At 59.5% G+C, this 57067-nt stretch carries 49 protein-coding genes and 4 tRNA genes (1 of these 53 running past the window's edge); 12 read left to right on the top strand and 41 right to left on the bottom strand.

The window, feature by feature from the left end:
- The 4 genes from J5W70_RS00485 to kbl all read right to left on the bottom strand — a co-directional run.
- Positions 1-2202 carry the 5' portion of a protein kinase domain-containing protein gene (locus tag J5W70_RS00485; RefSeq protein WP_022397000.1) on the bottom strand. It extends 546 nt beyond the left edge of the window, so 2202 of the gene's 2748 nt are visible here — the first part of the coding sequence; its start codon is at positions 2200-2202; its stop codon lies off the left edge, out of view.
- Between the two features lie 244 nt (positions 2203-2446).
- Entirely contained in the window at positions 2447-3217 is a 771-nt protein-coding gene (locus J5W70_RS00480) for a ParA family protein (RefSeq protein WP_022397001.1), read from the bottom strand.
- 174 nt (positions 3218-3391) lie between these two features.
- Positions 3392-6031: an SUMF1/EgtB/PvdO family nonheme iron enzyme gene (locus J5W70_RS00475; protein ID WP_102727977.1), complete on the bottom strand. Its 2640-nt coding sequence runs from the start codon at positions 6029-6031 to the stop codon at positions 3392-3394.
- 14 nt (positions 6032-6045) lie between these two features.
- Positions 6046-7245 carry a glycine C-acetyltransferase gene (gene kbl / locus J5W70_RS00470; protein ID WP_022397003.1) on the bottom strand — a complete coding sequence of 400 codons (1200 nt, stop codon included), beginning with the start codon at positions 7243-7245 and terminating at the stop codon, positions 6046-6048.
- A 405-nt stretch (positions 7246-7650) separates the two neighbouring features.
- On the opposite strand from kbl, the gene J5W70_RS00465 reads away from it, so the two are divergent.
- Positions 7651-8805, top strand: coding sequence for an autotransporter outer membrane beta-barrel domain-containing protein (locus J5W70_RS00465; protein ID WP_022397004.1), 1155 nt, complete (start codon positions 7651-7653; stop codon positions 8803-8805).
- Between the two features lie 59 nt (positions 8806-8864).
- Here J5W70_RS00465 and J5W70_RS00460 read toward each other — a convergent pair whose 3' ends face one another.
- The 4 genes from J5W70_RS00460 to J5W70_RS00445 all read right to left on the bottom strand — a co-directional run bounded on the left by J5W70_RS00460 (position 8865) and on the right by J5W70_RS00445 (position 13317).
- Entirely contained in the window at positions 8865-9413 is a 549-nt protein-coding gene (locus J5W70_RS00460) for an 8-oxo-dGTP diphosphatase (RefSeq protein WP_022397005.1), read from the bottom strand.
- A 237-nt stretch (positions 9414-9650) separates the two neighbouring features.
- Positions 9651-10325: a YopT-type cysteine protease domain-containing protein gene (locus J5W70_RS00455; protein ID WP_180973720.1), complete on the bottom strand. Its 675-nt coding sequence runs from the start codon at positions 10323-10325 to the stop codon at positions 9651-9653.
- A gap of 85 nt (positions 10326-10410) precedes the next feature.
- Positions 10411-11739, bottom strand: a complete 1329-nt coding sequence (locus J5W70_RS00450; protein ID WP_022397008.1) for an MFS transporter — start codon at positions 11737-11739, stop codon at positions 10411-10413.
- Positions 11740-11838: 99 nt separating this feature from the next.
- Entirely contained in the window at positions 11839-13317 is a 1479-nt protein-coding gene (locus J5W70_RS00445) for a mannitol dehydrogenase family protein (RefSeq protein ID WP_022397009.1), read from the bottom strand.
- Positions 13318-13635: 318 nt separating this feature from the next.
- Here J5W70_RS00445 and J5W70_RS00440 point away from each other — a divergent pair, with 318 nt between their 5' ends.
- Positions 13636-14598, top strand: coding sequence for a PfkB family carbohydrate kinase (locus J5W70_RS00440; protein WP_022397010.1), 963 nt, complete (start codon positions 13636-13638; stop codon positions 14596-14598).
- A 208-nt stretch (positions 14599-14806) separates the two neighbouring features.
- On the opposite strand, the gene J5W70_RS00435 is transcribed toward J5W70_RS00440, so the two are convergent.
- The 13 genes from J5W70_RS00435 to J5W70_RS00375 form a co-directional block, all read right to left on the bottom strand.
- Positions 14807-14892: transfer RNA gene (locus J5W70_RS00435), tRNA-Leu, on the bottom strand.
- A gap of 103 nt (positions 14893-14995) precedes the next feature.
- Positions 14996-15511, bottom strand: coding sequence for a hypothetical protein (locus tag J5W70_RS00430; RefSeq protein WP_022397011.1), 516 nt, complete (start codon positions 15509-15511; stop codon positions 14996-14998).
- Positions 15508-16302 (bottom strand): tRNA cyclic N6-threonylcarbamoyladenosine(37) synthase TcdA, encoded by a 795-nt coding sequence (tcdA, locus tag J5W70_RS00425; RefSeq protein WP_102721360.1) that lies wholly within the window; start codon positions 16300-16302, stop codon positions 15508-15510. The genes J5W70_RS00430 and tcdA overlap by 4 nt, the downstream gene beginning before the upstream one ends.
- Positions 16299-16814 carry a hypothetical protein gene (locus J5W70_RS00420; protein ID WP_215841925.1) on the bottom strand — a complete coding sequence of 172 codons (516 nt, stop codon included), beginning with the start codon at positions 16812-16814 and terminating at the stop codon, positions 16299-16301. The genes tcdA and J5W70_RS00420 overlap by 4 nt, the downstream gene beginning before the upstream one ends.
- 80 nt (positions 16815-16894) lie before the next feature.
- Positions 16895-17698: a TIGR00282 family metallophosphoesterase gene (locus J5W70_RS00415; RefSeq protein WP_022397014.1), complete on the bottom strand. Its 804-nt coding sequence runs from the start codon at positions 17696-17698 to the stop codon at positions 16895-16897.
- A 33-nt stretch (positions 17699-17731) separates the two neighbouring features.
- Positions 17732-17923, bottom strand: coding sequence for a universal stress protein (locus J5W70_RS00410; protein ID WP_215841924.1), 192 nt, complete (start codon positions 17921-17923; stop codon positions 17732-17734).
- On the bottom strand, positions 17907-18203 hold the full coding sequence (locus J5W70_RS00405) for a universal stress protein (protein WP_215841923.1): 297 nt from the start codon (positions 18201-18203) through the stop codon (positions 17907-17909). Before J5W70_RS00405 ends, J5W70_RS00410 begins: the two co-directional genes overlap by 17 nt.
- Positions 18204-18287: 84 nt before the next feature.
- A complete protein-coding gene (gene trpS / locus J5W70_RS00400) occupies positions 18288-19253 on the bottom strand; it encodes a tryptophan--tRNA ligase (protein WP_022397016.1) in 966 nt (321 codons plus the stop codon).
- 182 nt (positions 19254-19435) lie between these two features.
- Complete coding sequence (locus J5W70_RS00395; protein ID WP_022397017.1) at positions 19436-20299, bottom strand: NAD-dependent epimerase/dehydratase family protein; 864 nt, start codon at positions 20297-20299, stop codon at positions 19436-19438.
- Positions 20296-20991 (bottom strand): 2-C-methyl-D-erythritol 4-phosphate cytidylyltransferase, encoded by a 696-nt coding sequence (gene ispD, locus J5W70_RS00390; RefSeq protein WP_022397018.1) that lies wholly within the window; start codon positions 20989-20991, stop codon positions 20296-20298. The genes J5W70_RS00395 and ispD overlap by 4 nt, the downstream gene beginning before the upstream one ends.
- Entirely contained in the window at positions 20988-21443 is a 456-nt protein-coding gene (locus tag J5W70_RS00385; RefSeq protein ID WP_022397019.1) for a GatB/YqeY domain-containing protein, read from the bottom strand. The genes ispD and J5W70_RS00385 overlap by 4 nt, the downstream gene beginning before the upstream one ends.
- 120 nt (positions 21444-21563) lie before the next feature.
- Positions 21564-22478: an SMP-30/gluconolactonase/LRE family protein gene (locus J5W70_RS00380; protein WP_022397020.1), complete on the bottom strand. Its 915-nt coding sequence runs from the start codon at positions 22476-22478 to the stop codon at positions 21564-21566.
- Positions 22479-22608: 130 nt separating this feature from the next.
- Positions 22609-24165 (bottom strand): 2-isopropylmalate synthase, encoded by a 1557-nt coding sequence (locus tag J5W70_RS00375; protein WP_022397021.1) that lies wholly within the window; start codon positions 24163-24165, stop codon positions 22609-22611.
- A gap of 169 nt (positions 24166-24334) precedes the next feature.
- Here J5W70_RS00375 and J5W70_RS00370 point away from each other — a divergent pair, with 169 nt between their 5' ends.
- From J5W70_RS00370 to J5W70_RS12710, 3 genes are all read left to right on the top strand, one after another.
- Positions 24335-25213: a fumarylacetoacetate hydrolase family protein gene (locus tag J5W70_RS00370; RefSeq protein WP_022397022.1), complete on the top strand. Its 879-nt coding sequence runs from the start codon at positions 24335-24337 to the stop codon at positions 25211-25213.
- 200 nt (positions 25214-25413) lie between these two features.
- Positions 25414-25782 carry a rhodanese-like domain-containing protein gene (locus J5W70_RS00365; RefSeq protein WP_022397023.1) on the top strand — a complete coding sequence of 123 codons (369 nt, stop codon included), beginning with the start codon at positions 25414-25416 and terminating at the stop codon, positions 25780-25782.
- A 47-nt stretch (positions 25783-25829) separates the two neighbouring features.
- Positions 25830-25961, top strand: a complete 132-nt coding sequence (locus tag J5W70_RS12710) for a hypothetical protein (protein WP_257228525.1) — start codon at positions 25830-25832, stop codon at positions 25959-25961.
- An 8-nt stretch (positions 25962-25969) separates the two neighbouring features.
- On the opposite strand, the gene J5W70_RS00360 is transcribed toward J5W70_RS12710, so the two are convergent.
- The 9 genes from J5W70_RS00360 to J5W70_RS00320 all read right to left on the bottom strand — a co-directional run bounded on the left by J5W70_RS00360 (position 25970) and on the right by J5W70_RS00320 (position 37109).
- Complete coding sequence (locus J5W70_RS00360) at positions 25970-26761, bottom strand: PEP-CTERM sorting domain-containing protein (RefSeq protein WP_022397024.1); 792 nt, start codon at positions 26759-26761, stop codon at positions 25970-25972.
- A gap of 363 nt (positions 26762-27124) precedes the next feature.
- Positions 27125-29707 carry an ATP-dependent Clp protease ATP-binding subunit gene (locus J5W70_RS00355; protein WP_022397025.1) on the bottom strand — a complete coding sequence of 861 codons (2583 nt, stop codon included), beginning with the start codon at positions 29705-29707 and terminating at the stop codon, positions 27125-27127.
- A gap of 27 nt (positions 29708-29734) precedes the next feature.
- On the bottom strand, positions 29735-30790 hold the full coding sequence (locus tag J5W70_RS00350; protein WP_022397026.1) for a protein arginine kinase: 1056 nt from the start codon (positions 30788-30790) through the stop codon (positions 29735-29737).
- A 5-nt stretch (positions 30791-30795) separates the two neighbouring features.
- Positions 30796-31287, bottom strand: a complete 492-nt coding sequence (locus J5W70_RS00345) for a UvrB/UvrC motif-containing protein (RefSeq protein ID WP_102721371.1) — start codon at positions 31285-31287, stop codon at positions 30796-30798.
- Positions 31288-31399: 112 nt separating this feature from the next.
- A complete protein-coding gene (locus J5W70_RS00340) occupies positions 31400-32263 on the bottom strand; it encodes a metal ABC transporter permease (protein WP_022397028.1) in 864 nt (287 codons plus the stop codon).
- Positions 32260-33066 (bottom strand): metal ABC transporter ATP-binding protein, encoded by an 807-nt coding sequence (locus J5W70_RS00335; RefSeq protein WP_022397029.1) that lies wholly within the window; start codon positions 33064-33066, stop codon positions 32260-32262. The genes J5W70_RS00340 and J5W70_RS00335 overlap by 4 nt, the downstream gene beginning before the upstream one ends.
- Positions 33057-33491 carry a hypothetical protein gene (locus J5W70_RS00330; RefSeq protein WP_022397030.1) on the bottom strand — a complete coding sequence of 145 codons (435 nt, stop codon included), beginning with the start codon at positions 33489-33491 and terminating at the stop codon, positions 33057-33059. Before J5W70_RS00330 ends, J5W70_RS00335 begins: the two co-directional genes overlap by 10 nt.
- Positions 33488-34420 (bottom strand): metal ABC transporter substrate-binding protein, encoded by a 933-nt coding sequence (locus J5W70_RS00325; RefSeq protein ID WP_180971530.1) that lies wholly within the window; start codon positions 34418-34420, stop codon positions 33488-33490. The genes J5W70_RS00330 and J5W70_RS00325 overlap by 4 nt, the downstream gene beginning before the upstream one ends.
- Positions 34421-34487: 67 nt before the next feature.
- Positions 34488-37109, bottom strand: a complete 2622-nt coding sequence (locus J5W70_RS00320) for a DUF2339 domain-containing protein (RefSeq protein ID WP_022397032.1) — start codon at positions 37107-37109, stop codon at positions 34488-34490.
- A 315-nt stretch (positions 37110-37424) separates the two neighbouring features.
- Here J5W70_RS00320 and J5W70_RS00315 point away from each other — a divergent pair, with 315 nt between their 5' ends.
- The 5 genes from J5W70_RS00315 (at position 37425) to J5W70_RS00295 (ending at position 45152) form a co-directional block, all read left to right on the top strand.
- Positions 37425-40286 carry a glycoside hydrolase family 84 protein gene (locus J5W70_RS00315; RefSeq protein ID WP_215832864.1) on the top strand — a complete coding sequence of 954 codons (2862 nt, stop codon included), beginning with the start codon at positions 37425-37427 and terminating at the stop codon, positions 40284-40286.
- A gap of 251 nt (positions 40287-40537) precedes the next feature.
- Positions 40538-42277, top strand: a complete 1740-nt coding sequence (gene recJ, locus J5W70_RS00310) for a single-stranded-DNA-specific exonuclease RecJ (protein ID WP_022397034.1) — start codon at positions 40538-40540, stop codon at positions 42275-42277.
- 343 nt (positions 42278-42620) lie between these two features.
- Positions 42621-43781, top strand: coding sequence for a 2-isopropylmalate synthase (locus J5W70_RS00305; RefSeq protein WP_022397035.1), 1161 nt, complete (start codon positions 42621-42623; stop codon positions 43779-43781).
- 287 nt (positions 43782-44068) lie between these two features.
- Entirely contained in the window at positions 44069-44569 is a 501-nt protein-coding gene (locus J5W70_RS00300; protein ID WP_022397036.1) for a hypothetical protein, read from the top strand.
- Positions 44520-45152: a glycosyltransferase family 10 domain-containing protein gene (locus tag J5W70_RS00295; protein ID WP_022397037.1), complete on the top strand. Its 633-nt coding sequence runs from the start codon at positions 44520-44522 to the stop codon at positions 45150-45152. Before J5W70_RS00300 ends, J5W70_RS00295 begins: the two co-directional genes overlap by 50 nt.
- 187 nt (positions 45153-45339) lie before the next feature.
- Here J5W70_RS00295 and J5W70_RS00290 read toward each other — a convergent pair.
- From J5W70_RS00290 to J5W70_RS00270, 5 genes are all read right to left on the bottom strand, one after another.
- Positions 45340-45415 (bottom strand) — tRNA-Ile (locus J5W70_RS00290).
- Positions 45416-45525: 110 nt separating this feature from the next.
- Positions 45526-47031 carry an MATE family efflux transporter gene (locus J5W70_RS00285; protein WP_022397039.1) on the bottom strand — a complete coding sequence of 502 codons (1506 nt, stop codon included), beginning with the start codon at positions 47029-47031 and terminating at the stop codon, positions 45526-45528.
- A complete protein-coding gene (locus tag J5W70_RS00280) occupies positions 47028-47699 on the bottom strand; it encodes a ubiquinone/menaquinone biosynthesis methyltransferase (protein ID WP_022397040.1) in 672 nt (223 codons plus the stop codon). Before J5W70_RS00280 ends, J5W70_RS00285 begins: the two co-directional genes overlap by 4 nt.
- 57 nt (positions 47700-47756) lie before the next feature.
- A tRNA-His gene (locus J5W70_RS00275) sits at positions 47757-47831 on the bottom strand.
- A gap of 171 nt (positions 47832-48002) precedes the next feature.
- The gene (locus J5W70_RS00270; RefSeq protein ID WP_022397041.1) at positions 48003-48251 is read right to left on the bottom strand and encodes a hypothetical protein; all 249 of its coding nucleotides are present in this window, start codon (positions 48249-48251) and stop codon (positions 48003-48005) included.
- Between the two features lie 220 nt (positions 48252-48471).
- Here J5W70_RS00270 and J5W70_RS00265 point away from each other — a divergent pair, with 220 nt between their 5' ends.
- Entirely contained in the window at positions 48472-49236 is a 765-nt protein-coding gene (locus J5W70_RS00265; RefSeq protein WP_022397042.1) for a hypothetical protein, read from the top strand.
- Between the two features lie 37 nt (positions 49237-49273).
- Here the strand turns inward: J5W70_RS00265 and dapF are convergent, their stop codons facing one another.
- The 6 genes from dapF to J5W70_RS00235 form a co-directional block, all read right to left on the bottom strand.
- Complete coding sequence (gene dapF / locus J5W70_RS00260) at positions 49274-50098, bottom strand: diaminopimelate epimerase (RefSeq protein WP_022397043.1); 825 nt, start codon at positions 50096-50098, stop codon at positions 49274-49276.
- 59 nt (positions 50099-50157) lie between these two features.
- Complete coding sequence (priA, locus tag J5W70_RS00255; protein WP_022397044.1) at positions 50158-52374, bottom strand: replication restart helicase PriA; 2217 nt, start codon at positions 52372-52374, stop codon at positions 50158-50160.
- A 26-nt stretch (positions 52375-52400) separates the two neighbouring features.
- Positions 52401-53315 (bottom strand): peptide chain release factor N(5)-glutamine methyltransferase, encoded by a 915-nt coding sequence (gene prmC / locus J5W70_RS00250; protein WP_022397045.1) that lies wholly within the window; start codon positions 53313-53315, stop codon positions 52401-52403.
- A gap of 15 nt (positions 53316-53330) precedes the next feature.
- Positions 53331-54407, bottom strand: coding sequence for a peptide chain release factor 1 (prfA, locus tag J5W70_RS00245; RefSeq protein ID WP_022397046.1), 1077 nt, complete (start codon positions 54405-54407; stop codon positions 53331-53333).
- 239 nt (positions 54408-54646) lie between these two features.
- Positions 54647-54722 (bottom strand) — tRNA-Glu (locus tag J5W70_RS00240).
- Between the two features lie 88 nt (positions 54723-54810).
- Positions 54811-56220, bottom strand: a complete 1410-nt coding sequence (locus tag J5W70_RS00235) for an alanine/glycine:cation symporter family protein (RefSeq protein ID WP_022397047.1) — start codon at positions 56218-56220, stop codon at positions 54811-54813.
- A gap of 377 nt (positions 56221-56597) precedes the next feature.
- Between J5W70_RS00235 and J5W70_RS00230 the strand changes: the two genes are divergently transcribed.
- The gene (locus J5W70_RS00230; protein ID WP_022397048.1) at positions 56598-57008 is read left to right on the top strand and encodes a GNAT family N-acetyltransferase; all 411 of its coding nucleotides are present in this window, start codon (positions 56598-56600) and stop codon (positions 57006-57008) included.
- Positions 57009-57067 lie beyond the last annotated feature (59 nt).

The following is a 57067-nucleotide window of genomic DNA, read 5'->3' as shown; positions in this document are numbered from 1 at the left end:
CGCCGCCTGGGCGTAATCCCGGGAGGCCAGAGGGGGCTGCTGTGGCAGGCGGGGAAAATAGGAGGGGATGTCCATGAGCAGGATGCCCAGCTCCTTCATGGCCTCATAGCATCCTCCGGTGGCGGAACGGTAGAGCCATTCCACCCCTTCTTCCGGCCTGGGGCCGCCGGGGCAGTCAGGAGACATGAGGAGTTTCCCCAATACCTGCTGGGCCACCGGGTAGCCGGCTTTGGACAGTTGTTCCAGAGCCGCCAGCATGTCCGGCGTGGCGTTCGCCAGGCCGAGAACGTTCCCGTGCCCCGGGGAAGGCGTGGTGACTGCCGCCACGAGCCCCTTGTAGGCAGGGTCATGCATCAGGGCCGGTTCCGGCGCCGCGGGGGCGATGATGAAGCGGATTTTAGGGAAGGCCTCCTCCGTGCGTTCCGTTTCGCTTTTGAAGCACGCCATTTGCATGGGGACGGCCTTGTGGGCGGCGGTTTCAAAGGCGTATGTGTAGGCGCGGTCCGTGGAGAGCTCCGGCAGGGCCGGGAAGAAGAAGGTGGAGGTGGATTGCCCCGGCACCGTGAAGGAGGGGACGGAGTTGACGGAACGGTCCACCAGGGCTCCGTTGGAGTCCCGGATGGTGAGGTGCAGTTCCTCCCCTCCGGTGGCCGGAGGGATAATCTGGAGGTAGATGCAGGAGATGCGCAGCTTTTCCGGCAGGATGGAGGGGATGCCGGAACGGGTCAGAATCGTATCGTCCAGGCGCAGCTGGAATTCCTTCAGCGTCCGCGGTTCCAGCGCCGCGTCTTCCGTCATTCTGAGCTCCGGGATGCGGATGGATGCCAGGTCCCGGGGCGGAGGGGCCAATTCCTTCCCGTTGGCGGCCGGCTGCTGGATGGCCTCCTTGATGGTATTGATGGTGGTGCCCATGGGGGCCTTTTTCAGGTAGTCCATCAGGTAGAACGCCGCTGCGCCCAGCAGCAGGGTGCAGACGCTCCCCACCATCAGGAACATCATGTGGCGGTTGCGGCGGAGGGTGCGCGCGGACAGCCTGCGGGAGGAGGAATGAAGTCCGCCCGTCCCGGCGGTGGCCTTTTTGTTCCCGGAATTCTTCTCCGCGCAGGGATGCGGCATTCCTTCCGGATGAATGTGGCGGATGTCCGCCGGGGATACCTGGATGGTGGCGGAGGATTCTTCCCCGGAAATGGCGCAAATGTCGTGAATCCATTCACGGGCCGTCTGGTAGCGGCAGCTGGTCTGGGGAGCCAGCGCCTTGTCCAGCGAAAGCAGGAACTGCCGCGAGTAATAGCGGGTGAGCACGGGGTCGCTGTGCAGCGGCGGCATGCCGTCTTCCGTCAGGCGCACTTCCGCCCGTTCCGGCGGGTGGCCCGTGAGGAGGGCGTAAAAGGTGGCGCCTACGGAATAAAGGTCGCTCCAGGGGCCGATGTTCGTTTTCCCCAGCGCCTGTTCCGGGGAGGAATACCCCTGGGTGGTCAGGACGGTGGCGGCATGCAGCTTCAGGGCATGGCGCGCCGCGCCGAAGTCGATCAGCACGGGCGTGCCTTCCTCCGTCAGCAGGATGTTGCCGGGCTTGATGTCACGGTGGTAGATGTGCCTGGAATGGAGGTAGTCCAGAATCCGCAGCAGGCGGGTCAGCAGGCCCTTGAGTTCGTCCTCCGTGTAGCGGTGCCCGGTGCTGTGGAGTTTCTCCCCCAGGTAGTCCAGGGAAAGCCCGGTGATGTTCTCCATGGCGAAGTAGGCGGTGCCGTTGGCTTCAAAAACGGACAGGATTCTGACGATGCCGGGATGGTTGAGCTCCGCCAGCGTCTGGGCCTCGCTCAGGAAACTCTTCAGGGCCCAGGTGTAGTTTTCCAGGTCGTGCTCGTTGTTGGGCCGGATATGCCCGGTCAGCGGGTCCCGGTAGGAGCAGCTGGAGGGAAAGTTTTCCTTGATGACCACGTTGCGGTTCAGGAACAGGTCCTTCGCCAGGTAGGTGATGCCGAAGCCCCCGCTGCCCAGGACGCGGATGATTTCATACTGTTCCAGGCGCGTGCCGGGGGCCAGCTCCCTCTGGTAAACGAAAAAGGCGCCTTTTTCTTCCGCGTGGGGGAGAGGGGGGCGTCCGGGCAGAATCTGTTCCAGGCCTGTCGTTGGAGCGGGAGGCGGGACTTGCCCTGTCGTCCGGGGCTGGTCGTCTGGCTGGCCTTCTTCTGCTGGCATGAGGGAAAGTTCCTGAAACGGAAGCTGCGGGCATTCTCATATGCCGGGTGCGGCAAGTCAAGGTGAATGCCTGTTTTCCTCCGTATCAGGACTGCCGCCTGTGCGTAGTATCTAAAACGGCGCAAGAGGAATGAAAGGAATAAACCTAAAGGGAGAGATGAAGGCGGGGGATTCTTTCTGCCTTGTCCTTCCTGTCCGCCATGGCTATGAATTCTATTCCCGTGAAAGCCGTTCCTTCGCGTTTTCAGGATTTGTGGCGTCTGATGAATTCCCGTGCGGCTTTCAGGTAGGCTTCCGCCGCCGTTCCGGAAGGATCGTGTTCAAAGATGGTGTGGCCGAAGCTGGGCGCTTCCCCGAGCCGGATGGAGCGGGGAATGACCGTCTTGTACAGCATCTGGGGCAGGTGCTGTTCCACCTGGTCAATGACCTGGCGGGAAAGGTTGGTGCGGCCGTCGTACATGGTCATCAGCACCCCTTCATGCCTGATGCGGGGATTGGCTCCGCTGGCGCAGATCTGCGCCGTCACGTGCAGGATTTTGGCCAATCCTTCCAGCCCGAACCATTCGCATTGCAGGGGAGTCAGCACTTCGTCGCAGGCGGCCAGGGCGGAGGTCATCAGGACTCCCAGGGAAGGAGGCGTATCCATGATGCAGTAATCATAGGCATCCGACTCCCGCAGGGGAGCGAGCGTTTCCCGGAGCCGGGTCAGGTGGTTGCCGGAGCGGGCCAGTTCTATTTCCACGCCGGCCAGGTCCATGGTGGAGGGAATGATGTCCAGCCGTTTTCTGCCGGAAGGCAGGATGCACTCTTCCGCCGCAAGCTGGCCGAGCAGGGCCGGGTACAGGCTGGGCATGTCTTTTCCGTCAATGCCCATGCCGCTGGTGGCATTGGCCTGCGGATCCAGGTCAATGACAAGGATTTTCTTCTTCAGCTGGGCCAGGGCGGCGGCCAGGTTGATGGCCGTGGTGGTTTTTCCCACTCCCCCCTTCTGGTTGGCGATGGCGATGATTTTCATTCGGGAAAAGGGTGCGGGGAAAAGGTAGCATAACGGGAGGCCCTTTCAACCATTTTCCCGGAGAGGCGGGGCGGCCTGCGGGCTGCAGCGGACCTTTCCCTTTAGGGAACGGCTTGTTGCGTGGAACGGAGGAGCAGGGGAAATCTGCTGCTGCGGGGGCGGTGTGCCCCGGCGTCAGGGTGCCGTGGGAACGGCGGGGCGGTCGGAAGACAGGATGAGGCGGAAGCCCAGCGCGTCATCCCGCGTGTTTTCCGGCAGGGGGGTGCGGATGGAGGTGGTGAGCTGCTTGGGGCGGAAGGAGAGGTAGCTGCCTCCGCGGGCCACTCCGTAATTGCGGATGGGGAGGGACTCCGGCCCTCCGTAGGAATCGTCCACCCATTCCATGACGTTCCCCTCCAGGTCGTACAGGCCTAGATGGTTGGGCGGGAAGGTCTTCACGGGGGCCGTGTACGGCTGCCCGTCCTCATACCCCACGATGACGCGGGAGGAAGGAAGGTAAATCAGGGCGGACTGGTCCGCAAAATTGCCTGTTCTGTCCGGCGGCGGCCAGGAGAACCCCCACGGGAACACCTCCCGGGAGTTTTCATGGGGCAGCGTCTTTTCATAGGGGGAGGATCCCTTTTCATCCGTCAGGCGCACCCAGGAGCTCCATTCCTCGTCTTTGGGCAGGCGGTAGGAGTCGTGCTGGTCGATCAGGCCCTGGGCCCGCTCCTTGTTGGTGAGCCATTTGGCAAAGGCGCGCGCGTCCTGCCTGCTGACGTTTACCACCGGGTGGTTTTCCCCCTGGGGGAAGCCGGGCCGGGCCGGAGCCTTCCTGCCCGTGGCTTTCAGGAACTGCTGGAAGTCCTTCACGCGCACCTCATGGGACATGACCAGCGCGTTTCCTCCCACGGGCGCCAGGTCCATGCCCAGGCTGTTGGTCCAGGGCGAGCCGAAGACGACGGACTTGTCCGGCTCCAGCTGGAGGGAAAGGTATAAATCCTGCGGGTCCAGCCCCCGGCGCCGCATGGTGGCGTGCCCCGGCAGTTTGATTTCAATCACGTAGGGCACCTGGTTGACGTATTCCTCAATGGGCGTGCGGCCGATCAGCCTGTTGTTGAAAAAGACGCTGGCGCCCGGCGGATTGGTGGTGACGGTGATGGGGACCTGGAACACGCGCGTGACGTTCAGGACGTAGGCGCTGTGGCCGTCCGCGCTGCCGGACGTCTGCGGCAGCGGGTCCGCATTGATGGAAAACTCCTTGCCCAGCAGTCCCTCCCGTTCGCATTTCTTGTTCAGCCACGCCAGGTAGGCCGTGATGCCGTCCTGCGTGAGCAGGGCCACGTCCTTTTCCGGATGGCCCGGTTCCGCCTGCTCCCTCTTCATCTGGTAGTTTCCCTTCTGGTGGTCCTCCTTCAGGAACTTGTTGAACAGGGCGGCGGTGAGAGGGCCTTGCGCCACATGGCGCGTTTCCGCGGGAATGTAGGTGACTCCCTCCGTATCCTTCCACGGCTGGCTGTCCGTGGGGGGATGGTATTCCTTCAGCACGCCGCCCAGGGCCAGCGTGGAGCCGCCCTTGACGGTTCCCGCCTCCTCCTTGTCCGCGAAGCCCGATTTCTTGATGGTATAGGCCACGGAGGAACCGGAGGGCAGTTCAATGGGGCCGTAGGGCGTTTCATCCAGGTAATTGCCGTCCGCATCATAAACGGACGCTCCCGCCGGGGAGCTGGTCACCAGCACGTACCCGGTCCGGGACTCCTCCTCCGGTGCGGAGGAGTGGGTTTCCGGGCGCACGTCCGCGGCAGGTTCCTCCGCGGGATGCTGGCTATTGTTGAGCCACAGGGCCCCCCAGTAGGCGGTCAGGGCTCCCGCGACGGCGGCGGCCAGCAGCTGGAGGGTGCGCCTGAGCTTGCGGCGCTTCTTTTTCTTCTGGAGGCGGAAGCGGGTAGGCACTTCATACCCCCGCAGAACGTCTATTTTCTCCGCCAGCTCTTCCGCGGAATCAATGGCGCACTCCTCCACGCGGGGTTCCGCCGCCTGGCAGATGATGGTGTTGAACGCCTGCCACTTCTTGCGCACGGTGCCTTCCGGCAGATCATCCGGAAGCGCGGGAAAATCCATGCGGTCCTTTCCCGTGCTGATTTCATATAAAACCTTGGCCAGCGCGTAAACGTCCGCCCGCCGGGTGCCGGGGCCGTCCGGGGGGATGAACCCCTCCGTGCCTACAAAGCTGCGCTGGTCCAGATGGGCCACCAGGCCGATGTCCGCCAGCTTGGGCCGTCCGTTGACGAAGATGACGTTGGCCGGCTTGATGTCCCGGTGCGTCAGGTTCTTGCTGTGCAGGTACAGCAGGGCGTGGGCCAGCTGGCTGCCTACCTCCAGGCAGTAATCCAGGGGCAGCGGCTTGTTGCCGGAAAACTTCTTGTCCGTCTGGAGCGTGCGGGGAATATACTCGTCCGGCGTGATGTGGACCCCGGTGCGGGCGTCGTCGCCCAGCTCCATGACGTAATAGTAAAACGGGGAATCCTGGTCGTGCCTCCCCACGTGCAGGATGTGGACCAGCCCCGGATGGTTGCGGGCGATGGGTTCATACTGCAGGATGCCTTCAAACTCACGGTTGAACGTGCGCTCATCCTCAAAATCCTCACGCCAGACGATTTTCACGGCGCGCCACGCCCCGGTCAGGGACCTGGCCAGCCAGACCTCCCCGTATGCGCCGCTGCCTATCTGGCGCACGACTTCGTGGTCCGGAATGGAAGGAGTGGGACGCACCACCCGTTTGACGGGCAGCGTCGGCAGATTGCCGCCGGGCATGGGTGATGCGTCCGAAGTCATGGAGGGTGCAGGAATCAGGAAATAACTCCCAGGTTCTTGCCCACCTTGCAGAAGGCTTCAATCGCCTTGTCCAGCTGTTCGCGGGTGTGGGCGGCGGAAATCTGCGTGCGGATGCGGGCCTGCCCCTTGGGAACGACGGGGTAGAAGAAGCCGACGGCGTACACGCCTTCGTCCAGAAGCTGGGCGGAGAAATTCTGGGACAGCACGGCGTCCCCCAGCATCACCGGGGAAATGGGGTGGTCCTTGCCGCCGATGGTGAAACCCGCGGCCGTCATGGCGTCGCGGAAATACTTGGTATTCGCTTCCACGCGGTCGCGCGCTTCCGTGGACTGTTCCAGCAGGTCCAGCACCTTGATGGAGGCGGCCACGATGGCGGGGGCCACGCTGTTGGAGAACAGGTAAGGGCGCGCCTTCTGGCGCAGGACGTCCACCACTTCCTTCGGGCCGGAAACATAGCCGCCGGAGGCGCCCCCCAGGGCCTTGCCCAGGGTGCCGGTAGTGATGTCTATGTTGCCGAACAGGCCGCGGTATTCGTGCGTGCCGCGGCCCCGCTTGCCCAGGAAACCCGTGGCGTGGCAGTCGTCAAAATGGACGATGGCGTTGTACCTGGCGGCCAGCTCGTGAATCTTGTCCAGCTGGGCGATGATGCCGTCCATGGAAAACACGCCGTCCGTGGAAATCAGCTTCACGCGGGCTCCGGCGGCATCCGCTTCCTGGAGCTTGGCTTCCAGGTCCGCCATGTCGTTGTTGGCGTAGCGGAAGCGCTTGGCCTTGCAGAGGCGCACGCCGTCAATGATGGAGGCGTGGTTCAGGGAATCGGAAATAATGGCGTCGTCCGCGGTCAGGAGGCCTTCAAACAGGCCGCCGTTGGCGTCAAAGCAGGAGGGGAACAGAATCGTGTCTTCCGTGCCGAGGAACTGGGAAAGGCGTTCCTCAAGCTGGCGGTGCAGGGTCTGCGTGCCGCAGATGAACCGCACGGAAGCCATGCCGAAGCCCCATTCGTCAATGGCTTTCTTGGCGGCCTCCATCACTTCCGGATTATTGGCCAGGCCCAGGTAATTGTTGGCGCACATGTTGATGACGGAGCGTCCGTCCTTTAGCGTCACCTGGGAATATTGCTGGGAGGCGATGAAGCGTTCTTCCTTGTACAGACCTTCCGCACGCAGTCCGTCCAGGGTGGAAGTGAGGATGTTTTTGAATTCGGGGGTATACATGTCGAATAATGGAATATGAATTGAAATAGCCAGCAAGTGAACGATCAAGGATCACACGGTTGCTCCCGCACCTTTATCATTATTGAGCCGTGAAGAAAAGCTTAAAGAACACAAATTGAAGGCCGGGAGAGGACGGAACGGAGAAGCGGAACCCCTCCGCTTATCCCGCGGTGACGGGAAAAACGGGAGCCGGTCAGAGGGGTGCGTTTCCTGAAGAAAAAGAACAGGGAAAAACAGGAAAAATACTAACCGGTCCGGAATGCATGAACGGCAGGCGGGGACGGGCAGGGAGGAGTTCTCCGGAGTATGGGAAATGCATTTGATACACAAAACAGGTGTCAGAGCGCGCTTGAAAAAGTGAAGGCCGGTTCCAACCTCCGGCCATTAAACCCATCATACCCGATCATGAAACTATCCCGTATTTCCTTATGGAGCCTGACCCTGGCAGGATGCCTGCCTGCCGTGCGCGCCGAATCCTGGAACCAGTTCCCGGAAAGCGGTCCGGAAACCACGCTGGATTCCATGTGGGCGTCCGCGGCTTATGTGCAGACGCTGGTGGAAGCCTCCTCCGCCCAGATAAATATCTCCCGTTTTCAGCAGAAGGGACCGTCCAACCTGTGGGCGGGCGCTCTGGGCAGCTTTGGCGATGCCGGAATCCGGAACAACCAGCCTTCCTTTGACTACTCAGCCGCCGGCTACGCGCTGGGGTATGACTACGGCACGTATGGAGAAAAATCCGGTTCCCTGCTGGGTCTGGCGTTCGGGCAGATGTTCGGGCACCAGAACATTCAGGAAATGCCGGACTATCCGGACGGTCCCCTAGAGGGAGACCGCTTCCGGCAGTCTGCGTGGATGGCCAACCTGTACGGCGCCTTCTTCCGGGAAACGGGCCCGCGGTCCAGCCTGCTTCTTGCCGCGAATGCGGCCTTCGGCAGTACGGAAAACAAATGCCGCCACAGTGATGCGTGGGGAAACGCCTCCAAGTGGAACTCGGAAACGTTCCAGGCGGGGCTTTCCGCCTCCTGGCGCTATCAGGTGACGAACTCCTTCAGCGTGATCCCCTTTATGGGAGTAACGTATGTGCACGGAGCCAACAAGGTGAAAAGGGATGACCGGGGCGGTTACGGCGATTCCTCCTGGTGGGGGGATTACTGGTGGGACGACGACGACTGGGACGATGACGATGATGATAACCAGCGGCGGGACAACCGGGGCACGTTTGACAATGTGTCCCTGGCGATGGGGGTGACGCTGGAACACGTTCTCCGCCTGTCCGGAAACACCGTATGGATCAATGCCCTGTCCGGGAGCTACTGCCCGGACATCTACCGGAACGATCCCCATTACACGTTCCGGGACGGCTGGTGGGAAGGGGATGAATACCGGGAATCCCGGTACAAGGGGAAGGGCTACTCTCCCGGAAAGCAGTCATTCAAAGTCAAGCTGCTGTCCAGAATGGTCTTCAATGACAGATGCTCCGTCTTCGCCTCCTACCAGGCGCATTTCAGGGAATCCTTCCTGGAGCATCAGGCGGCGCTGGGCGTCTCCGTCTCCTTCTGAACATTGATGCTGCCGGGGGAGAGCCGGAAGGAAAAAAAGTCCGGTTTCTCCCGGATGGCTCAGAGGGAAGGGGAGGCGGAGGGCGCCTGTTTTTCCTTGCCGGGGCAATCCCCGGTTTTCAGGGAAAACTCCAGCATCCGGTCCCCCTCAAACGTGAAAAACGCCTCAAACCGTTTCCCGTCCAGCATGGCGGGAAGCCAGAACCGGTCATCCTGCCACATGAGATCGTAGGGAATCCCGTCCACCGGGCACCAGAAAGGCTCTGCCTCCGGCGTTTCCAAAGGGGTGCCCTTGAAAGAGGACGCCATGAACACGTGGCAGCGGATTTCCGGAATGGTGCCGCACGTGAAGGAAAAATTCAGCACGCCCATTTCCCGGGCGTCCGCAACGTCAATGCAGAGTTCCTCCCGGACCTCCCGCAGCACACACTGGAGGGCCGTTTCCCCCGGCTCAAACTTCCCGCCGGGTCCGTTCACCTTCCCCGCGCCGATCCCCCTCTTCTTGCGTATCAGGAGAATCTTTCCGTCCTGCACCACAAACATCAGGGTGGCGAGGATATCAGGGGTCCACTGGGCAGGCCATTGAAAGCCGCTGCTTCTGTCTTGCATGGGCGCATGTTACAGGATGAGAGGGAAATCATGAAGAAAAATGCGAAATAAACCTGGTTGCCGCCAGTTCCGGGACATGGTTTCGCGCCGGTGAGGTATGAGGGTTGAGATGAAGACTTGCCGATTATGGAAAAGGAAAATCCCTCTCAACTTCTCATGGAAGTTGAGAAGGATTACCGTCAATAATTTGCCTCCTGCTGCGGAGGACTCATCCCAGGAATGAGTGGTAGTTTTTCCTTAATAAAAAGCATCCAGGTGAAAGATATTGTTAAACCTGCCTTGGTAGCGATGATCAATGGTTAGAAATGCTTCTTTAAGTTCTCCTGGCAGATCGGTCTCGCTGTCGCATTCCAGAACGAAGAAGTTGGGGTCAAAAATGTGCACCTTCCCCTTTTCGTGGTGAATGCCGATGGCGTGTCCATTAGGTTCGGCTCCTCGAATGGCTAAAATAGTGTAGGTGACGTCCTGTTGTAAAATCTTGGAAATAGCGTAATCCATAAAATTATTTTGGAAGAAGTTTACTGGGACCATTTCGTTATGCAGCATCCGCATTCCCCCTTCAATAGCCATTTTTTCACGGCTACGGACAATGACATCCGCCATGTCGTTTTGTTCATGGAAAACGGAGGCTTTTGCCGCGTATCCCTCTCCATAGATAAGGGATGCCTTTGAAATGGACTGATTACGAGGCGTACTGATGCTGTGTTCAATATCGGCCCAGAATTGACTTTCTTCATGACGATGGCATGCAATGAGCCAATAAGTGACCAGGCCCAGACATATTCCGGAAGGATAAATATTCCCTGTCTGGCGAATCAACTGTCCCTGACTGAATGATTTTATTTCTTTCATGATTCTTCTTAATGAAATGGTTGAGAGCGCATCATTCCATGAAGAAGAGGCGGAGGACATGATGGTTTTCCCTGAGGGAAAATCAACTTCCCGGAGCATGGGACGGGCTGTTCCGCCGGACCCGGCTTCTCCCCCGGAAAAGAAATCAGTCCGTTCCTTCCAGCAGGTCTTCTTTCCTGACGCGGGAACCCGCAAGGGCGTAGGCAAGCATGACCAGTTCACAGAGGAAGACAAGCATCCATGACCAGCGCCAGCTTCCCAGCGCGTCCGTCAGCGCTCCCTGGAGGAAGGGGAAAACGGCGCCGCCGAACACGCCCATCATGAAAATGCCGGAAGCCTTGGCGGTGTATTTTTTCAGCCCCACGGTGGCGAGCGTGAAAATACAGCCCCACATGACGGAATGGAACAACCCTACGGAAACCAGCACCCACAGGTTATGGGTGTAAATGGCGACCAGCGTCAGGATGGCCGCCGCGGAGGTTGCCGCCGTCAACTGGACACGGGGGGAGATATGGTTCAGCCAGCTGGAAACGATGCGCCCCACCATCAGTCCGCCCCAGTACAGGGAGGCCAGCAGGGCCGGAATGCCCAGGTCCACTCCCCACACCACCAGGTTGCTGGAGCCCAGGAACAGCAGCGGTTCATCCGAATTGCTGAGTTCCAGGGCGTGCAGGTTCACGTTGATGCCCACGGACACCTCTGCGCCCACATAAAAGAAAATGGCGATCACGCCCAATGTCAAATGCCGGAAGGACCAGATGCTGCGTTCCAGTTTTTCTCCTTCTCCGGCCGTGGTGTCCCGGATGTTGGGCAGGTAAAGGCGCTTCGTCATCAGGGTGACCAGCGCAATGAGGACGCCCAGGATAAGCAGCGGAAGCATCAGCTGCCGCACGTGGACGCTCTCCATGGGCAGTCCGGCGAACAGGATGCCGGTCACGAAAAACGGCGCGATCGTCGTTCCGAAGGAGTTTACGGCGCAGACGATGTTGAGGCGCTGGACGGGCTGGGTTCCCTTCAATTCATAGGACGTCACGTAGGGGTTGATGACGACCTGCAAGACCGTGGCGGAGGTGCCCATGGCATAGGACCCCGCCAGAAAAATAAAATAGCCGTAGGGGATGCTGGCCCCGGCGATCGTCGTGCGCAGGTCCCCGAACTGGACGGTGAACCATGCGGACAGGAAAAAGACGGCCAGCCCGAGCACCATGAACAGGAGCCCCCGTATCAGCGTGGTCTTGTAGCCGTAGCGGTTGATCCAGCGGGAGGCAATGTTTCCGTTCACCAGGTACGCCAGGAAAAAGAAAAAGGGAATTAGCGTGATGAACGTGTTTTTCAAGGCGCCGGCATCCGACAGGAAGGCGCTTTGCAAAGGCCCCTGGAACTGGCCGTTCACGGTGGACAGGAACCCGACAAGGAAATAAATGAAGGTCAGGGCAAGGAAGGGACCCAGGCGTGAATGCGGTTGTGTTTCCATGAGGAGGGTGAGAGGTGAAAATGCAGAAAAAGGAAGAGACCGGAAAGGTTTCTTCATGCCGCCCGGAACAGGGTCCGGAAGGCATGAAGAATTGTATGACTACGGAAGAATCAATTTTTCCAGAACGGGGAGCACGCCGTCTTTTTCAAGCTTCTCCACCATGCCGAGGTACTGGCTGACGAACTTGTCCGCCGCCTTCAAATCCGTGCTCCGGAAGGGGGAGAGGGCGAGGAAATCCAGCGGGTCGTCGCTGGCGATCAGCTTCCGGTCCTCCTTGGTCAGCCAGGGCTCGTTCACTTCATAAGCCTGGCCCCGGTCATCCTTTCCGTGCTTCAGGTAATGGCGGTAGGCGGCCACGAAAAACGCCAGGCGTTCCAGGTCGGCGCCGTCCCTGATCATCTTCGTTAAAACGGGCATCACATACACGGGAATCTTGGAAACGCCGTCAAAGCACAAGCGGCTGATCTGGTCGCTCACCGCCTTGTTGCCGAAGCGTTCCAGCAGGGTCTTCTTGTACAGCTCCAAATCCGTATTCCCCGGAGGCGGAACGTAGGGGCCCGCGTCCCGGTCCATGAAAAGGCGCAGGTAGCGGGCGAACCGTTCATCCCCTACCGCCTCGTCCACCCGGCGGTACCCGGCCAGAAAGGCGGGGTAGGACAGCAGGGAGTGGGACGCGTTCAGCAGGCTGAGCTTCATATTCTCATAAGCGGAAACATCGTCCGTAAACTCCACGCCCACGGTTTCCCAGTCCGGGCGCCCGGCAATGAAATCATCCTCAATCACCCACTGGATGAAATCCTCCGAATAGACGGGGGCGGCGTCTTCCACGCCGCTCTGCGCGTCCAGTCGCTTGACGTCGTCCGGCGTGACGGCGGGCGTGATGCGGTCCACCATGCTGTTGGGGAATGTCACGTTCTTCTTCACCCACTGCGCCAGCCCGGGATCCTGGGCCTCGATAAAGGAAGTGAACGCTTTCCGGGCCGTGTCTCCATTGTGCTGGAGGTTGTCGCAGGATAGAACGGTTACGGGGCCTGCGCCGTCCTTGCGCCTCTTCCGCAATCCGGCGGCCAGGAACCCGAAAACCGTCCGGGGATGGTCGGGATGTTCCAGGTCATGTTTCACGTCCTTGCTGTTGAGCATGAACTCATCGGTTTCCTTATCCAGATTGTATCCCCCTTCCGTAATGGTCAGCGTGATGATTTTAGTGCGGGGGTCCGCAATCCTGTCGATGACCTTTTCGGGATCCTTCGGCCCCCACGCCAGATCCACCAGGGAGCCTATCTCATAAAACTCGTCCTTGCCGTCGCGGCCGCAGACCGTCAGCGTGTAAAGGCCGTCCTGGCTCTTCAGCACCTTGTAAAGGGGTTCGTCCTGAGGCAGCAGCGCCACTCCGGAAATTCCCCATTCGTCACGGCCGCCCATGCCCAGAAGCTGGTTCGTGTAAAACTCTTCATGCGCGCGATGGAAGTTGCCCACTCCTATATGGACTATCCCCGGCTGAATGGTTGTCCTGTCATAGGGGACGGGAGCCCCCGGAATCTTCGCCTTGCCCTGTCGTTTCAGTTCCTTCTTCATCATCTTGAAATGAGGTATGGTATTTGCCGTCTCATACTAATGGGCATTTCCGGAGAGGCGGGTGTTAGGGATATGCCAGACTTTTTCCCTATCCGGCGGATTGATCACGCGCCGCAGGGGACCGTTCACGGAAAAATCCCGGATTTTTTTACGGGCACGGTTTCCACAGGGCGCGATGGGACCCCGGCAGTACGTCCTTTGCCGGCATGACTGGAATGAACCTCTTTTTCCTTTCCCGGAACAGGCGGCGCGTTCTATGCTTTACTATCTCTACCGGCTTTCCTTTATGCCGGAAGGACCACCTTCAACATTTGGAAAAGCATGTATGACGTCGTAGCCCTCGGAGAACTGCTGGTGGACTTCACCCCCTGCGGAGTGAGCGCCCAGGAACTGCCCGTTTACCAGGCCAATCCGGGGGGAGCCCCCTGCAATGTCCTCTCCATGCTGTCCCGGCTGGGGCGCAGGACCGCCTTCATCGGCAAGGTGGGGCATGACATGTTCGGGAAAATGCTCCGGCGCACGCTTCAGGAGGAAGGCATTGACGATTCGGGGCTGGTCTCTTCCCGGGAAGTCAACACCACCCTGGCCTTCGTCCAGATTGACGAACATGGCGACCGTGATTTTTCCTTCTACCGCAATCCCGGCGCGGACATGAAACTGACCTCCGGGGAGGTGGACATGGCGCTGGTGGAAAACACGCGCGTATTCCACTTCGGGACCATCTCCATGACGCACGGCGACGTGCGGCGCGCCACAAGGCATGCCGTCAGCCATGCCCGGGAGAAGGGTGCCCTCGTCTCCTTTGACCCCAACCTCCGGCCTCCCCTCTGGCCCAGCCTGGAGCTGGCCCGGGAACAAATGCGCTACGGCTGCGGCGCGTGCAGCGTCATGAAAATAGAGGTGGAGGAACTTCTGTTCCTCACCGGGTGCTCCTCCATGAAAGAAGGGCTGGATGCCCTGAAAAGGGAATTCGGCAATCTCCGTCTCATCCTCGTGACAGGGGGCAGGGAAGGAAGCTGGGCTTCCTATGGAGACACGCTGGTTTACCAGCCTACGTTCCTGAAGGTCAATACCATTGACACGACGGGCGCCGGAGACGCTTTTTTTGGTTCCTGCCTGGACTGGATTCTGGAAACAGGGCTGGAAAACCTGACGGAGGGACAGTTGGCGGACATGCTTTTATTCGCCAACGCCGCCGCGTCCATCGTGACGACGCGCAAGGGCGCCATCCGCTCCATGCCGAACCGCGTGGAAGTCCTGGCCCTGATGGCAGGGGGCGTTTGAAAGGCGTCGTAAATACACAACTTCCTTCATTGGTTTTTACCTGAACTGTTTCCAGCGAGTAAACAAGAGGGAGGACCTTTCATTTCTTGCAGCACATTCCCGTTTCGTGTCGATAAAAGTTGTATAAATATACTGCGGTTTGTCTTGCAATTGTCGATAAACAAAAACCGCAAGCGCTTATGAACAGCAACTTGCGGTATAAAAGGGATGGTGCTCGAGAGGGGACTCGAACCCCTACGTCTTATCGACACTAGATCCTTAGTCTAGCGCGTCTACCAATTCCGCCACCCGAGCATGGGTGCCTTAAGGCGGGGAGTTTTTAGCGCAGAGGAACGAAGATATCAAGCTTTTTCTTCTTTTTTATCCTTTCGATTCCGTTTTTTGAAGAGGGATTTTCTTAGCGGACCGGGAGGGAGGTAGCCACGGGCATGATGGCCGGGCGCAGAGTGACGGCCTTGGTGTCATATTTTTCCGAGGGTTTGAAGAGCCAGCCGGGATCGGTGCTGACAGCTTCAAACCTGGTCGGCTTGAAGATGGGCAGCCTCAGGTTGGAGTTGGGCTCGTAGCCGTATTTGCCCGTGTACTTGCCGTAGACCCTGTATTCATAGTTGTTGTCATAGGCGTAGCGCGGGCTCCCGGCGTATTCCGGCAGGCGGTCCGGGGTCCGGCAGGAGCTTTCATCCATGATGACGAGCTGGGCCGTTCTCCAGGTCTGGCCCGGCTGGCGCAGGTACCCCCAGAAACGCGTTGCCGGCACATGGTAACGGCGTCCGACGAAGTAGTTGCCCCTGGGTTCGCGGGCGATTTCCGCATTGCGGGCGTTGATGCCGGCGATGTCTTTTTCCAGGGAGTTGCACTGGGTCAATGCGGGAAGGAGGACGGCCCCCAGCAGGGGAAGCAGGAGTTTGTTCATGGCTGTGATGGTGTTTTTTTCTTGTTTAAGAGCGTTTGAATGGCGGCGGAAGCCGCGAAGAAGCCGAAGGTGCCCGTGATGTGGGTGATGGAGCCGAATCCGGAGTCACAGCCCATTTTCCCCTGGAATTCCGGGTCGCGCGTGCAGGAGGTTTCTCCGTCGCAGGTGGGGTAGACGGGAGTTTCCTGGGAGAAGACGCAGGGGATTTTCAGTTTCCGGGCTTTTTCCCCCAGCGGTAGGCCGTAGTCTTTTTTGAGCTTGTAGCGCAGGCTGGAGAGCAGGGGGTCTCCCTTGGTGCGGGAGAGGTCGCCTATTTCTATTTTGGCGGGGTTGACGCGTCCTCCCGCGCCGCCGCAGGTGACCAGCGGCTGTTTGCTGCGGTAGCAGGAGGCAATAAGATGGGCCTTGGGAATCAGGGAGTCAATGGCGTCAATGATGACGTCCGGTTTCGTCTCCAGCAGTTTTTCCGCATTGGAGGCCGTGTAGAAGCTGTTGATGGAGATGATTTCCGCCTCCGGGTTGATTTGCCGGAGGCGGGCGGCCATGGCTTCTGTCTTGGACTGGCCGATCGTGGTTTCCAGAGCGTGGATTTGCCGGTTGGTATTGGTGATGCAGAGGTCGTCCAGGTCCATCAGGATAATGGCGCCGACGCCCGACCGCGCCAGGGCTTCCGCCGCCCAGGAACCCACGCCGCCAATGCCGACGACGGCCATGCGGGAGTTCCTGAGGATGTCCAGCCCGCTCCTTCCATACAGGCGGCCTATGCCGCCGAATCTGGCTTCATAGTTCATGGCTGCGTGTTTGAACCGGAGTGGGGAATTAAGGAGAAGACGGGTGCCAGAGGGCCCTTCCGTTTTTCCATCGTGAAGATATAATAGCGGGGGGAAGCCGTTTGTTCCGGGCGGCAGGAGGCGGGAAGGCCTGCGCCCCGGTTCCAGCAGATGAGGCAGGTGTTTCCATGCACAGCAATCAGCATGTCCCATCCACCCCCGTTTTGCTGGGGGATGCCGTCTTTTTTATCCTGGTAGCGTACGATGCCGTCCTGCCGGACGGTAAAGAGGACCATGCGTCCGCAGGAGGGCATGGCGATGGCAGCCGTATTTCTGCATGCTACGGCCAGTTTTCCGTTGTTCCAGGAGAGGGTGACGGGCTGCCGGTTATCCCGCTTTTCCGTGAGGGTGAGTGAGGGATGCTGCCGGAGCAGGCTGTACTGGAGCGCCGGCTGTCCGTCCGGTGTGAGGAAGCAGGATGCGGGAAGCCGATGCCAGCCTTCCCTGTGGGCCATGTTTTGGTAGTCCCTCACGGCGTTTCCGTTGTGTCCGGAACATCCGCAGAGCGCCGTCAACAGGCATGATAAGAGGAAGGCGGTGGCAGTCTGCATGGTCAGGAGGCCGGGTTTTCCACGATTTTGCTGATGCGGGCGATGTTGAGGGCCCTCCCGGTGGCTTCATCCACCTGCACGACGGCTCCGCAGAGGCGCACGGGCCAGTTCGCCACAGGGAATTTGGCCGGCATGGAGGTGCGGAAGCGTTGGATAATGGGTTCCCGTTCCCGGCCCAGCACCCCGACGGCGGGGCCGCACATGCCGGCGTCCGTCAGGTAGGCGGTGCCGTGTTCCAGAATGGTTTCATCCGCCGTCTGCACGTGGGTGTGCGTTCCGATGACGGCGGAGACCAGTCCGTCCAGATTGTAGCCGGTGGAGATTTTTTCACTGGTGGTTTCCGCGTGCATGTCCACAAAGATGACCTGCACGCCTTCTTCCTCCCTGAGTCTTTTGGCTTCCGCTTCCGAGATGAGGAAGGGGTTTTCAAGCGGCGGCTGGATGAAGGAACGTCCCTGCACCTGCATGACGGCTATTTTTCCCCTGGGCGTTTCCACCACCACGCTTCCGTGTCCCGGTGTCCCCTGCGGGTAGTTGACGGGGCGCAGCACGCGCGGTTCGGAGTCCAGCCAAGGAGCCAGTTCCGCCTGGTCCCATACATGGTCCCCCGTCGTGATGACGTCCACTCCCGCATGCAGCAGTTCCTGCGCCAGACGGGGCGTAATGCCGCGCCCTGCGGCCGCGTTTTCACCGTTGACGATGACAAAGTCCGCCCCATGCTCCTTTTTGAGTTCCGGCAGCATGTGCTTCACGGCGGTGCGGCCAGGTTCGCCGACCACATCGCCTATAAAGAGTATGGTAATCATGAAGTGGGACGGGACTGGTGCGGATGGCGGTTTTTACTGCTCTTCCTTGGTGACGGGAACCACCAGCACGGGCACGGGGGATTTCCGCATGACGGAGCTGGCTACGCTGCCCAGAAAGACGGTGGAAAGGAAGCCGTGGTTGTGCTTGCCCACCACGATCATGTCAATGTGGTGTTTTTCAGCATAGTTGATGACCGCTTCGCTGATTTCAAATTCGTCTTCCACAGCCTGGATGATGGTTGCGTCCGTCAGCCGGGAGAGTTTTTTCCGCCGTTTTTTGCAGATGGTTTTTTGCGATGGAGATGACTTCGTTTTCCTCCGTCTGGTCCATCACGGGGACAGGCACTTCATCCGGCAGCACGCCGGAGACTTCATAACAGATGCTGGGTTCCACAATGTGGAGCAGATGGATGATGCTGTCGTTGGGGCAAGCCAGTTTGCCGATCTGATGAATGACGGCGTCCGTGGCGTTGGAGAAATCAATGGCTACCAGAATATTCTTCATATCTTCCTGTATAACATTCCGTGCTTTTCCATGCCACTAAAAAACGTGTGCTGTCCCCGGTTCTCCCGGCATTCCATTCCCGGTTCAGATCAGGCCCACGGCCCGGCGCACCCTGTCCAGCACTACGGAGGCCGTTTCCCGCGCCTTGCGGGCCCCTTCTTCCAGCGTCCGGTGCACGTAGTCCTGGTTGGCTTCCAGTTCCGCCCTGCGTTCGCGCGCGGGACGGAAGTATTCCCAGTAGGCGTCAAAGAGGCGTTTTTTGAAGTCGCCATAGCCGCAGCCTCCGTTTTTGAAGTCGCGGACCATGTCTTCATAGCCTTCCGCAGAGGCGAAGAGCTTGTAGAGCTGCAGGATGACGGAGCCTTCCGTGGGTTTGGGATCTTCCACAGGGGTGGAGTCCGTGGGGATTTTCATGATGAGCTTGCGGACGGCTTTTTCCTCACCGAAGATGGGGAGCGTGTTGTTGTAGCTTTTGCTCATTTTTTGCCCGTCCAGCCCCGGCACGATGGCCGTGCTTTCCGCAATGAGCGCATCCGGCAGCTTGCAGGTGCCTTCGCCGAATTGTTCGTTCATTTTGCCTGCCAGGTCGCGGGTGACTTCCAGGTGCTGCTTCTGGTCCTTGCCTACGGGCACTAGGTCGGAGTCATACATCAGGATGTCCGCCGCCATGAGGACGGGGTAGGTGAAGAGGGCGTTGCTGGGGGAGAACCCCTTGGCGATTTTGTCCTTGTAGGAGTGGCAGCGTTCCAGCAGGCCCACCGGGCAGACGGTGCCGAGTATCCAGGCCAGTTCATTGACTTCCGGCACGGAGGACTGGCGGAAGAAGACGCATTTTCCAGGGTCCAGGCCCACGGCCAGAAAGTCCGTCGCCAGGTTTTTGCAGTTTTCCCGCAGGGCCTCCGCGTCGTGAACGGTGCTCATGGCGTGGTAGTCCGCCAGAAAGTAGTAGGATTCTCCGCGTTCCTGCATGCGGACGGCTGGTTCCATGGCTCCGAAGTAGTTGCCGACATGCAGCTTGCCGCTGGGTTGAAGTCCTGTGATGATACGCATTGCGCGCAGGATTTTGCCTGTTCGCGCCCGGCAAGTCAAGAAAGGGGAGAGTCAAAGACTGGCGGGGAGGCTGGCCGGGCGCCTCGCCTGTTCCGGTATGCGTCCTGCGTTTGTTCTCTCTCTTTTTCATGCCTGACCGGAGCGTTTTCTTGGGCATGAAGAGAAGAAGCGGCGGCGGGAGTTTATTCTCCCCCCGCTTCCAGCGCTTCCAGCACGTTGTGCACGCCGTCCGCAAAGCTTGGGTAGAGCGGCTCCCAGCCCAGGGCCAGAAGGCGGGAGCAGGAGATTCTCTGGCTGGAAAAGCCGCGGCGCGCTTCCGCCTGGAGCGGTTCGGGCTGTGGCGCGGGCATGCCCAGCAGTCCGGAGAGGTAGGAGTAGATTTCTCCCAGCTGCATGGGGGTGCGGTCCGTCAGGTTGTAGATGCCGGTGGGCGGTTCCCGGAGCGTGCAGAGCAGGTGCAGGGCGGCCACGGCGTCATCCCGGTGGATGTAGTTGATCCACCTGTCCATGTTTCCGGGGAGGGCCGCGCCCTTCTTGCAGTATTGGGAGACGAGCACGCAGCGGTCCGGTCCGTAGAGAGCTCCCAGCCGGACGACGGTGCCTCCCGCGGCCAGAACCGCCTGTTCCGCCTGAATGAGGAGGCCGCTTTTTCCGGAGGCGGGGTAGACGTTATGTTCCTCCGTGATCCAGCGTCCGTCCGTGATGCCATAGACGGAGGTGCTGGAGCAGAAGATGACCGGCGTTCCGGGGAAGGCTTCCAGCGTGTTCTGCGTTCCGCGGATGTAGAGGCTGCGGTAGGCTTCCTCTGAGCCTCCCCGCGTGCTGGCGCACATGACGATGATGTGGGGGGAGGGGATGCGGGCGGCCAGGCTGTGCATGGAGGCTCCCTCCGTGACGTCCGCTTCATAAATGGCTTTCTGTGCGTCAATGTCCGCCGTAAGGGCCGTGTGACCGGCTTTCCGCAGGCTCTCCGCCAGCGCTTTTCCCAGGTAGCCCGTTCCCAGAATGAGGACGGCGCGGGGTTCTGTACACAGGAGGCCGGTCATGAGTCTTTGCGGAGGTGTTTGAGTTCCAACAGCGTTTCAGCCCGGGAGACATCTTCCGGCCAGGTGATTTTGGGATTTGGCTCATGGTTGTGCACCAGCCGCGTGGGATGGCCGATGAGCTGCAGGGCGGTTACTTCATCCGTCACCTGCATGTTCCGTTCCGTGACTTCCACATACGCATCCAGCAGGAGCGGGTATTGGAAGACCTGCGGGGTTTCCATGCACCACAGGCCGTCCCGGTCCACCTGCTCCGGCAGGGTGAAGCGTTCTTCGTCCGCGCGCTTCAAGGTGTCCGTCACGGGATGCGCGGAAGCGGCCGCTCCGCATTCCCTGGCAGTCTGGATGCAGCGGGAGATTTGCTCTACCGTGATAAGGGGGCGCGCTCCGTCGTGCACGGCCACAAGTTCCGGCGTGTAGAGAAGGGCTGCCAGGCCGTTCTGAACGGATTCATGCCGTTCCGCTCCTCCGTCCACGCGGGTGACGGGTATTTCCGTCTCCAGGTCCGCAGCATCAACGGCGCGGAAGCGCTCTTCCGGGCAGACGACCACGATTTCCGTGATTTCCCGGCAGTTGGCAAAGGCCCGGATGCTGCGTTCCAGCACCTTGACGCCGTGCAGGGGGGCCAGCAGCTTGTCAAATCCGGCGCGCCGGGAGGACCCGGCCGCTACAATGATGGCGGCACAGCATTTCATGATAGTCTGGCTGACACCATGCGGGCCAGTTCCTTGCCGTTGACCCTGCCGGCGGTGCGTTCCTGCATGAGTTTCATGACCTGTCCCATGTCTTTTTTGGTGGAGGCTCCCGTTTCCTTCAGGACGGCTTCCAGCATGGCCTCCGTTTCCTCTGCGGTGAGTTCAGCAGGCATGAATTGCTTGAGGACGGCGATTTCCGCTTCTTCCTTGTCGGCCAGTTCCGGGCGTCCGGCGGAGCGGAATTGTTCCGTAGAGTCTTCGCGCTGCTTGATTTGCTTGCGGACCACGGCCAGTTCTTCCGCTTCCTCCAACTGGGTTCCCAGGCCTCCCTTGGCGATGGCCGTGTTCGTCAGAGCCGTCTTGAGGGCGCGCAGCGTGTTGAGGGTGACGGAGTCTTTTGCTCTCATGGCGGTTTTCATCCCTTCCATGATTTGGTCTGAAATCTTGCTCATATCCCCATTAACTAAGCGCATCCCCACGTGTACTTCAAGCCGTAAATTGAAAAAGGCCGCCAGCGCGGGAAATGCCCGCCGGCGGCCCGGAGAGGGAGTTGAAGAGCGGAACCGCCCGGTTTATTTTTTCCCGCCGATGGGCATGATGTGGATTTTCTTTTCCGCCATGCCCGGAACCACGATCATGGAGTCATACAGGATAAAGTCCGCCGCGCCTTCAATGGGACCGGTGGCTGCCGGCGCGGAACGCCCCGTTTTCAGGTCCAGCCTGCGGATGGCTTCCGGTTTTTTGTCCTTGGACCAGTCGCTGTAGTAAAGGGCGTTGTCACGGTACACCAGGCCGTCGTATTGCCCCCGTTCCTTGGAGAGTTCCGTGACTTCCCGGGAGACGGGGTTGATGGAGAGCAGGCGGCCGCTGGGCTTGCCTTTTTCATCCGTGGCGTATTCGCAGAGGTAGATGACTTTTCTTTCCGGGTCCCAGGCCAGGCCGTTCGGCTTGTAGATGGGCTGCTTGGTGACCAGCTCCCCGTAGGAACTGGTGTTCGTGTCCACGTAGAAAATCTGGTCGGTATCCGTGGAGGAGACCATGAGCCTGCCGTTGATGAACGCCAGGTCGTTGAGAAATTTCATGCGGGAGGGGGACAGGTCCACATACCCCTCAATGGTGCCGGTTTTGGCGTCTATCTTGTAGACCATGTCCACATCCGTGCAGTACAGGAAGCCGTCCTGGTACAGGAGCCCCTTGGGAGCGTCCAGGGTGTCCACGTCCGTGATCTTTTTAGGTTCCGTGGAGCCGTGCGGGATAACGCCCAGGTAGCCGTCCTTGTCCTTTTCCGTGGGCGCCAGTTTGGCGCCGATGCAGGTGAAGTAGATGTTGCCCTCCGCGTCCGCAGCCACGCTTTCCGGGTGGCCGTCAATGGCAATGGTGGCTTTTTCCAGCGGAGGCAGCGGTTTGGCCGGCTCCGGCTGTTTTTTGGTTGGAGGAGCTGCCAGCGCGCTGCACGCCAGGCAGAGAAGGAGTAGTGTTGCTTTCATGGGGTTGTACGGTGTAAAAGGCTTGGAATTTATGGCACGGAAGCAGGAGAAAAGCAAGCCGTAGGAGCTGCCCTGCGGACGCCGTGCGGAGGTGCGCCCCGTTCGCGCATGCGTACCGGGGCGCTCCGGGTCAGATGGCTCCTGCGTCCAGATTGTTGGGCTGGGGCATGTTTTCCATGCGGATGGAGCGGTTGACCGCGTTCAGGTAGGCCCGGGCGGAGGCTTCAATGACGTCCGTGGAGGCTCCCTTGCCCACGATGGGCTTGGGCTGGCCGAAGTCCACGTGCACCGTGACTTCCCCCAGGGCGTCCTTCCCTTCGGAAGCGGCGTTGACGCTGTAGCCTTTCAGCGTGCCTTTGCGCTTGGTGATGCGTTCAATGGCCTTGATGACGGCGTCCACCGCTCCGTTGCCCGTGGAGCTGTCTTCAAATTTTTTACCTTCCTTGAGCAGTCCTACCGTAGCCGTGGGCCGGGCGTGGCTGCCTGCCACGAATTGCAGGAAGTCCAGCTCCCACAGGCCGGAGGAGGCGTGCAGGGAGTCGTCCACAATAGCGGACAGGTCATCGTCATAAACGAATTTCTTGGAGTCTCCCACTTTCTTGAAGCGCTCAAAGACGGCGTTTACTTCCTCTTCCGTGAGCACATGCCCCAGTTGTTCCAGCCTGGCCTTGACGGCGGCGCGGCCGGAGTGCTTGGTGAGCGGGAGTTCCGTGGCTCCCCACCCGACCGCCTGCGGATCCATGACTTCATAGGTTTCCCGGCAGTTGAGGATGCCGTGCTGGTGGATGCCGGAGGAGTGGGCGAAGGCGTTTTCCCCCACAATGGCCTTGGAACGCTGCACCTGCATGCCGCTCATGCGGGCCACAATGCGGGAGGTGCGGACGATTTCCCGCGTGTTGATATTGTCCGTGACGTCTCCGAATTGCCCGGCGCGGGTGCGCAGGGCCATGATGACTTCTTCCAGGGCCACGTTCCCGGCGCGTTCGCCAATGCCGTTGATGGTGCCTTCCACCTGCCGGGCTCCGGCGCGGACGGCGGCCAGGGAGTTGGCTACGGCCAGGCCCAGGTCGTTGTGGCAGTGGACGGAGATGACGGCTTTGCCGATGTTCGGCACGTTTTCCTTGAGGTGGCGGATGATGCGGTAGAATTCGTCCGGCGTGGTGTAGCCCACGGTGTCCGGAATGTTGACGGTGGTGGCTCCGGCGTCAATGACGGTTTCCACCACCTTGGTCAGAAAGTCCAGGTCCGTGCGGGAGGCGTCTTCCGGGGAGAATTCCACGTCCTGCACGAATTGCCTGGCGTAGGAGACGCCTTCCGCGGCCATGCGCAGGATTTCCGTTTCCGCCTTTTTCAGCTTGAACTGCATGTGCAGCTTGCTGGTGGCCAGAAAGATGTGGATGCGGGCGCGGTCCCCGGCGGGTTCCAGGGCCCTGGCGGCTGATTCAATGTCCGCCTTCACGCAGCGGGCCAGTCCGGCGATGCGGCATTTTTTGATTTCACTGGCGATGGTATGCACGGCTTCAAAGTCGCCGTCGGAAATGCAGGGGAAGCCGGCTTCGATCACGTCCATGCCCAGCCGTTCCATTTGACGCGCCACTTCCAGCTTTTCGCGTAGGTTCATGGATGCTCCGGGGCATTGTTCTCCATCGCGCAGGGTAGTGTCAAAAAAGTATATTTGGTCGGACATGGGTTGATGATATTAAGTCCCGGTATAATAATGTTTTGCTCCGGCAACGCAAGCCCTACGCGCTACATGCCCTCACGGAGGGGGGAATGAACAGGGCGTAAGGCCGCTGCGGGTGAAGAATGACGGAACCGTTCTTTGCCTGAAAATGGAAAAGCTGTAGGATGAGAGGGTGAAAATCAGATTTTACCTGAATGACCAGGCGGAACGCATCATGGCCCTGTGGAGTGAAAGCCGCGGGGAGTACCTGGTGGCGGATTCCGTGTTTGCGGAGGTGGATGCCTGCATTTGCGGGGAAACGGATTCCAGCGGAGAGGAGATGAAGCGCATCGCTGCGTTTCTGGATAATCCAGCCGCCAAGGCTGTAGATCCTGACTGGATGATTGATACCGCGCTGCCCTGTTCTCCCTCCAAGCTGGTGTGCCTGGGAAAGAGCTATGCGGACCACGCGAAGGAGTTTGACGGCGATCCCGTGCAGGAGCCGGCCATTTTCCTGAAGTCCCCTTCCGCCATTACCTCCTGCAGCGACGTCGTTTTATACCCGCCCGGGTGTGACAAGCTGGATTATGAGATTGAACTGGCCGTAGTGATCAAGAATGTGCTGAAGAACGCTTCTCCGGAGGAAGCTGCGCTGGCCATCAGCGGCTATACCCTGATGTGTGATTATTCGGAAAGGGCCAACCAGCTGGAACATGGCGGCCAGTGGACCAAGGGGAAGAGCTACGACAGCTTTGCCCCGATGGGCCCTACTTTTATTTCCGCGGAGGAACTGGGGGACGGCTCTGGTATTCCGCTTGAATTGAAGGTGAACGGGGAAGTTCGCCAGCAGGGCAATACGGACGGCCTGATCTGGCCCGTTCCTCGCCTGATTGCCTATATTTCCCGTTTCATGACCCTGTGGCCGGGAGACGTGGTTTCCACCGGCACTCCGGGAGGCGTGGGCATGGGAATGAATCCTCCGGGTTATTTGAAGCCCGGGGACGTGGTGGAGTGGGGAAGCCCCGCTTTCGGCTATGCCTCCCAGGCTGTGGTGATTGATGACGAGGAGTAGGCCGGGCGTTCAAGCCTTTCAGGGAGTGGAGAAGGGAAAGGCTTCTCCGCGCGTGGACTGTGTTTTCTCCTGTCGCCGGAGCATCGTTTTTCCGGAGGATGGCCCCGCCGGTTTGGAGTGGGCAGCAAATACTGGCGGCATCCGGAAGAAAGGCATTGTTTTCTCTTGATTCCTCCGCCATGGTTTAGTGAAGTGGATGCGTGAAAAACGTGGTTCTGTACGTGGTGATGGTGACCGGGCTGACGGCCCTCTTCGTCTGGCTGAAGGGGAGGAACACGGAACGTGTTCCGGCTTCCTCCGCCATGGTGGTGTCTCCGGAGGATGACGCCGCGCACGATGTCGTGCTGGTGGATGTCCGTACCCCGGAGGAATACCGCGCAGGCCACAAGGAGGGAGCCTTGAATATTCCGGTGGATGAGGTGGAGCAGCTGGCTCCTCAACTGCTTCCGGACAAGAATGCCGTAATTCTGTTATATTGCCGGACGGGCAAGAGGGCGGACAAGGCGATGGAAACCCTCAGAAAAATGGGGTATTCCCATTTGGAGAACCTGCACCGGTTTGAGATGTAGCCCTCGGCCCGTTTTGCCGGTGCGCGGAGTCCGGAATGCGTACGGCCATGCCGGTTCCGGTTTGCGGAGCATTGTTTGATGTAAAAGCACAGGCCATGAAATCCATCCATGCCTGTTCTGTAAATAAATCAAGCTCCGGACGCCTTGTAGAAGAACGGCCGGAGCTTGATGAAAAATGAGGCAGGGTTTATGCCCGTTTGCGGCGCATCAGCAGAGCGCCCAGGCCCAGCAGGCCGAGGCTGGCCGTGGCCGGTTCCGGAACGGAGGCCAGCGCCAGGGCATTGATGCTGCCGCTTCCGCCCTGGGACTGGATATTGAGCTGGGTTCCGTCGGCAGCCACGTCGAATGTATAGGTCACCACCATCCAGTCTCCGGTATGCGTGTTGCCCGTGACGGTGGCGCCGTTCAGCGTAGCGCCGGACCCGGTGGAGTAGTCGTCCAGGCTGGCGGAAATGTTAGAGATTCCGGTGCCGTCAAGGCTGAAGGAAGAAGTGTTGCCCGCACCGTAGTTGTTTCCGCGTCCCACCAGCATGGTCAGCGTGTAAGTGCCGGCGGACAGGTTGTTCAGGGACATCGTGAAGTTGCCGTTGGCACTGTTTCCATTGATGACGCCGCCCATCGGGTTGCCGGTGGTCATATCCTGGCCGAAAACATCGTAAAACTTGTTGCCCTGGCCCAGGGCGGAGTCTTTGGCGGAACCGTCCGTCAGAACGCCTCCGCTCCCGCAGCAGACGCCGCCGGTCGTCAGGGTGATGCCGGTAGCGTCCCCTCCGCTGGTCACCAGTGTTCCGGAAGTATAGGAAGAGGAGCTGCCCGTGGAGATTTTGTTCACTTGTTGTCCGGATTCCCCCAGATACGTGCCGTCCACAACGGAGGTGCCATTGCCCGAATTGATCCCGAACGAAATCAGAACGGTGGAGGCTTCAGCCGCAACCGCCGCTGCCGCCATGGTTGCCAGAATGAATAATGTCTTCTTCATGCTATCAATGAGATACGTGATTGGAAATGATAGAACACCCTTCCTAGGAGTAGATAAATAGCGAATTATAAATCCGTGACGTTTAAAAATCCAAATCAAGATTTATTCAATAAGTAAAAAGGCTTTTATCCCAGCCTTGGAAAGTGCTGTTCCACCGTTGCCGGATGAGACTGTTTTTTCCCGGCAATTCTGGACAATGCCACCCGGGCAGGAACCGTTCCTCTCCCTTTCCTGACGGCAGGCCCATAGAAGGGAGCGGGATGAAGATTCCTCCTGTTCCGACGGGACGGCATTTCCTTCAAAGAAGAAAACCCCCCGCATGGAGTCATGCGGAGGGTTCCTGTTTAATTGTTGTCCGTAAGGTTATTCCGCCTTCGGCTTGCGGGGAGTCCTTTTACGGGGAGTTTTGGTTTTCGGAGCCGCCTTGTCCTTGACGTGCAGGAAGGTGAGCGTTTCCGTTCCGTCCGTTTCCACGGCTTCAATCTTGTCGCCTGGTTTCACGTCTCCCCTCAGCAGGGATTCCGCCAGGGGGTCTTCCAGCAGCCGTTCGATGGCGCGGCGCATCGGGCGCGCGCCGTACTGCGGATCGTAGCCGTTTTTGATGATCAGGCTCAGGGCTTCCGGGCTCAGGGCCAGCGTGATGTTCTTGGTCTTGAGGCGGGAGATGAGCTTGTCCGCTTCCAGCTGTACGATGCGTTCCAGGTCGTCCCGTTCCAGCATGCGGAAAACGGAGATGTCATCAAAGCGGTTCAGGAATTCCGGGCGGAATTGCTTGCGCGCCGCTTCCAGAATCTTTTCCTTCATGGCGGCGTAGTCCGCATTGTCGGCAGACATGGCGCCGAAGCCCATGGCGCTCTGCCGCTTGGCGGAGGCGGCCCCCACGTTGGAGGTCAGGATGATGATGGTGTTGCGGAAGTTGATCTTGCGTCCCAGGGAGTCCGTCACGCTGCCTTCCTCCAGAATCTGGAGAAGCAGGTTCATGACGTCCGGGTGGGCCTTTTCCACTTCGTCAAAGAGGATAACGGAGTAGGGCCTGCGCCGGACGGCTTCCGTGAGCTGGCCGCCTTCGTCATGGCCTACGTAGCCGGGAGGCGAGCCGATGAGGCGGGACGTGGTGTGTTTTTCCATGTACTCGCTCATGTCCACCTGAATAAGGGCGTCCGCGGTGCCGAACATGATTTCCGCCAGGTTGCGGGCCAGGTAGGTTTTGCCCACCCCGGTGGGCCCCAGGAAGAGGAAGGAGCCGATCGGGCGGCGCGGGTCTTTGATGTCCGCGCGGCTGCGCCGCAGGGCACGGGCGATGGCGGAGGCCGCCTCGTCCTGGCCGATGACCTTGCTTTTCAGTTCTTCCTCCATGCGCAGGAGCTTGGTGGTTTCCTTTTCCTCCATCCGGGCCAGCGGAATGCCGGTCCATTTGGCGAGCACGCTCATCACGTCTTCATCCGTTACGGGGACATAGTTGGTCTCGTAGGAGTTGCGCCAGGTGTCCAGCATGTTCTGGAGTTCCGCCTTGGCCTGTTTTTCCTCGTCGCGGAGGCGGGCGGCTTCCTCAAAGAGCTGGCCGTCCACGGCCTTGTCCTTGCGTTCCTTGATTTCCTCAATGCGGACTTCCATCTCGCTGATGTGGTCCGGGCGGGTCATCTGGGAGACGCGCTTGCGCGCTCCCGCTTCATCCAGGATGTCGATGGCCTTGTCCGGCAGGAAGCGGCCCGTCAGATAGCGGTGGGAGAGCTTGGCTGCGGCTTCCACGGCCTCTTTCGTATAATGAACCTTGTGGTGTTCCTCATACTTGGGCTGGATGCCGGCCAGGATCTGGATGGTATCCTCCACGGAGGGTTCCCCCACCTGCACCTGCTGGAAGCGGCGTTCCAGGGCGGCGTCCTTCTCAATGTGCTTTCTGTATTCATTGAGCGTGGTGGCGCCTATGGCCTGGAGCTCCCCGCGGGAGAGGGCGGGCTTGATGATGTTGGAGGCGTCCATGGAGCCTTCCGCGGAGCCCGCGCCCACGATGGTGTGCAGCTCGTCAATGAAGAGGATGACGTTGCCTTCCCGGCGTATTTCATCCATCACGGCCTTGAGCCGTTCTTCAAACTGGCCGCGGTACTTGGTGCCCGCCACCATCAGAGCCAGGTCCAGGGAGATGACTCTCTTGCTGCGCAGGAGTTCCGGAACGTGGCCCTGGGCTATTTCCTGGGCCAGCCCTTCCACGATGGCGGTTTTGCCCACCCCGGCTTCACCGAGCAGGACGGGGTTGTTCTTGTTCCTGCGGCACAGTATCTGGATGACGCGCTCAATTTCGGAGGCACGGCCGATCACGGGGTCCAGCTTGCCGTCCCGGGCCAGCTGGGTCATGTCCCGGCCAAAGGCCTGGAGAGCGGGAGTCTTGGATTTCTGCTGCCGGGAGTAGGGAGGGGAGGAAGGTTCGTCCGTCGGGATGGCGGGGGATTCGTTTTCCTCCTCGTCGTCATCGTCGTCCGGGATGATGTTGTCTTCATCCGCATCCATCTGGTATTTGGGCGTCAGTACGTCCAGCAGCTCGCGCCGCGCCTGTTCCAGGTCCACGCCGAAGTGGCGCAGAATCTGTCCGGCCACGCCGTCGCCGTCCCGGATGAGGCCCAGGAGCAGGTGCTCCGTGCCCACATACGTGTGGTTGAGTTCTTGGGCTTCCCGGTTGGCCATCGCCAGAACCTTGCGGACTCTGGGGGTGTACGGGATGTTGCCCTCCGCCTGGGGCTCCGTGCCCCGGCCTATTTGTTCCTCCACCTGCCTGCGCACGGCGGTAAGCTCCACCCCCAGGTTTTCCAGGATGGTGACGGCTACGCCCTTGCCCAGCTTGAGCAGCCCGAGGAGCAGGTGTTCGGTCCCTATGTAATGATGATTGAAGCGGTCCGCTTCCCGGCGCGCATGCGCCAGCACTTGTTGCGCCCTAGGCGTAAAGTTGTTCATGTATTGTAAAGAAGTTTTGTTGTTGCATCAGTTTCCGGAAAGTTCCTTCCGGATAATGTCCGCACGGATCTGGTCCCTGTCTTCGGGAGTTGTCTGGTCCGTGGTGGACAGGCGGGCCAGGTGGGCCGGCTGAATGTTCAGTATGGTTTTATTGACGTTTTTTAATGCCTGGTGGGAAAAGATGTCCAGGGATGCTCCCATCCGGAGGAAGGAGAGCAGCGCCAGCGCCTCCTGCGTGGATAGCAGGGTGGCGTTGGTCAGGAGGCCGTAGGCGCGGGAAACGCGGTCTTTTACCTGGAGCGAGGAAGCCTGGAGCAGCCGCCTGCGGGCGTTCCATTCCTGGTGGGCCAGGTCGGAGGTGAAGCGGGTCATGCGTTCCACGATCTGGTCCTCGCTGTCTCCCAGCGTGGTCTGGTTGGAAATCTGGAAGAGATTGCCGGTGGCTTCCGTCCCTTCTCCGTACAGGCCGCGGACAGTGATGTTGAGCTGCACGGCCGCCTGGACGACCTGCTGCATCTGTTCTGAGATGACCAGGCCCGGCAAATGCATCATGACGGAGGCCCTCATGCCCGTGCCCAGGTTGGTGGGGCAGGCGGTGAGGTAGCCCAGCCGCGTGTTGTAGGCGTACGGGAGCCTGGCTTCCAGTTCGGAGTCTATTTTGGAGATGGCTCCCCATGCTTTTTTAAGCTGGATGCCGGGCAGGATGTACTGAAGGCGCAGGTGGTCCTCCTCATTGAAGAGGATGCTGGCGTTCTGGCTGCGTGAGATGAGAACGGCGCAGCCTTCCGAGCGCGCGGCCAGTTCCCGGGAAATGAGGTGGCGTTCCACCAGCAGCTGTTTTTGCTGCTGGGTGAGTCCGGAGAGTTCCGCGTAATAGCCTCCCTTCATGACGGGGATTTGGCGCGCTTCACTGGAGGTGAGCTTCAGCGTTTCCTCCCTCTGCTGGCGCGTGGCCCAGCCGGGAAAAGGGGTGGCGGTCAGATTGCGTGCCAGGCGGATGCGGGAGGTGAGAACGATGTCGTGTTCATCCCGTGATTCCACCATCCATTTGGCGGGGTTGTTTAGTAAGTCGTCAAAGAGCATGTACGTTAATTGGTCGGCGTGCGCAATTGCTTGATTTGATCGCGGAGCTTGGCCGCGCGTTCATAATCCTCTCTTGCCACTGCCAGGGAAAGTTGTTGTTCCAGATCACTGATGGTATGGGTTTCCGTTTCGCGCTTTTCCGCCCGTTCGGGCGTTTTTCCGTGATGGTGGGAATCAGGCTGAATCTGGGTGAGAAGAGGGAGTATCTCTTCTTCGAAGACGTTGTAGCATTCACTGCAGCCCAGGCGTCCTACATTTTTGTAATCCTGAAGGGTGAAGGAGCAGATCGGGCAGCTTGTGAGCGGTAGGGACTGCAGGGCCGGAATGGGGGCGGCGGGGTCCGCCGCGCCTTCCTTGCCGAACTGGCCCTGAAGGTTCGGGAACAGTTTCTCCGCCAGATCAAAGGCGTCCGGGTCCAGCAGGCCCCGCTCCTGGGCGCATTTGGCGCAGAGGCAGAATTTGGTGGATTTCCCGTTGATGATCTGTGTCAGGAACACCGTTGCCGGTGCAGAGCATATCTCACATTTTTTCACAACCCGCATTATAATGGCGACCCCCACGGCGGACTAGTAGTCTGCGTGTCATGGATTGTCATGAAAACGGGCCTTGTTATTGTACGGAGGAAGAATTCTTTCTGCGCTGTTTTAGAAGCCCGCACCGTGATGAATACAAGTAGGCTGCGCAGAAGAAGGTTCCCAGCACCAGAATGATGGTTGCGCCCAGGTGCCAGCCCAGCGGGAAGGACAGGTAAAAGGCCAGCAAAGAGCCCAGTCCACCGATGATTCCGCCCCCCCAGAAGAGGTGGGAAGGCTTGTTGGTGAGCATGTACACCGTGGCGGCGGGACCGACGAGAAGCCCCAGCGTCAGGAACGCCCCCACGGCCTGGAGGGAAGAGACGAGCACCAGGATGATGAGGGTGAAGATGCCGTAGCTGATGAGGCGGGAGGGAATGCCCAGCGTGGTGGCGATGTCCGGGTCAAAGAGGTAGATCAGGATGGGGCGGCGGAAGAGAAGCAGGATCAGGACGCTGACGGAACTGATGGCGAAGGCGATCCACAGGTCGGAGTCGGACAGGCTCATGATGGAGCCGAACAGCCAGTCGTCAATTTTCTGTTGCAGGCCCAGCCGCACCAGTACGATGAAACCCGCGGCGAAGGCCGTGGTGTGCAGGATGGACAGGGCGGTATCCTGGTTCAGCCGGGACGTGCGGGAGACGAAGAGGGAACCCAGGCCCACCAGCAGGGCGGCCACCACGGCCCCCGTCAGGAGGCTCCAGCGGGTGAGGCCGAAGAGGAGCACCGCCACCGCTATGCCCGGCAGCAGGGCGCAGGAGAGCGTGCCGATCTGGAGAGCCGATTTTTTCAGGATGACCAGCCCGCTGACGAAGCCGTTGGCGAAGCCGATCATGACGCATGCCAGCAGGGAGCGCTGCGCGATGGGTTCGCGGAGGAATTGAAGAAAGTCGTCCATCATGAAACTTGGGTTTCCGGTTGAGGTTCCATTCCATACGTCTCCCGGATGCGTGAGGGAGCAAGCACTTCCCCCGGGGGGCCGAAGGCGACCAGCTCGCGATTCATCAGCAGGATGGCGTCAAAAATGTCCGCCGCCGTGTTCAGGTCGTGATGGGAGGCGATGACCAGCCGTCCTTCCGCCGCCAGGGAATCCAGCAGCCGCCCCAGGGACTGGCAGGCCGGGGCGTCCAGCCCTGTGAAGGGTTCGTCCAGCAGCAGGACGTGGGCTTCCTGCGCCAGGGCGCGCGCCAGGAATGCCCGCTGCTGCTGCCCTCCGGAAAGTTCTGAAATCTGGCGGTCCGCCAGGGATTCCATGCCCAGCGCGTGAAGGGATTTTTCTACGATGTCCCGGTCATGGCGCCCGAATTTTTTCCACAGTCCCAGGGACGGATAGCGGCCCATTTCCACCAGCGCGCGGACGGTGATGGGAAAGGACCAGTCCACGTCGGAACGCTGGGGCAGGTAGGCGATTTCTCCCGGCGTATCGTGAAGAGGGCTGCCGTTCCACAGGATTTCCCCGGAATCAGGACGGAGCAGTCCGGCCAGGGCCTTGATCAGCGTGGATTTTCCCGCGCCGTTGGGGCCCATCAGGGCCAGCGTGTGGCCGCAGGTGATGGAAAAGCTGATGCCGTCCAGGGCAAGAAGGCTCCCGTAATACACGCTGAGGTTCCGCACTTCCAGCCGGTGGCGGTCCGGGTGGCTGGCATGCGCGCCCCAGCAGATGTGGTCCTGGGAGCAGTGGGGGGCTGGACTGTTTATTTCCATGAGAAGGAGTAGCTGTCGTTCAGGGAAGGGCCGAAGGACCAGCGGGTGGCGGAGGCGGACGGCCTGCCCTCCGGTTCCAGTTCCAGCGTAACGGGGGTGTCCGGCGTGCCTTCCGGCCAGCGGGCGGAAACGGTGAGCGTCACGGAGCCGTCTTCCAGCGGAAGGCCGCATTCCACTTCTTCATGCAGGCCGGGTGTGGAGGACTGCCAGAGGACACGGCTTCCATGGGAGATGGAAAGAAATTCCGGACGGTGGGCGCACCTGACCGTGATGACCGTGGGAACGTCCGCGGCCTGCGCCGCGGGGGAGGAGAGGTCCGCTTCCTGTGCTCCGGGGGTGCCTGCCGTCATGTTATAAAGGAAGAACCCCAGCAGGATGACGACTCCCAGAGTAGGGAAAAACTGGCGCAGGGGTGTGCTGGTCATGGCCTGGGGGACGGGGAAAGGGCTTCCTTGATGATGCCGACGTTTTGCTTGAACATGGACTCGAACGTATGGCCGTCCGGAGCCAGCCCGTCGGTATTGATCGGCTTGGCAACGGGGATGTTCAGGGATTTGGCGATCTCCGTGAGGCTCTTGGGGTTGGAGGAATATTCCGGGAACAGGGCCTTTACCCCGGCTGCGCGCAGCTTCTTCAGCGTGGAGGCCAGCTGGGCGGAATTGCCTTCGTCTTCACGGCTCACCCCCTGGATGCTGATGCTGCGGAAGCCGAATTCCTTGCAGAAATGGTTCATGGCCGCGTGCCCCGTCACCAGGATGCGGTCCGCTTCCGGAATGTCCGCAAGCTCCTTCCTGGCCCAGGAGGAAAGCTGGTCCATTTTTCTGTTCCACCGGGCCAGTCCGGCCTTGTAATCCTGCTCATGGGCCGGGTCCATCCGCGTGAGCGCGGCGGCCAGGGCGCGGGCGGCGCGTTTCATATTGGCCGGGGTGTGCCACCAGTGGGGATCGTTGGGGCCGTGGGCGCAGCAGTCCCCGTCGTGCCCATGGTCATGGTCTGCGGTGTCCGCCGCCACGGGAACGTCCGGAATGGAGGCCCCCAGGTCCAGAATTTGCGCCCTGCCGCCCAGCGCGTCTTTCAACTTGGGAAGGTACGGCTCCAGATTCTTGCCGGAGGCCAGAACCAGGCGCGCCTGCCCTGCGGCGGCGATATCCTGCGGAGCGGGTTCAAAGCTGTGCAGGTTGCCGTTGGGGCGCAGCAGGTCCGCCACCTGCACGTGGCTGCCGCCGATGGCGCGGGCCATATCCCCCAGAATTGGGTGCAGGGCCGCGATTTTCAGGCCGGGGGCGTCCTGGGCCTGAAGAGTGCAGAACAGGCCCAGAAGACACAGAAAAGGAATCAGAATGCGCCGGAGCATGTTCCGCATTATGAACCGCCCTTCAAGTGATGCAATGGTCAAATTTGTCTTCCAAAGTGAGATGACGCTAACTTTTCGGGGCCTCTCCCTGGCTCTTCTTTTTGTTCCTCAGCTTCATGGTGAACTTCTGGTACAGGAAGGAGGAGATGAGCACGATGGCGGCCAGCCCCACCAAGGCTCCCACGCGGTACAGTTGCCCGAGGCTGGAAATGTCATAACAGACGACTTTCAGCAGGGTGATGCCCAGCAGGGCGAGTCCCGCCATGCGCACCCTGGAAGACCTGATGTCAAACCCCGTGGCGATCAGGCCCAGGGCAAAGAGGCTCCAGGCAATGGAAATGGTGAGGTCCTGCGCCACGCTGCTCCCGAACTGGATCATCAGCGGACGGTCTCCCGGTGCGGCGAAGCCGCAGGATATTTCCGTATTCATCCAGATGAAAAGCAGGATGGCCCCGAAAATATTCAGGGCCGCGACAAGAACGCGGAGGCCGGAGCTGCGGCCCCCCGGCAGGCGTGGCGTCACTTTCTTCTGGACCCACCAGGCTCCGGCCATGCAGCAGAAAACCATGGTGGCGAACATCGTGCGCAGGGCCGGCATTCCGGCAGGGTCAAGTTGCACGAAGGCTTGCGACAGGCCGTTGCGGACGAACAGGAAGGCCAGCAGGAAAAATCCCGTCCAGGCCAGTCTGGGCAGGGGAAATTTGCCGCACAGCAGCAGAAGGGCCAGCCCTTCCAGGGACCAGGCTACGGTCAGGGGGGCGCCCGTCCATTGGAGGCCGATGGCCAGCGTCAGCATGCCGATGGCTGCTCCATAATAAAAGCAGAGGATGGCGGAACGCTTCAAAAGCGTTTCCTCCGGTAGCCGCCGCAGGGCCAGGGCCGCCAGCAGCGGAGGCGCCGCACAGGCAAGCGCGACGGTGGAATCCCAGAAATGGGTGGCCTCAGGATGGTGGGCCGTTCCGAAGAGCCACCAGGAAAGGTAGAAGAGGGGGAATGCCAGGGCGGAGGCGCTCCAGGCCAGCAAGCCGCTGCGGAACCGCCGGACCAGCAGCAGGGGCAGCAGGAAGATCGCCAGGAAAATCACCGCGGAACCGGCAGGGTGGATGTCCTGATAGGACGCCGCAATCGTGTACCCGGCCGCCGCGGCCATCAGGGCCTGCCCTCTCCGGTGCCATGCCGCCATTCCGCAGAACGTGGCCGCCGTCAGGAAAACGTAAAAAGGGGAAGGTGAAAGCGGGTGCATGACCAGCAGCCACGCGAGAGCCGCCGTGGCGAAGCAGGAAATCCTGACGCCGGGCTGAAGCTCCGCCAGGTAGGCCCCTCCGGAAGGCGTGCGTGCGGACAGCACCGCATAAGACGCCGGAATCATGAACAGGCAGAAAAGGCCCTGGAGCTGGGAGGATATCCAGAGGGCAGATTGCGAGGCTTCTTCCGCGGAAGACTGGTAAAAATAGAAAATGGTGAAAAGCCCCATGGGAAGAAAGCAGGACCAATACGTGCTTTTGGCGCGGGCCAGCGGGAGCAGGGCGATCATGGGGAGCATGCCCGCCAGCAGGAGAAGCAGGTGGGAGGAAGGGGAAAGGAACCGGAAGCTGCACTCCGCCTGAAGGCGGAATGCCGTCAGGCAGGTGACCGCAATGGCGCAGAAGGCCAGCAGGAAGGGACCTCCCTTCCGGTCCGGTTCAGCCTGCCGTGTGCCGGCATAAAGGCCGTAGCCCCCGTACAGGAGCAGGGTGCAGATGGACAGGATGACGACGGCGAGAATATGGGAGGGGCCGCCGTATTCGTCAAACCAGCCCATCAGCAGGATGGTATAGGCAGCCAGTCCGGCTCCTCCGGCTCCTGTCCACCTGGTTGCGGCTACGACGGCGAGCAACCCGACGTTCAGGATGGTCATGTACAGGAACAGGGAGGCCGTATGGTCCTGGCCGGTGGACAGGATGACCGGGGTCAGAAAACCGCCGATGATGCCCAGGAAGGCGATTATGCGGAACCGCAGGCGCACCGCCAGGATGAAGGCCGCCGCCGTGGTGGCCGCCAGCAGAACGGTCGCGATGGCCGTCGTGAAGAAGGGAAGCTCGTAAAACATGCGTCCGGCGCAGGTAGCCAGGTACAGGACCAGGATGCCCGTGGAGGTCAGCGTGCCGGAAAGGATGGGGTACTTCTTCCTCAGCCGCGACAGGCCGGCGCCCAGCAGGCCGGCGGCAGCCAGATACGTGAGGGTTACCCTCCATTCCGGAGAAATCAGATCATTGTCAATGCTGTACTTGACGAAGAACCCGGTTCCCAGAAACAGCACAAACCCTCCTATCCAGGAGAGCAGCTTGGCGCCGATGAAGTATTCCCAGGAAAAGGACGCGGGGCGCGACGGTGCGGGCCTGGCGTTCCGGACCGGCTGCAGGCTGTTCCGGGAGGGAAGGGCGCAGGCGGGTTCCCGTACCGGGGCGGCGGCAGGAAGCGTACGGATGGGCTGCACCGGACTTTCCACAGGGGGCGGAAGGCTCTTTCTGGTTTCCGCGGGGGGCCTCTGGGGGGAGGAACGGGAATTCAGACGTTCCTTTAATCCGGCGACTTCCGTTTCCAGAGTGCGGACTTTTTGTTCCAGAGAAACGACCTGGCAGGCCTTCACAAAGGTGAAGACCATTCCGGAAAGCAGGCCGAGGACCAGCAGAAGAATGAAAAATTCCATGGGGAGGGAAGGGGGTAGGGAAAATGTATTCTACACCGGAAGAATGGGACTGCAAGACGCAAAAAGGTACATGGCCGCCTGTCCTGAAAGAGCCGCACGGAACCGTCGGCTGAAGGCCGTCCCGGCGGTGGATTTCATGCGGGGGGCGGAATGGGCCAAGGCGGCACAGGAAACGTTCGCGGGGAAGAGACCGGAAGGCGCGCCGCCTGGAAGCCCCCTTCCGCGCCTTTCCCGGGTTGACGTATTGAGGAATGGGAGCGGACGGTTTTTTCTTGAGGTGGAAAGTGTTTTCTGATTCCATTATCGCGCATCATCATGAATGGTTTTCAACTTCTTCAATGTGGTTTGAGCGTGGCTGCCCTGCTGGGCGGCTCCGCCCTTGCGGCGTCACCTGCCGTGTACCCGGTTCCCCAGCAGTCCAATCTCTCCTCCCAGACGGTTGCTTTCTCCGGAAAGCCTTCCGTGGTGATTCGCTCCGCCAAGACGGCGGCCAGCAAGCTGCTGAACGGCGTTCCGGAAAAATCCGGGGCCTACAAGCTGGTCGTCTCCCCGCAGGGCAAAGTGGCCATAGGCGCCCATGACGAGCGGGGCGCTTTTTACGCCATGCAGACGCTGCGGCAGCTCGGCACGAAGGCCGGCGGCGAAGGCGTGACCTTGCCCGTAGGGGAAATCACGGACTGGCCGGACATCGAATTCCGCGGAACGGTGGAAGGCTTCTACGGCACTCCATGGAGCCATGAGGCCCGTTTGAGCCAACTGCGCTTTTACGGCCAGAACAAGATGAACACGTACATCTACGGGCCGAAGGACGATCCCTACCACTCCTCCCCCCACTGGCGGGACCCCTATCCCGCGGACCAGGCCGCCCAGATCAAGGAACTGGTGAAGGTGGCGAAGGAAAACCACGTGGACTTTGTCTGGGCCATCCACCCCGGCAAGGACATCAAGTGGACGGAAGAGGACATGAACAACGTCATCAAAAAATTTGAGATGATGTACAAGCTGGGCGTCCGTTCCTTTGCCGTGTTCTTTGACGACATCTTCGGCGAGGGAAAGAGGGGGGACATGCAGGCGCTCCTGCTCAACAAGATCAACAACGAATTCGTCAAGGTGAAAAAGGACGTCACCCCCCTGGTCATGTGCCCTACGGAGTACAACCGCGGCTGGGCGGACTCCAAGCCGGGAACCTACCTGGACATTCTGGGCGACCGTCTGGACCCCTCCATCCACGTCATGTGGACGGGGGACTCCGTCTGCCATGACATCACGCTGGAAGGCCAGCAGTGGGTGAACAAGAGAATCAAGCGTCCCTCCTACGTCTGGTGGAACTTCCCCGTAACGGACTACTGCCGCTCCAACCTGTGCATGGGCCGCGTGTACGGCCTTGCCACGGAACCGGGCGCGAAGGAATCCATGGGCGGCTTCGTCTCCAACCCCATGGACAAGCCGGAGGCCTCCAAGGTCTCCCTCTTCGGCCTTGCGGACTACACCTGGAACATCAACGGCTTCAAATCGGAGGAATCCTGGAAGGAAGGCGTCAGGCGCCTGTTCCCGCAGGCGGCGGAAGCCATGCAGGTCTTTGTGAACCACAACTCCGACCAGGGTCCCAACGGCCACGGCTACCGCCGTGAGGAATCCGTGGAAATAGAACCCGTGGTCAAGCGCGTGCTGGAAGCCGCCCGGGAAGGCAAGGTGGCCAAAGCGGATACGGCCCTGCTCAAGAAGGAATTCGCTCGCATGGCCGCCGCCGCGCCCGTCATCCGGGCCAAGGCGGACAACCCCCGCTTGATGAAGGAAATCGGCGCGTGGGTGGATGCCTTTGAACAACTGGGCCGCGCCGGCCAGCATGCCGTGGCGGCGCTGGAGGAAAACAACACCAGGGACGCCGTGACCCAGCTGGTGCAGGCCACGCAGGCCCTGGCGGCCATGGACGGCATTTCCCGCCGCCACAACCAGGAAGGCCAGTTGTACCGCTCCGTGGTGAAAACCGGTTCCCGGGTGATGACCCCCGCCGTCAATGAACTGGCGGACACCGTTTCCAAAAAAGTTTTCCCCGCTATTGCGGGCACTCCGGCCCTTTCCCCCAAGCCCCTGGTCAAGGGGGGCAATATGGACAAGGCGGAACTCTTCTGTGACGGAGACCGCGGCTCCTTCTGGCATTCCGGCGCTTACGGCGAGCCGGGAGACTGGTATGGCGTGGACTACGGCATGCCGATTCCCGTGCGGAGCGTGGAAGTGCTCATGGGCCGCAATGACAAGGACGGCGACTATGTAGCCAAGGGGCAGCTGGAAGGCTCCCGGGACCTGAAAACATGGAAGCCGCTGGGACCGGAAACCTCCGGCATGCAGGTGGTATGGAAGGCGCCCAAGCCCGTCTCACTCCGTGCCGTGCGCTACCGCGTCATTGAACCGAAGAAAACGGACAACGGCCGCGCCGTCTGGACCGCCGTGCGTGAAATAGCCGTCAACACGCCTCCTTCAGCCATGGCCGCCTCCAACGTGGCGGGGCTGGAAGGCGTCTCCGTGCAGAAATCCGACAAAATCGTGCGCATCAACCGCGTGATGGAAACGCACAAAATGAAGCCCGGCGAATTCATCTCCCTGCAATTGGAAGGCCCCACGGACGCCACTTGGCTGGAAGTCAACCTGGAACGGGATGACGTCAACTCCTGGGCGGAAGTGGAGCTGGACGTGGAAGGCTCCGCCAAGCCCGTGGTGCAGAAGCTGGACAAGCAGGGTAAAAACTTCATTGCCAGGGCGAACCAGCTCCCCAAGGGAATCAAGGGCATGAAACTGGTCAACAAAAGCGGCAAGGAACAGGACATCGTTCTGAACATGTTCAAATTTGACGTTCCCCCGTCGGACCCCGGCACCAGCCTGGTCTCCCTGAGCGACAGGAACCTGAAAACGGTCTACCGTGCTGACAAGCCCCTGGACGTGATCGTCCCCAATCTGGACAACCCCAAGGCTGCCAAGGTAGTCGTGGTAGGGTCCGCCGCCTTCGCCATCCAGGCGCGCCGCGGCGAGGGATCCTGGACGCCGGTGGGCAAGCGGAACGCCGGACCCGGAGCTTCCGAGTTTGCCATTCCGGCCGGGACCACTGCCGTGCGCCTGACCTACAAGGCCCCCCAGCCGGACGCGATCATCAATGAGGTGATCTTCTCCTCCCGGAAATAGTTGTTTCAGGCGCTGATGCCTGATGCTGCGGCTCCGTCCGGATTTTCCCCGGACGGAGCTTTTCTCTTTGAAAAGATGGAAATGCAGCGTGAAGGCCGTTTCCATGCATCATGGGGGAAGGAGGAACCCGCATTCCGGCGGGAACGGCGGCCATTCTCCCGGAAACAGGTTAGGCACCTTCTTCTTCCCGCTTTGGCAGCTTGTTGTGGAAACAACCTTGACCCTGTTGGATGCGGGGCTAAAATACTGCCATGACACCGGGCTTTCATTGGACTCTCCGCCCCTCCGTCAGGGAGGATGATCCGGTCTTGAAAGCGTTTCCCGCAGAACTGCCCCTGCTGGTCAAACAGCTTCTGCTGCAGCGCGGATTTACCGGAGGAGCGGAAACTGACCTCTTTCTGGAGCCCAGGCTCTCCCATCTGAGCGACCCTTTCCTGATGGGGGAAATGAGGGCCGCCGTGGACCGCATCTTCCAGGCGGTGGATGAAGGGGAAACCGTGTGCATTTACGGGGACTATGACGTGGACGGGGTCACCTCCGTGGCGCTTCTCCGGGCCATTCTGATGTCCTATGACCTGGACCCGCAATACTTCATTCCCGTGCGCTCGCGGGAAGGCTACGGGCTCAGTGAAGCGGGCATAGAACGCTGCCTCTGCGAATGTGCGGAAAAACCCAGCCTGCTCATTACGGTGGACTGCGGCACCTCCTCCGTAAAGGAAGTGGAGATGCTCAACAGCCTGGGAATAGACGTCATCATTCTGGACCACCATGAAGCGGGGCCGCTGGGCCGTCCGGACGCCGTGGCGGTGGTCAATGCCAAAATTGAGGAAAACAGCCCGTATACCTACCTGTGCAGCGCGGGCGTGGTCTTCAAGCTGGCGCACGCCCTGCTGAAGGACCGGAAGCTGAAAACCTTTGACCTGAAACTTTATCTGGACCTGGTGGCCGTGGCCACCGTGGCGGACATCGTCCCCCTGGTGGATGAAAACAGGATTCTGGTGCGCCACGGCCTGGGAAGGCTGGCGCACAGCCGCCATACGGGCCTGAAAACCCTGACGGAAATAGCGGGCATCCGCCCTTCCGACTCCGCCAACCACGCGGGCTTTCTGAATGCCGCGCATGTGGGCTTCAGGATAGGCCCCCGCATCAATGCCGCCGGGCGCATGGACTCCCCCATGGACGCCCTGGAACTTCTGCTGACCATGGACAACAGGCGCGCCGTGCAGCTTGCCCAGATGCTGGATTCGCACAACCGCAAGCGGCAGGAGGAAGAGGAGGCCATCCGTACGGATGCGGTGGAAATGCTCCACAACTCCTTTGACCCGGAACGGGACAACGTCATTGTGCTCGGTTCCCGCGCCTGGCATCCCGGCGTGGTAGGCATCGTAGCCTCCCAGCTCATGAGGCGGTATCACAAGCCCACCTTCGTCATCGCCTTTGATGAGAGCGGCGTAGGGAAGGGGTCCGGCCGCTCCATTCCCGGCGTATCCCTGGTTCAGGCCATCCACCACTGTGCGGATACGCTGGTTTCCGGCGGCGGCCATGACATGGCGGCGGGCCTGGTGATTGAGGAAGCCCGCATGGACGACTTCCGCCGGGCCTTCAATCGGTACGTCTCTGAAACCACGACGGAGGAACAGCGCAGCCCCGTGCTCAACATAGACATGGAAGTCTCCTTCCAGGCGCTGACGCTGGACTTGCTGGACAGCTATGAAAAGCTGGAGCCCTTCGGCAACTCCAATCCCCAGCCCCTCTTCATGAGCTCCGACGTCTTCCCCACGGAGCCGCCCAAGCGCGTGGGAACCAACCACCTGAAGCTCTTCATGCGGCAGGGGATGGTGGAACGTGACGCCATCTTCTTCAACGGGGCGGAGCGTGAACTCCCCAATCCACCCTGGGACATCGCCTTTACGATTGACCGGAACGTGTACCGGGGCCGCGCCTCCCTGTCCATCTCCATTCAGGAAATACGTTCCCACCGGGAAATGTAGCTTCTCCTCAAGGGGGACGTGCACGGTTTTTTCTGCGGAAAAAGTCATGCATCCCGCCGTTCTTGACAAAACCGTGTCAAAAATGCATCGTCTGCCTTGTTCCCCCATTCAGGGCGGAGTTATGGTAAAAATAAGCAAGATGAACACCCTGTTCCTTCAAGGTCGTCTATTGCTGCTTCTCGGACGGTAGTCCGTGAAGATATCTTGATATGCGCCGGTGAGCCGTTCCGGCGCGAAGGAAGTAAACGGCTGGTCTTGATTTGCGCCAAAGGAATGATTCCATAACAGGAACGTTTTCCGTGCGCAGTTTCCGAAGGAACGAACCCTTAACATTTTTACTGTAATGAAAGAACACATACATATTTTTGATACGACGCTGAGAGACGGAGAACAGTGCCCCGGCGCGGCGATGACCGTGGAGCAGAAAATACAGGTTGCCATGCAGCTGGAAGCTCTGGGAGTGGACGTAATTGAGGCGGGCTTCCCCGTCATCTCGGACGGCGACTTCCACGCTGTCCGCACCGTGGCGGAACGTACGGAAAAAAGCCGCGTCTGCGGGCTGGCACGCTGTGTGGAGAAGGACATTATTGCCGCCCATGAGGCATTGAAGGTTGCCGGAGACCGGGAGCGCATCCATCTGGTGGTGGCTACGTCCCCCATCCACCGGAAATACAAGCTGGAAAAAAGCCGCGGGCAAATCAGGGAGATGGCCGTCAAGGCCGTCGCCATGGCTTCCGGATTATGCGGGGAAGTGCAGTTTTCCGCGGAGGACGCCTCCCGAACGGAGCCGGAATTCCTGGCGGAAATGGTGGAAGCCGTGATTGATGCGGGCGCCGCCGTCGTCAACATTCCGGATACGGTGGGTTACACGATGCCGGAGGAATACTACCGCCTGATTTCCTACCTGAAATCCAATGTTCCCAACGTGAGCCGCGCCAGGTTGTCCGTCCACTGCCATGACGACATGGGAATGGCCGTAGCCAATTCACTGGCTGCCATCCGTGCCGGGGCGCAGCAGGTGGAGGGCACCATCAACGGCATCGGTGAACGGGCTGGAAACACCGCTCTGGAGGAAGTCGTCATGGCGCTGCATTCTCGCCCGGATTTCTTTTCCGGCGCGGGGACCGGAATCCGGACGAAGGAACTGGTGAGGACCAGCCGCATGGTGGCCGCCATGAGCGGGTTGCCCGTCTCGCGCTCCAAGGCTGTGGTTGGGGCGAACGCCTTTGCCCACGGTTCCGGCATTCATCAGGACGGCGTTCTGAAAAACCGGAGCACTTATGAAATCATGGATCCGGAGGAAATTGGCTGGGGAGCTACGGAACTGCCCCTGACCAAGCATTCCGGGAGGCATGCCGTGAAAATGCGCCTGGATGCGCTGGGCTTCTCCGTTCCGGATACGGACATGCCGCGCCTGTTTGAACTGTTCAAGCAGCGTGGGGATCAGTGCAAGTTCGTGTATGACGACGACCTGGCCGCCATGGTGAACGCCATTCATGCGTAAATCTCCGCCGTCCGGAAATTCTCCTCAGGATTTCCGGGCGGCGTTTTACAGGAAGAGGGAATTCCATGTAAAAACACGAGTTCTATTATATGAGGCACGGAGAGATGGCAAGGTTGGTTGTTCCATCAATAACAGGTGGACTGAATTTGGTATTTTATGGTCGGTGAACCTGCTTTTTTCAAGAGGAAATATACTATGAGATTGTACGGCTCCCTGATGGATTTAAAAAGCTTGCATGGAATATATGAGGATGTTGAGTCTGTCTTCGTTCAGATTGACTAGCTTACATGGGACTGTATAATGCCCATCAATTTGAGAAACAGGGAATGAAAGTAAAAATCGGGTTTATGCAGGGCGCTGAGGAATGGCAGATCGATGGTTTTCTATGCCGTTTCAGGAAGATAGATCCATCTATTCTTGAATTGGAAATAGACAGGGACAACGCAGATTTTCTTATTGCCTTCCCTTGGTTGTATACCTCTTCCAAAGAGACATATCTTCAATTTTTACAGGATTCCATAGGAAAAATTACGATCATGGATGTATATGGAGAAGCCCTCGCTCCAGATTTGAATTTGTTCGATTATCACATAGGGTTTGATTCCGCCGATCATGGGGGGCGCGTTCTGGAGATGCCTTTTTTATCCTCCTACCGTGTCCAGGCGGATCAGCTGCCATTGGAAAATGTGGCTGATGTCCTGAACCGGAAAAGCGGATTCTGCAATTATATCTACTCCCATGGAGAAGGGCATTCCCTACCGCATCCAGTTGTTTTCCCGGCTTTCTGAATACAAGAAGATCAATTCCATAGGAAAGCATTTGAACAATACACCCTGTTCCGTTCCCAGGGAGTCCGATGACTGGCTCAAGGGAAGTATTCTGTTGAAAAACCCCTATAAGTTTTCCTTTGCGTGTGAAAATGCCTGGTACCGGGGTTATTCAACAGAAAAAATAATCACGAGCTTTCTGGCCCGCTCCATCCCTATTTACTGGGGAAATCCATTAATTGAGGAGGACTATAATCCCAGGGCATTTATTAATTGCCACCGGTATTCATCTCTGGACGAAGTTGTAGCGGAAATCAAAAGAATTGATGAAGATGATGAATCATGGCTCGCCATGATGGCTGAACCCAAACGGCTCCCCTGGCAGATTGAACGGGCTCAGGAAAAGGAGGCCAGACTGAAGGCAGCTCTAATTGAGATATTTACTTCTCCCGTGGAACAGGTGAGGAGAAGGGGAAACGGATTTTGCGTCAATAACTACAGGGATTTTTTCATCCGCAATTTGAGTGGCAGGAAGAAAACCCCCAGGGAAAAATTAGAGGCAGGTTTGAAAAAGTGGAACAAAAAACTGTTTCACCGCTCCTAGCCCGGAATGCTTTATGTGAGCATTGGTGCATTCAGCCATCACATGGTGCATCAGTTATTTTGGAACCATTATAAACTGAAAAAGCCGTGCGTGGCGGAAAGCATGACAAAATCTGAATGCCATAAGAACCGTTTGCGGTGGAAAATCTTGCAAAATAGAGGCATAGGTAAGGCCACTCAAGAAAAAATGGTAGGCCCGGTAGGGTTCGAACCTACGACCAAGGGATTATGAGTCCCCTGCTCTAACCGCTGAGCTACGAGCCCGTTGAAGAACAACGTGGAGAAACGATAGCAGAATTTGACGGGAAGAGCAAAGTTTTTATGCAGGCATCACGTTTTGGATTTGCACGCGTCCGGGAAAGGCGTTCGGGAGGTTAGACTTGCAATTTTGTCCAGCTCCGGCCCTTGACAATTTTATAGAGGATGGCGGACTGAACGGCCATTTCAAAGGCGAAGAGCAGCCAGATGCCCCACAGAGTCATGGTTTCCGGGGCAAGCTTGAACCAGACCCATGTGCAGACGACGCGGAAGAAGCCCATGATGCCGTAGGAGATGAACATGACCCTCCGCGTGTCGCCCGCGCCGCGCAGGGACATTTTCATCACGATGCAGGCGGCGAAGAAGGGCTCCACCAGCAGCATGGTGCGCAGCACGGGAATGCCGGTGTCAATGAGCGTCATGTTGCCATTGGAGAATATCTCCATGAAGAGGGAGGGGAAGGCGCAGAAGAGCACGCCCAGCCCCGTCATGAAGATGATGGCGTACCGCATGCATTTCCAGATGGTGATGCGGGCCATGAGCGCGTTCCGGGCGCCCAGGTACTGCCCCACCAGGGTGGAGGCCGCCATGCCGATGGCGAATCCGGGCAGGAAGCTTAGCGATTCAATGCGGACGGCGATGTTGTGGACGCCCAGCACGCCCTTGATGGGCAGTTCGCTGATGATGGAGAGGCAGAACATCTGGATGCCCCACATGCCGAAGACTTCCACGGCCTGCGGCAGCCCGATTTTCAGGATGCGCTTCTGCATGCCCATGTCCGGCCGCAGATGGGAGAAGCTGAGGTACAGCGGCGGAGCATAGTGTTCCCCGCGTTCCTTGACGAGTTCTTCCAGGGATTCGTTTTCTCTTCCCGCGAATATTTTTTTCCTGCGCCGCAGCATGATGAAGAGGAGCGCGCACATGCTGATGCCGTAGCCGCAGACCGTTCCCGCCGCAATGCCTCCGATGCGCCAGCCGCCCAGCGGGGCGTCCGCAAAGACGAAGGTGACGCTGAAAATGACGTTGAGGATGCCCACGCCCATCATGATCCAGAAGGGCAGCCGCGTGTCTCCGGAGCCGCGCAGGGCGGCATTGATGGCAAAGACCACGCCGCTGAAGGGAGCGGCGAACGCGGCCACATAGACGTATTGCAGGGCGTAGGCCCTAGCGGCTTCATTCATGGTCAGCACGTGCGTGACCAGGAAGCCGCTGCATGCGAAAAGCAGCCCGCAGGAGATGATGCCGGCCAGCAGCCCCAGCATGGCGGCCTGGTGCAGCCCGTGCTGCGCCTGGGGGTAATCCCTGGCTCCGGTCATGCGGGAGACGATGGCCGTGGCCCCCATCATGATGGACCCCTGGATGACGAAGCCGAACCACATGAGGAAGACGACAGCCCCCATGCCGTCGGAGATGTTGATGGTGTCCTGCGCGTCCAGCCCGATTTTGGTGGCAATGAAGAGGTCGGAGGAGGTGACGAAGAAGCTCAGAAGCTGTTCCAGGAAGGGCCAGAAGGCAATGACGGCGATCTGGCGGGGCAGGGACAGTCCGGCAAGTTTACCCCCCAGGCGGGCGCGCGACGCCCTGCCGCGGATAATGCCCTCTCTCGCGTCACCCGCACTCATCGCTGGGCGGTGTAGATGCTGGCGATCCCCCCGTTCAGGGGTTCCGCCGTGATGTTGCTGTAGCCGCAGTCCCGGAGCAGGTCCTGCATGGCCTGGCCGCTGGGAAAGGCTTCAATGCTTTCCGCCAGGTAGTCGTAGGCTTCCCGGTGGCCGGTCATCCAGCCTGCAATGACGGGGAGGATGCGGTGCAGGTAAAAACGGTAGGGGCTTTTCAGCAGGTTTTCAGGCAGGGAGAAATCCAGAATGAGCAAATGGCCCCCCGGCCGCAGCATGCGGCCCATTTCCCGCAGGGCGTCCGGATAGCTGGCCATGTTCCGCAGGCCGAAGGCGACGGTGACTGCATCATAGGATGCGGAGGAAAAGGGCAGGTTCATGGCGTCCGCACAGACCAGGTTGTCCAGTCCCCGTTTGGCCGCTACGTCCAGCATGGGCTGGCAGAAGTCGGAACCGGTCAGCCGGATTTCCGGCATGGCGTTCAGGATGGCCAGGGCCAGATCCCCGGTTCCCGTCGCCAGGTCCAGGAGGCGTTCCGGCTTCCATTCGGAGACGAGCTGCACGACGCGCTGCCGCCACAGCAGGTCCACGCCCATGCTCAGTACATGGTTGGTGGCCACATAGCGCGGCGCAATGGCGGAAAAAGCGGCTTTGACGAATTCTGGATTGCGCATGCGGATGGATAGTAAAAAAGAGCACCATAAGTGCTCTTTTTCATGAAGGAAAGGGGATGGGGTGTCGGACGGGGCTCGAACCCGCAACAACCAGAATCACAATCTGGGGCTCTACCATTGAACTACCGACACCATTTAATGTTGTGGTGCGGCAGACATTACCCGTCCTCTTCCGTTTTGGCAAGAAGAAAATGAGTTTGATGAGTTTTTTAGACGGAATATTTTCTCAAAAATAAAATAAGGGACGGGTAAAGCAATTATTTGTTTCCCATTTGGAAAGTTACGGGGTGTTTGCGTGGTCTTCTATTGAATCCTCCTGGATTTGATGTAGACTTTTTTATTGTGGGAATTGATGTAATACACACCGCCTTTCGGGCCAACCCGGTAGGTTCTGTTTTCCCGTGCCTGGAGGGCGCGGGGGGAGGTGTGTTTTCCGGGCACCATTCCGGCACACAGGGGCGTGTATTCCGGAAGGAGCGGCTTGCGGCTGCATTGGGGCAGAGAGAGGAGAAGAGGAAGGATGGCCGCCGGGAGGAAAAGAGAGTGCTTCATCAGAGCGTTATTATCTTTTCCAGAAGGTTGTTTTGTCAAGTTGGAGAGTCGTGCTGAACGGTTTTTTATGAGAAGAATATGATTTTTTCTGCATTATTTGAAAACGAATGTTTGAATTTATTTTATTTCCAATTATTGTTGCCACAGTCACAGATGCCTTTGAGTCGTTAACCAGCCAGTTGTCCCTATCCAAGCCATGAATTTCTTTCCTCACATTCCCATGTTGTCCACTGTGTTCAGCAGTATCGGCTGCTATTTACTGCCTTTTGGCGTCGTTTTACTGTGGCTTCTGTATGAATCAAGAAAAGTAAAGGCCATCCTCCTTGCCGGGCTGGTGATTCTGAGCATGGTGTGCATGTTTTTTCATGAGGCATGTGCTCCCAGCAGGGAATATCCGTGGGACTGCATGGTGGAGCACATATTTACAGGAACGCTTCTCCCGTTCCTCTGTCTGCTGGGATATATTCTGTACGTGTTTCTTTGCGCCTGCATCCCGGTGTACAGGAAGGTGTGGAAGGGCATCGGCTTTTTTGCCCTTGGAGTAATGAGCCTGGCTTTTGAGTACGTGAATGTTTCCTTTCCGGTGATGCTGCTGGCGGGTTATTTGTTCCGTTTCTTCCTCTTCCGGAAGTTCCGGAACCACATCCCCTTTGTCAGGAAGTGCCACGGAGTGCTTGCGATAGGAGTGGTGCCCGGAATTTGCCTGATCAGCGTTGTCAGCGCCATTTTGTTTCCCCCGCCGGAGAGTTTTATTTGTGAGAAGATCAATGAGGAAATGGCGCGTGACATGGCCCTGTGGAATTACCAGAGCAACCTGGTTCTGCTGTCCAGCCGTTTTCTGAATGTGGAACGCAAGAAGGACTGCATTACCGTAAAGTATTATTGCGAGACGAATATGGGCCCTGCCGTGTACAAGGCATTCTGCAACAATTACGGCGGTTATGTAAAGGCAGAGTGTTCCCTGCTGAACAGGCATGCTCCCTGATGACGGAGGACAACGGCGTTTTTCCGCGAGGGGCCGGTCAGAGTTCTATGTCTCCGGTAAAGACGAGGTCCGCCGGTCCGGTCAGCGTCACGCTGGTAAAGCGGTCTCCCGTGCGCTGGAAGCCTACTTTGAGCGTGTCCCCTCCCGCTACGTCCACTTGAATGGGTGAAGGGGCATCCGTCAATACGGCGTGCAGCAGCGCGCTGGCGGTCATGCCCGTTCCGCAGGCAAGCGTTTCATCCTCCACGCCGCGTTCATAAGTACGTATGGCGATGTGCCCCGGAGACAGGATTCTGGCGAAGTTGGCGTTGGTGCCTTTTGGAGAGAATGCGCTATGGTAACGCAGGTAGGCGCCCAGACGGGGAACGTCCAGGCCGTCCAGCTTGTCCAGAAACGCTACGGCGTGCGGAACGCCTGTATTCAGGAAGTGGACGTCCGCCCCCACCGCCGGGTCCGCATTCAGCACAAAGAGCTGCAGGGAGTGGGGATCCGTCAGGTTCACGGTGACATTCCCGTCCTTTTCAAAGGTGGCGGTCACGATGCCGGCCATCGTTTCAAAGGGGAGGGGAGCGGATTTGTCGTGATGAAGCAGGGCCGCGGCGAAGTTGCCGAAGCAGCGGGCTCCGTTGCCGCACATTTCCGCTTCTCCGCCGTCGGCATTGTAATAGCGCATGCGCACGGTTCCCCCTTTGCCCCGGGACGGTTCCACGGCAATCAGGCCGTCCGCCCCGATGCCGAAGCGGCGGTCGCACAGGGCTTCAATGGTCTCCTTGTCCAGCACGGAGGAAAGTTCCAGGTCACGGTTGTCCACCATGACAAAGTCATTTCCGGCGCCCGTCATCTTGTAGAAATGAAGCAGCATAATAGTAAGTTGTGTTGTGCCGGAATTTTAATGCGGCCGTCCGGATTTGGCAAGGCGGCTTACATGAATGACATGGCGTCCACGTCGATCACGGCGGTCAGGTCGTCCCCCAGCCCGGCTTCCTGCACCAGCTTCCGCAGGGTGCGGGAGAGGATGCGGGCGGACGGCCCCTTGACCGTGATCTGGAATCTGAACTGGCCGTGTGCGCGGGGAATGGGCGCCGGCATGGGGTCCGTCATCGTGGCTGGAGGGGGCAGCATGCCGCGGAGGCGCGCCGCGAGCGTGCGCGTGGCGAATTCCGCCATGTTTTCATGCTGGGAGCGTATGGTCAGCACGGCGATGTGGGTGAAAGGCGGCAGGTCGAAGGAGCGGCGCATTTCCAGCTCCTGCGCCGCAAAGCCGTCCGTATCGTGATGGCGGGCGTACTGCAGGGAAGGGGACTGGGGGGTAAAGGTCTGGATGATGACCTCCCCGGAAAGGTCGCCGCGGCCGGCGCGGCCCGCCACCTGCGTCAGAAGCTGGAAGGTGCGCTCTCCCGCGCGGGGATCCGGGATATGGAGACCCAGGTCCGCGTTCAGCACGCCCACCAGCGTCACGTTGGGAAAGTCCAGACCCTTGGCAATCATCTGGGTGCCCAGGAGAATGTCTATCTTATGGGCGCGGAACTGGTTCAGAATGGTTCTGACGGCGTTTTTGCGCCGGGCCACGTCCGCATCCACGCGCGTGATGCGCGCCGCAGGAAAGGTGCGCCGCAGGATTTCCTCCACCTTCTGGGTACCGTACCCCTGGAGCATGATATTGGCGGACCTGCACTCCGGACAGGTGCGGGGCGGCAGGGCCTTGAACCCGCACAGGTGGCACATGAGGCGGTCCTCCGTACGGTGGTAGGTCAGGGGCAGGGAGCAGTGCAGGCACGTCACCACGTGGCCGCAGTCCGGACACTGGATGGAGCGTGCGAATCCGCGCCTGTTGAGCAGAAGGATGACCTGTTCCCCCTTGTCCAGCCGCCGGTCGATGGACATTCTGAGCCGCTCGGAGATGACGTTGGGGCCGGATTTGTTTCTGCCCTCCGTCTTCATGTCCAGAATGCGGATGAGGGGGAGCTGCTGGCCGTCCGCCCTTTCCGTCAGCTTCACCAGGGAATATTTTCCGGTCAGGGCGTTATGGATGCTTTCCAGGGAAGGGGTGGCGGAGCCCAGGACCACGGCGCAGTCTTCCAGATGGGCGCGCAGCACGGCCAGGTCCCGCCCGTGGTAGCGGGGGGAGCTTTCCTGCTTGTAGGACGCGTCATGCTCCTCATCCACAATCACCAGCCCCAGGTTCTGAAGAGGGGCGAAGACGGCGGAACGGGGGCCGATGACGATGCGTGCCTTTCCGGAACGGATGGCGTGCCATTCGTCAAAGCGTTCTCCGTCCGATAGGAGGCTGTGCAGCACCGCCACGGAAGAGGGCAGTTCCGCAAAACGGGATTTGAAGCGCTGGACGGTCTGGGGCGTCAGGGAGATTTCCGGTACCATGATCAGGGCGGATTTTCCGGATTTCACCATTTGGGAGACGGCCTGAAGGTAAACCTCCGTTTTGCCGGAGCCGGTGACTCCTTGCAGGAGCACCGGTTTTTTGTGCTCCGCCGTGCACATGGCCGTGATTTCTTCCAGCGCCTTCTGCTGCTGATCGTTCAGCTTCATGGGCTGGCTGGGGACGAACTGCTCTCCAGTGCTGGGGTCGCGGTGCACGGATTCCTCCTTCAGGGAGATGAAGCCCTTGGCCGCCAGGCTGCGGGCGATGTTCAGAGCCCCCGTGCCGAATGCGGCCAGAGGCGCTTCCATCTGTTCCGCAGATGAAAAATAATCCAGCATTTGGGCCTGCCGGGGCGCTTTGCGGTACAGGGCATCCAGCTCCTCACGGGACGGACGTTTTTCCAGATGCACCATTTTCCGCATTTTTTCCGCCGTGTTTTCCTGACGGACGGTTTCCGGGAGCAGGCAGCGGATCATTTGGTCCAGCGCTACGGAATAATAGTCCGCCGCCCAGGAGGCCAGATTCATCATGACCGGGGAAATCAAGGGTTCCGGGTCGATCAGTTTCAGAATGGGCTTGAGCCTGTCCTTCCAGGCAGGGTCCGGCTCGGACAGCGTAAGAACAGTGCCGGTGGCCGTCCTGTTGCGCAGGGGAACCTGCACGCGGCAGCCCGGCCTGACGTCCCCCGCTTCCGGCGGAATGCCGTAGTCCAGCACCAGATCGCTTTGTCCGTCAACCAGAATGCGCGCCGCCTGCATGGAGTGAAAGGGGGAAGGAATAATTGTTAATGATAACCGAAGGGGAAGCGGGCTACGCCGCTCATGTCTTTCAGCACTTCAATGTAATTATAGCCGTAGCCGTCCATGATCTGCGTCACGGCTGCCGCCTGGTCATGTCCGATTTCCAGGGCTACGAAGCCGTTTTCATTCAGGTAGTCCCGGGCGCGGGCCAGAAAGCGTTCAATGATTTCCCAGCCTTCCGGGCCTCCGAACAGGGCCGTATGGGGATCTTTCATAACTTCCGGGGCAAGCTCCTCTCCATCCGCAATGTAGGGCAGGTTGGCCACGATGACGTCAAAGCGCATTTCCCGTCCGGCATCCTTCTCTTCCTCCTCAGGCACGGAAGCGGAAGAATCCGCTCCTTCCTGGCGCAGGACCGGTTTTTCCAGGGGGATGTTTTCAAACAGGTCCGTCTGGACGGTGGAGACCCTGGCTCCCAGCCGCATGGCGTTTTCCAGCGCCAGGTCCAGAGCCTGCGGGGAAATGTCCGCCAGAACGACTTCCTTCGCGCGCTCCTTGAGTTCCAGAGCCAGTGTGACGCCGATGATGCCGGAACCGGTACCCATGTCCAGCACGCGTACCGGACGGTCCGGGATTTTCTTTAACACCATTTCCACCAGTTCTTCCGTTTCCGGGCGGGGAATCAGGGCACGCGCGTCCGTCAGGAAATCCCTCCGGAAAAATTCCGTGAACCCCAGCAGGTGCTGCAGCGGTTCTCCCGCCGCCCTTCGTTTCAGCAGCTCGCGGAGGGGAGCCAGTTCCGCTTCTTCAACAGGCCTGTCAAACCGGGAGTAAAGAGCCGTGCGGTTGCAGTGCAGAACATGGGCCATCAGGTGCTGCATGGTGGCGCGCGCCTCGTCACAGCCCTGGCGCGCCAGGTAGTCCGTGCCGGACTGAAGAACTTCCAGTAGGGTTTTCATGAAAGGAAAAGGGGGTTAGGACATGCCGGCTTCCGCCAGGCGTTCCTGCATTTCCGCATGCTGGAGAGCCATGATCAGGTCTTCCATCTGCCCCATCAGGATGCCGTCCAGATTGTGGGACGTATAGCCGATGCGGTGGTCCGTCAGGCGGTTTTGCGGGAAATTGTACGTCCGGATTTTTTCTTCACGGCCGCCGGAGCCAATGAGGTTGCGGCGTGCGGCGGAATATTTTTCCGCCTCTTCCCGCTTCTTGGCTTCAAAGAGCTTGGCGCGCAGAATCTTCATGCCTTTTTCACGGTTCTTCATCTGGCTGCGCTCTTCCTCGCAGCGGACATAGACGCCCGTAGGGATGTGCCAGATCTGCACGGCGGATTCCGTCTTGTTCACGTGCTGGCCGCCTGCGCCTCCGGAACGGCACACTTCAATGCGGAGGTCCTCCGGGCGGATTTCTATGTCCACTTCCTCCGCTTCCGGCATGACGGCCACGGTGGCGGTAGAGGTGTGGATGCGTCCCTGCGTTTCCGTGGTGGGCACGCGCTGCACACGGTGCACGCCCCCTTCATACTTCAGGAAGCGGAACACTTCTTCCCCGGCAATGCGGCAGACGACTTCCTTGAAGCCGCCCACGTCTGACGGGCTGCTTTCCAGATGCTCAAAGCGCCAGCCGCGTTCTTCCGCAAAACGCTGGTACATCCGCAGCAGGTCTCCGGCAAACAGGGATGCTTCATCCCCGCCCGTTCCGGCGCGGATTTCAATAATGGCGTCCCGGTCTTCCGTCGTGTCGCGGGGGAGAAGGCTGTACTGGACGTCACTGCGCAATTTTTCCAGCGCCGCTTCCAGTTCCGGGATCTCCAGGGAGGCCAGCTCCGCCAGTTCCGGATCATCCGTCTTCGCCAGCTCCTGGTTGTCAGCCAGCTGCTGTTCCGTGGCGTTCAGGGCATCCCACGTGTCCATCAGTTCCTTCAGGCGGCGGTGCTCCCTCATGGTTTCAGAGGCCCGCTTCTGGTCATTGAAAAAATCCGGTTCGGCAATGACCGTTTCCAATTCTTCCAGGCGCTGGCGGCGTTTTTCAATGAGAGGTGTGTAATCCATGGCGTTTGCGTGTAAGGAATTCTAAAAGATAACAGGGCTTTCTGAAAGCCAAATCCGGGGGATGTAAGACATGTTCCGGCATTTGAAAAGGAGGGGGATACCGCTTCCTGCCGTCCTGTCCGCGCTTTCCTGATTCCGGAGGAACCGGACCAAAAGAAAACCGCAGCCATTACGTCTTTCCAATATGCCTTCCCTGGTAAGGAGGGGCGGAAGCATCGTAACTGCTGCGGCGGTAAAGCTGGCATCGCGTACGGGACTCGAACCCGTGTTGCCCGCGTGAAAGGCGGGAGTCCTAGACCGCTAGACGAACGCGACTTTTAGGTTTGCAGGGACTGCGCGGCGAAGTAAATACTACCGGAGGCTGAAAGGCAAGAATTATTTGAATCTGAATTTAAAAAAATCGTTATTTGCCTTCCGGAATGTGGGAATCGTCATAATCGTCCAGCCTGTGCTGCCAGAGGTAGTACCGCGTTTGCTGGACAAGCACTCCGGAAAGGGCCAGCAGTGAAATAAGATTGGGAAGGGCCATCAGGCCGTTGGCGCAGTCCGCAAACACCCATACCAGGTCTATCTTGGAAACGCAGCCGGTAAAGACCGCCGCCACCCAGATGACGCGGTAAGGCGTGATCAGCCGGATGCCCCCCAGGTACTCCAGGGCTTTTTCCCCAAAGTAGGACCAGCCCAGGATGGTGGAGACTACAAAAGTGACCAAACTGACCGTCAGGAGGGGGGAGCCCACATAAGGAATTTTACTGAATGCCAGCGTAGTGAGCCGGGGGCCGTCACTGGACGAAATATCCGGGTGGGCGAGGATGCTGGTAGTCAGCACAATGCCCGTGAGTGCGCAGATGACCACGGTATCCCAGAACGGTCCGCTGGAAGAGATGAGCGCCTGCCGTACGGGGTTGCGGTTCTGTGCGGCGGCGGAGGCGATGGCGGCGGAGCCCAGCCCGGCTTCATTGGAAAAAAGGCCGCGGGCCACGCCGGTCCGCATGGCTGTCATGACGGCGGCGCCCACCACGCCCCCGGCAGCGGCTTCCCCGGTAAAGGCGCAGTCCAGAATGTACCGGATGGCCGGAAGAATGTAGTGGGACTGCACGGCCAGGATGTAGACACAGCCTATAATGTAAATTACCGCCATGAACGGGACGAAGAAAGCACATACCTTGGCAATGCTCCGGATGCCTCCCAGCATCACCAGGGCCGTCAGGATGGTCAGCACCGCAGCCGTTCCCCAGGAGGGAATGGCAAAGGCGTGGTGGAGCTGTTCCGCCGCGGCATTCCCCTGCGTCAGGTTGCCGATGCCGAAGGCGGCAATGGCCGTGAACACGGCGAAGGCTACGCCAAGCCATTTGCATTTCATGCCGCGTTCCAGCACAAACATGGGGCCGCCGCTCATGTTGCCGTCCTTGTTTTCCACCCGGTACTTGATGGCGAGCAGCCCCTCGGAATACCGTGTAGCCATGCCAAGAACGCCCGTCAGCCAGCACCAGAAAATGGCCCCCGGCCCTCCGGCGGCAATCGCCACCCCCACGCCGATGATGTTGCCCGCGCCGATGTTGGCGGCCAGGGCCACCATCAGGGAACTGAACGGGGAAATGTCCCCCTTGTCCGTATGGTCCTTCACAAAGTACAGTTTCAGGGCCTTGAGCAGGTAGCGCTGCGGAAAGCGCAGAATGACGGTGAGGTACAGGTGAGTGCCAAGCAGCATGATGAGCAGTGGCCATCCCCACAGGAAACTGCTGAAGGCGGACAGCCAGGTTGTGAGCGCGTCCCCGGTCTGGAAAAAGGCGTTTTGCAGGGCTTCAAGCATACCGGAAAGACTCTAAGGAAAAATGCTGTGGTGGCAAGTCCTTAAAACACGGGAAGGGCACGGAAAAACAACTTCTGCGGTTCCGGCGCAGGAAAGCCTTTTACAAGGGCGCGTTGGCTTAATCTTCCATGGAGAACGGCCGGGGCTGGCCCGGAAGCCAACTTCCATGTGATCGATGTGGAGGAGTGCCTCAAGCCCCTCCGGCTCTCCTCATGCTGTTTAATGAAGAATGAAGGAAGGGATGATAGTTGCTTGTCTCCGGGGTCTGCGGTCTTTATCATAAGGCCTATGACGGGAGCGGCAGATGACGTTGCCCCATTGCCTGGCATGCGGACGTCATGCCGCGTTCCGGCCATCAGCTTGAACCAAGAGGGAAAATGATTGTTTTTACGGAAGAAAAGAAGTTTACCAGGGAAAAAGTGCAGGAGCTGTTCCTGTCCGTTGGATGGATTTCCGGCCAGTATCTGGCCCGGTTGTACAAGGCCCTGATGAATTCGTCCACGGTATTTACCGCGTGGGATGGCGACCGGCTGGTCGGGCTGGTGCGGTTGCTGGACGACGGCGAGCTGGTAGCCTACATGCACTATGTCCTGGTGCATCCCGACTATCACGGCAGGGGAATTGCGGGAAAAATGATGGAAATGGTCAAGGAGAAGTACAAGGACTACCTGTACATTGAAATCATGCCGGAGGAGAGCAGGAACGCCGCCTTTTATGAAAAGCATGGCTTCCATGCCATGGAAGACGGCGTACCCATGCAGTGGTGCAATTTTTCAAACAGGACTTAACGCCCGCGGCTGGACAGTCAATTTCCGGCAAGCGCGGAAGGCGGGGCGTTATTTCGTGT

Origin of the sequence: Akkermansia massiliensis (assembly GCF_018847375.1) — a bacterium.
In the GTDB taxonomy this organism is placed as follows: Bacteria; Verrucomicrobiota; Verrucomicrobiia; order Verrucomicrobiales; family Akkermansiaceae; genus Akkermansia; species Akkermansia massiliensis.
The sequence above is the reverse complement of the archived record's forward strand: the minus strand, read 5'-3'. Positions and strand labels throughout refer to the sequence as shown.

Bases quoted from the DNA above. Each gene is read 5' to 3' on its own strand.
- J5W70_RS00305 (WP_022397035.1), top strand. From the start codon at position 42,621: ATGAAAGAACACATACATATTTTTGATACGACGCTGAGAGACGGAGAA.
- J5W70_RS00265 (WP_022397042.1), top strand. From the start codon at position 48,472: ATGTTGTCCACTGTGTTCAGCAGTATCGGCTGCTATTTACTGCCTTTT.
- J5W70_RS00455 (WP_180973720.1), bottom strand. From the start codon at position 10,325: ATGTCCTCCGCCTCTTCTTCATGGAATGATGCGCTCTCAACCATTTCA.
- tcdA (WP_102721360.1), bottom strand. From the start codon at position 16,302: ATGAACTATGAAGCCAGATTCGGCGGCATAGGCCGCCTGTATGGAAGG.
- ispD (WP_022397018.1), bottom strand. From the start codon at position 20,991: ATGAAATGCTGTGCCGCCATCATTGTAGCGGCCGGGTCCTCCCGGCGC.
- J5W70_RS00340 (WP_022397028.1), bottom strand. From the start codon at position 32,263: ATGATGGACGACTTTCTTCAATTCCTCCGCGAACCCATCGCGCAGCGC.
- J5W70_RS00315 (WP_215832864.1), top strand. From the start codon at position 37,425: ATGAATGGTTTTCAACTTCTTCAATGTGGTTTGAGCGTGGCTGCCCTG.
- J5W70_RS00270 (WP_022397041.1), bottom strand. From the start codon at position 48,251: ATGAAGCACTCTCTTTTCCTCCCGGCGGCCATCCTTCCTCTTCTCCTC.
- J5W70_RS00480 (WP_022397001.1), bottom strand. From the start codon at position 3,217: ATGAAAATCATCGCCATCGCCAACCAGAAGGGGGGAGTGGGAAAAACC.
- J5W70_RS00360 (WP_022397024.1), bottom strand. From the start codon at position 26,761: ATGAAGAAGACATTATTCATTCTGGCAACCATGGCGGCAGCGGCGGTT.
- J5W70_RS00385 (WP_022397019.1), bottom strand. From the start codon at position 21,443: ATGAGCAAGATTTCAGACCAAATCATGGAAGGGATGAAAACCGCCATG.
- J5W70_RS00450 (WP_022397008.1), bottom strand. From the start codon at position 11,739: ATGGAAACACAACCGCATTCACGCCTGGGTCCCTTCCTTGCCCTGACC.
- J5W70_RS00380 (WP_022397020.1), bottom strand. From the start codon at position 22,478: ATGAAAGCAACACTACTCCTTCTCTGCCTGGCGTGCAGCGCGCTGGCA.
- J5W70_RS00285 (WP_022397039.1), bottom strand. From the start codon at position 47,031: ATGAGTGCGGGTGACGCGAGAGAGGGCATTATCCGCGGCAGGGCGTCG.
- J5W70_RS00330 (WP_022397030.1), bottom strand. From the start codon at position 33,491: ATGACCAGCACACCCCTGCGCCAGTTTTTCCCTACTCTGGGAGTCGTC.
- J5W70_RS00295 (WP_022397037.1), top strand. From the start codon at position 44,520: ATGGAGAAGGGCATTCCCTACCGCATCCAGTTGTTTTCCCGGCTTTCT.
- J5W70_RS00440 (WP_022397010.1), top strand. From the start codon at position 13,636: ATGTATGACGTCGTAGCCCTCGGAGAACTGCTGGTGGACTTCACCCCC.
- J5W70_RS00280 (WP_022397040.1), bottom strand. From the start codon at position 47,699: ATGCGCAATCCAGAATTCGTCAAAGCCGCTTTTTCCGCCATTGCGCCG.
- J5W70_RS00405 (WP_215841923.1), bottom strand. From the start codon at position 18,203: ATGAAGAATATTCTGGTAGCCATTGATTTCTCCAACGCCACGGACGCC.
- J5W70_RS00465 (WP_022397004.1), top strand. From the start codon at position 7,651: ATGAAACTATCCCGTATTTCCTTATGGAGCCTGACCCTGGCAGGATGC.
- J5W70_RS00235 (WP_022397047.1), bottom strand. From the start codon at position 56,220: ATGCTTGAAGCCCTGCAAAACGCCTTTTTCCAGACCGGGGACGCGCTC.
- J5W70_RS00375 (WP_022397021.1), bottom strand. From the start codon at position 24,165: ATGTCCGACCAAATATACTTTTTTGACACTACCCTGCGCGATGGAGAA.
- J5W70_RS12710 (WP_257228525.1), top strand. From the start codon at position 25,830: ATGCCGGTTCCGGTTTGCGGAGCATTGTTTGATGTAAAAGCACAGGCC.
- J5W70_RS00460 (WP_022397005.1), bottom strand. From the start codon at position 9,413: ATGCAAGACAGAAGCAGCGGCTTTCAATGGCCTGCCCAGTGGACCCCT.
- trpS (WP_022397016.1), bottom strand. From the start codon at position 19,253: ATGCGTATCATCACAGGACTTCAACCCAGCGGCAAGCTGCATGTCGGC.
- J5W70_RS00335 (WP_022397029.1), bottom strand. From the start codon at position 33,066: ATGGAAATAAACAGTCCAGCCCCCCACTGCTCCCAGGACCACATCTGC.
- prfA (WP_022397046.1), bottom strand. From the start codon at position 54,407: ATGGATTACACACCTCTCATTGAAAAACGCCGCCAGCGCCTGGAAGAA.
- J5W70_RS00320 (WP_022397032.1), bottom strand. From the start codon at position 37,109: ATGGAATTTTTCATTCTTCTGCTGGTCCTCGGCCTGCTTTCCGGAATG.
- priA (WP_022397044.1), bottom strand. From the start codon at position 52,374: ATGCAGGCGGCGCGCATTCTGGTTGACGGACAAAGCGATCTGGTGCTG.
- J5W70_RS00300 (WP_022397036.1), top strand. From the start codon at position 44,069: ATGGGACTGTATAATGCCCATCAATTTGAGAAACAGGGAATGAAAGTA.
- J5W70_RS00475 (WP_102727977.1), bottom strand. From the start codon at position 6,031: ATGACTTCGGACGCATCACCCATGCCCGGCGGCAATCTGCCGACGCTG.
- J5W70_RS00355 (WP_022397025.1), bottom strand. From the start codon at position 29,707: ATGAACAACTTTACGCCTAGGGCGCAACAAGTGCTGGCGCATGCGCGC.
- kbl (WP_022397003.1), bottom strand. From the start codon at position 7,245: ATGTATACCCCCGAATTCAAAAACATCCTCACTTCCACCCTGGACGGA.
- dapF (WP_022397043.1), bottom strand. From the start codon at position 50,098: ATGCTGCTTCATTTCTACAAGATGACGGGCGCCGGAAATGACTTTGTC.
- J5W70_RS00415 (WP_022397014.1), bottom strand. From the start codon at position 17,698: ATGATTACCATACTCTTTATAGGCGATGTGGTCGGCGAACCTGGCCGC.
- J5W70_RS00395 (WP_022397017.1), bottom strand. From the start codon at position 20,299: ATGACCGGCCTCCTGTGTACAGAACCCCGCGCCGTCCTCATTCTGGGA.
- J5W70_RS00430 (WP_022397011.1), bottom strand. From the start codon at position 15,511: ATGAACAAACTCCTGCTTCCCCTGCTGGGGGCCGTCCTCCTTCCCGCA.
- recJ (WP_022397034.1), top strand. From the start codon at position 40,538: ATGACACCGGGCTTTCATTGGACTCTCCGCCCCTCCGTCAGGGAGGAT.
- prmC (WP_022397045.1), bottom strand. From the start codon at position 53,315: ATGAAAACCCTACTGGAAGTTCTTCAGTCCGGCACGGACTACCTGGCG.
- J5W70_RS00325 (WP_180971530.1), bottom strand. From the start codon at position 34,420: ATGCTCCGGCGCATTCTGATTCCTTTTCTGTGTCTTCTGGGCCTGTTC.
- J5W70_RS00230 (WP_022397048.1), top strand. From the start codon at position 56,598: ATGATTGTTTTTACGGAAGAAAAGAAGTTTACCAGGGAAAAAGTGCAG.
- J5W70_RS00445 (WP_022397009.1), bottom strand. From the start codon at position 13,317: ATGATGAAGAAGGAACTGAAACGACAGGGCAAGGCGAAGATTCCGGGG.
- J5W70_RS00350 (WP_022397026.1), bottom strand. From the start codon at position 30,790: ATGCTCTTTGACGACTTACTAAACAACCCCGCCAAATGGATGGTGGAA.